Genomic DNA, 55,826 nt, shown 5'->3' with positions numbered 1-55,826 from the left:
TCGGTCGTCTTGAGCCCGAGTCCAGTCCGACCGAAGGCATAACCGACCGCGCTGTTGGCGAACACCACCGCGCCGATGCCGCCGGTGGGCTCGCGATACTGCTCCTCCCAAGTCGCCCCCCGTCTCGCGTCGCCCAAATCACCGACATGCGATCGTCGAAGCCATCGAGATCACTGTCGTTGCCGGCGGCCCAACCATGGAGCGGGTCGGCGAATGCCCCTGTGCGCTCTACAAACCGATGCCGTTTCACGATAACGATCATCATTGAAGGAAGCCACTCATGCACCGCAGCCTGGTTCTCGTCCTCCGCTGCTGTCTGAGCCTGCCCGGGCTCGGCTCGGCGGAGCCGCACCCGCGCATCGGGCTCGTGCTGAGCGGGGGCGGTGCGCGTGGGGCCGCCCATGTGGGTGTCCTCAAGGTCCTCGAGGAGTTGCGCGTGCCGATCAGCGCGGTGGCGGGCACCAGCATGGGTGCCCTGGTCGGCGGTGTCTATGCGAGCGGACTCGGCCCTGCCGAGATGGAGGCCCGCTTGGGCGCGCTGGACTGGGACGACCTGTTGCTCGACGAGCCGCCGCGCGAGGGCTGGCCGATCCGGCGCAAGGAGCGCGACCTGGAGACCCCGTTGAACATGAGCCTGGGTGTCGGCAAGGGCGGCCTGCATCTGCCGGGCGGGGCGCTGGCCGGGCAGAAGGTGGATGTATTCTTCACCGAGTTGGCGGGGAGTGCGGCGGATGTACCGCGTTTCGACGATCTGCCGATCCCGTTCCGTGCGGTGGCGACCAACCTGGAGAACGGCGCCATGCAGGTTCTCGACAGGGGTCCGCTGCCGCGGGCGATGCGCGCCAGCATGTCGGTGCCGGGGGTGTTCTCGCCGGTGGAGATCGACGGCAAGCTCCTCGTGGACGGTGGTCTGGTGCGCAACATGCCGGTGGACGTCGCTCGGCAGATGGGCGTGGACGTCGTCATCGCGGTCGACCTGGGGACCTCCTACCTGCCGCGGGAACGCCTCGAATCGGTGGTCGGGGTGATGGTGCAGATGCTGCAGATCTTTGTCGCCCAGAACCTGGATCACTCTCGGGATGAGCTGCGGCCGGGAACGGATGTCCTGATCAAGGTCGACTTGGGCGACGTCGGCTCACTTGACTTCAAGCGCTCCGCGGAGGCGATCCAGGCGGGCGAGCGTGCGGCCCGCGCGATGGCCGAACCCCTCGAGCGCCTGAGCCTGAGCCCGGCGGAGTATGCCGCCTGGCGGGCCTGGCTGCGCCGTCCGTCGGGCGAGGAGACGGCGATTGCGGGGGTCGAGGTGCGCGGTCTGCACTGGGTCGATCCGGCCCTGTTCGCTCCGCTCGCGTCCCGTCAGGAGGGCGGGCCGCTCGATCGCGAGCAGCTTCGCAAGGATCTGCAGACGGTCTATGCCCGCGGGGACTTCCTCAACATCGATTATCGACGGGAACCGCTCGACCACGGCAGCCTGTTGGTGATCGATGCGCGCGAGAAGCCCTGGGGTCCCGGATACCTCAACCTGGGTCTGGGCGTCGCGTCCGATTTCCGCGGCGACGTGCGCTTCGGGTTGCGCGCGGATTATCGGCGGACCTGGATGAACGCCTTGGGGGCCGAGTGGCTGACCAGCCTGCAGTTCGGCGACGCACTGGGTCTGGCCACCGAGCTCTATCAGCCCCTCGGTATCGACCGTCGGCTGTTCGTCGCCGCCGACATGGGTTTCGGTACCGACCCCTTCAGCGTGTTTCGTCAGGGCAGCCGAATCGCGCGCTACGAGACCCAGACCCTCACGGCCGGGGTGGACCTCGGGGCGACCCTGCTCGACGGCACCGCGGAGCTGCGCATCGGCGCCGCCTACGTCGACTCCAGCCTGGACCGCGACACCGGCGAGCCCGGAACCCTTCCGGAAGGGGGCGATATGCGCAGCGGTCCCCGCTTGCGGTTCGTCCTCGACACCCTCGACAGCGCCTGGCTGCCGCACCGCGGCCAGCGGTTGCTGGTCGACCTGCGCGCCACGACACCTTGGCCAGGTTTGTCGAGCTGATGGACAGCCATCTGCCGCAGTGGCGGCAGTCGCGGGACTCACTGAATCGTCTGCCATTGGGTCATGAAGAGTGGGGCTGCTGAGAGATCCCGACTCGGAAGCTGCTGCGACGGCAGTTGGCGATGCCGCAGGTCGACTATGCCGCGACGCTCCGCACGGTCGCAGCCTTGGTGAAAGATGCTGAACGGGCGTTGGGTACGCATGCCAGCGTGGGCGTCGGTGCTCCGGGCTCGGGGTCGCGCCTCATCGGTGTGCGTGGTGTGGTCCGGCTGCGGGGTGTAACCTGACGGCGGATCGACGGCGGCTTCACGAGGACAACCTAATGCACATTGCTCTTTTCGGCGCGACCGGGGGAACCGGGCGCCAGGTTCTGGATCAGGCCCTTGCGCAGGGATACGCCGTCTCGGCGTTGGTGCGCGATCCCTCGAAGCTCGTAGAGCGGACAGGATTGACCTTGGTCATCGGGGATGTCCAGGATCAGGCCGCGACAACCCGCTGCATCCAAGGTGCCGATGCCGTGATCTGCGTCCTGGGCTCGCACGGGAGCCGTGAGCCGATCGAGGCGCTCGGCACGCGGGTGATCTTGGAGGCGATGCACGAAACCGGCGTGCGTCGGCTCGTTGCCGTGACCTCGCTGGGGGTCGGAGACAGTCGCGAGCAGATCAGCTGGGCGTTCCGCGTCATCATGGACCTGACACTGAAACCCATCATGATGGCCAAAGAAGAGCAGGAACGGCTCATCAAGGCGAGCGGGATCGACTGGACCATCGTGCGTCCCGGCGGATTGACCGACGGCCCACGCACCGGCGCTTATCGCTTCGGGCGCGACCGCTCGATCAAAGGCGGTCGTATCAGCCGTGCCGATGTGGCGGATTTCGTGTTGCGGCAGTTGACCGACCCGACCTTCATTCACCAGACCCCGGCGGTGAGTTGATCAGCCGCGAGGTGACCGTCACCGAGGAACTATGAACATCGAATACAGCCCGATTGGCACCATCCACTCACCGTTCGCGGAGCCCACGGACATGCCGATTCAGCCGACCGGTGCGCTCGGCGTCTCGGGGACGATCGAGGTGCTCGATGCCTTCCGAGAGGGTCTGAAAGATCTCGACGGCTTCTCGCACCTGATCCTGCTCTACCACTTCCACCACAGCCGCGGATTCAATCTCCAACCGGTGCCATTTCTCGATCGAGAGCCGCGCGGGCTGTTCGCGACCCGCGCGCCGAAACGCCCAAACGCGATCGGATTGTCGGTCGTGCAACTGGACAAGATCGAGGGCGGCCTACTGTCCATCACGAACGTGGATATTCTCGACGGGACCCCGCTGCTGGACATCAAGCCCTATGTCCCGGCGTTCGACACGCCGAAAGACGTGCGCACCGGCTGGTTCGAGAAAGCCGCCTCGGCGGTCTCCAGCCATCGATCGGATGATCGGTTTCAGTAGGGTCAGAGGGCCTGGCTCCTCCTCCCGCACGCACTATACTCGGGGTGTCTACCGATGCGCGGGAGAACAGCCATGAGCACTCCGGGAGCGAACGACGGTCGGCTGGTCGGGAGGATCAGGTACTACTGGGACTCGCCGGCCGCTCACGCTCGCGGTGCTACTGTTGGCCTTGGTGTTCGGCATCTGGAACGACAACCACGCGGTGCGCGTCGGCGAGGGCCTGGACAGCACACCCCAGCGTCCCACGCCTGTCGAGCAGCTCGTCGCGGCCTGGCAACAGGAGCGAGCCGGGAGTGCCGTTGCGCCTGAATCGGTGGTTCTGGTCGCCACCTCGGGCGGCGGCACCAGCGCGGCCTATTGGACCGCGTCTACGCTGGCCTATCTCGAGCAGACATTCGCCGCGCCCTTCACGGAACGGCTCTTTGCGGTCAGCGGCGTCTCCGGCGGCAGCCTCGGTGCGGCGACCTATGTCGCTCTGAAGAGGGCGGGCTGCAAACGGGACGGGCCAATGCCCTGCTCGATCAGGTGCGCGAGACGGTCGGCCACGATTTTCTGTCGCCGGTCGTTGCCGGGATGCTCTTCCCGGACCTAGTGCAGCGTTTTCTCGAGCGCTCCTGGGAGACGGCCTTCGACGAAGAGGCGAGGGCGCTCTTCAAGGGTCCGTTCCAGGGCCTGTATGCCGGGTCCGAGGCGGCAGCTCTGCCGAGCCTGCTGCTGAATACGACCATCGTCGAGACCGGCCAACGCGGTGTCTTCTCGAACCTGCGCGTCGACGGACTTCCACAGGTGATCGATTTGCTGGAGCCTCGCTACGGTCTCGGCGAGATTCGCACCAGTGCCGCCGCGGGCGCCAGCGCCCGCTTTACCTACGTCAGCCCCGCCGGCACCGTCCGGATCGAGAACGGCGACAGGCTGCGGCTGGTCGACGGCGGCTACTTCGAGAGCTCGGGCGCCGCAACGATGGCCGATCTCATCACCCTGTTGGTGAACAACGGTGCCGCTCTGAAGCCGATTCTGATCATCATCGACAACGATACGACCGCACCGAATCTCTGCCGACGCCGCGACCATCGCGGCAGTGGCAAGCCGATACGTGGAGCGGCCCCTCGGCTGGTTGCTGTCGCAAGAGGTAAGAGAGGGCATGGACAACACCCTGCGCTGCCCATGAGGATGCACGTGTTTCGCCGTGCCTCAGAGGAGCTTCACCAGTGCGGCGATGGCGGCCACTTGGGCGAACATCAGCGGCACCAGCCATTTGAGCAGATCCAGCTTAACGTGTGCGATCTCTTTCTGCAGCCGCAGCTCGGTCGCATGCAGGTCGGCACGGATCTGCTCGATGTCGGCCTTAAGCTCGGCACGGAGATGCTCGATGTCGATCTTCAGCTCGGCACGGACCTGCTCGATCTCCCCCTGAAGGCGCAGCTCGGTCGCCCGCAGATCCGTGCGGACCTGCTCGATCTCCGCCTGCAGCCGAAGCTCGGTGGCGCGCAGCTCGGCTCTGACCTGCTCGATGTCTTTCTGCAGCCGCAGCTCCGACTCGCGAACATGACCTTGGGTGGCTAGATCAGGCAGGTGCGGGTAGCGTTCTTCCAGTCGCTCGAACGCCTCGGCGATAACGCGCGCACGGGTACGGTCGTCGGGTGCCGTAGTGAGGGCTTCGTAGAGTGCAACGCTTGAGCTCATGGCGCGACGATACAGCGATATGTGGACGGCTGCAAGATTCTGCTCGGGAAGGTCGTTTGGTCGGTCTCTCGCCTCGGATCAGCCTGCGCCTCCTGTCCTGAGGTGAACGCGAGTGGGGTCACTCCCGGCATCATGGACTGCTCGTGCCGCCGCCCCACCCCCCCACAAGCTACCAGGGTATCGGCTCTCCATGTCGGAAAAAGCCTCCGCTCGGCCCGTCATCCGGGAGCGTCGCCGCCCAGACGATGCCCTCCGCTCCTTCCTCCACCGACAATGGCGCCCTTTCACCGCCCAGATTCGTGCGGACCCAGCCCGGACAGACCGCGTTGACCTTGATTCCCGTTTCGCGCAACTCGTCGGCGAAGATCCGAGTGAGTGCATTGAGCGACACCTTGGAGAGCCGATAGCCCGGGCAGCAGCCGTTCATCTCGTCGAGCTGGCCCATGCCGGATGAGACATTGACCACGCGACCTCGACCATTCATCAAGGGGATCAACACCTGACAGAGTCGCAGCGGCGCGAGGGCGTTGGTCTCCATGCCGCGGCGCACCGTCTCCAGGTCCGCCCGAAAGACGCTGGCCTCCTCTGTTCCGGGCTTGGGGTCGGGGACGATTCCGGCGTTGTTGACCAGGGCGTCCAGCCGGCCGATCCCGCGAACGGTCTCGGCCAGGGCCTGAATCGACGCCTCGTCGGTCACGTCCAGAGGCTGGAAACGGACATCGTGACCGGCATCCGCCAGGGCCTGAGCGGCGGCTCGGCCTTCCGGCTCACGCCGGGCGGTCAGGATGACGGTGTAGCCCAAGGCCGCCAGTCGACGGCTGGTCTCCAGTCCCAGGCCGCGATTGGCGCCGGTCACAACAGCGACGGGTTGATCGGACATTGCGTGCTCCTCCGGAGACGGGCGAGACGCCGGTTGGCAGCCGAGATTGGCTGGGGTTGCTGCCGAGCTTCGACCCATCAGCGACCCGGTTTGTTCAGGTGCAAGACCCGCATGCCGTCGGTGCCGTCGCGATCATATCCGATCGTCGGCCCTCGCCGCGGCACCCAGGCGCCGAATCACCGAGCGCATGTTCGGCCGACCCCGGAGCTGCGAAGGCGCCGCATCCGACATGATCGGAGACGACATTCGCAGCGACATCGCGGGCGCGCAGACCGGCGGAACTAAGACCTTGTTGTTGCGCACCGGCAAGCTCCGGTCCGCGGATCTCGGAACGGACCGGCTCTCGGTCTCGTCGTACGCAGCCTGCGATAGGCCGTTGCCGAGGAGCGCCTCTATTGCCGGGCGCAGCCCTTTGCGTTAGCTTCGTACGCAGCACCTCCGTCATTGAGCCTGCTCAGATTTGCCCGCGCGTTTTCGACCGGCATCGCCGCCAGGACGAGAATGGAAGTCGTCGACAGCATTATTCGGGGATCGAAGATGATTGAACTGCCGCTTGAATCCCTGTCGCTGGAGGAAAAGCTCCACGCCATGGAATCCCTTTGGGACGACCTTTGCAGACACGCCGACGATGTTGAATCGCCATCCTGGCATCAGGAGATCCTGGCGCAGCGTGAATCCGCGGTTACGCAAGGAATCGACCAGTTCACAGACTGGGAGAGCGCCAAGCGCGCCATCCGGAAACAGGCCCCTTGAAGGTTCGGATTCTCTCTGCTGCAACCCGCGATCTCCTGCAAGGGCATGCCTTTTACGAGAAGCAGAGGGAGGGTTTGGGAAACTACTTTCTCGATTCCCTATTCTCGGACATCGATTCGCTCACCATCAGTGCGGGCATCCATGCGACCTATTTCGGCCGGTATCGGCGCCTACTGTCCAAGCGCTTTCCGTTCGCTGTCTACTACCGCGTGGAACAGGACAACGCCATGGTCTACGCCGTGCTGGATTGCCGCAGAAACCCAGCTTGGATTCGCAAGCGGCTGGGCTAATCGCCCGCATTTTCGATCCGTCCCACCTCGGCGCGCGGTTGCAGAAACTCTACCGCCTTTCCCGGTGCGATGAACGGTTAACTTCATGCGTATCCTTCTTCCCGAAACCCTAGTCCACATCGGAACGGCGGTGGCAGAAACCTCAGGTGTTGGGTTCGCCCTCGTCAACCGCGCGAAGCCTGACGTCGAGGTTGAGTGCTAGGCATCCTTCTGTTTCAGAAGTGCTTCTAGGTGTTCAACCTCGGCGAGGGCGGCTTTCTTCACCCGGGATTCGATCTCCTTGGCTTGGATTGCGGCTTCCTTCGTCTTTGCGTTCCGCTTCCTTAGCCTGTCGCTCCGCTTCCTCGGCAGCCGCGCCTCGTCGAGCTCGCGTTGGATCCCGCGCTGCTGACGCAGGAGCTCTTGACGCGCTTGATCCTGGATCCGGCAGTTGAACGCTTCGTGCCACGTGTAAGCGCTTGATCAGGAGTGACATTAAGGCTCCATTCGCCTTCACCCAGTCGGTGATCTGTCGGACGAGCGCGATCGTCAAGGCCGTCAAGACCTTGCATGAATCACGAAGCGATCAACTGCCGGATCTAGGTTTGCAGATCGGCCCAGCCGTCGAGAAAGCGCGAGGCGAGATCGGCGAAGACCAGCAACTAAATCTCGATCTGGAAGAGTCGCCGCGCCGCGTCGCGGGCCTTGACGTCGACAATGGTCAGCTTGTCGGAAAAGGTCTCGCGCTCGTTGTAGGGATTGATAATCTCGACCTCGGTGATCGGAGCGGGTAGATCGTCGACCAGCATGGCGTTGAGAAAGTGGATCAAGAGCGCGCGGTTGTCCTCCGAACCGAGCAGGGCCTTGAAGACGCAGTCGACTTTGGGATTGATCGGGTGGCGCATGGGGCGAGTGTACCGGGCCGAACCGACATTGATAGAACCTGTCCGCCGCGGGTCGCCGTCCAACCCCGGGATCGTCGACTTGCAGTCGACTCCCCGGCCGTCAGGCCGGCGCCCCCCGCCGCCGACCACGCGGCGAACGCGACCGGCCAAACGCACTGCGCATACCGCACCCCACGATCCAACCAGCCATTCCAGATCGCACCAATTCACTGCGTCGGCCGGCAAAGTTTGGCACAATGCCCAACGACCCAAACCGAGCAGGCGCCTGTTCAAGAGCGGATGGAGCTGCGATGGACCCAACAACGACACCCCTGCGGCCACCCGATCCCGGCCTGTCCCCGAATCGTGCGTCACACGACGGCAGCGAAGGCGCGGACGGCGGGTTCAGCGCGTCCTGCCGCATCGGCGCCCAGGTCATGATGGCTTTACCGGAATGCATCCCGGATTCACGGTGCCGGACCTAACGCACATCCCCCTCAAGCTCACCTACCGCACCGGTCGCGACGACCTGGTGCATGACTTTTTCGTACCCTGTCTCGAAACCGCTGTGCTGTACCGCCGTGCGGCGGGCTACTTCACCAGCGCCGGGCTCGCCTTCGCGGCCCGCGGAGTCGCGAGTCTGGCAGTTCGGCGCGGACGCATGCGCCTGGTCGTCTCCCCGCACCTGGAGCCCGACGACTGCGCTGCCCTGGAGCGCGCCCAAGAAAACCCAGCCGCCGTTCTGCGCTCCATAGCGGCCCGCAGCCTGGCGGAGATCGAAGACGCTCTGATCAAGGACCGGCTCAACGCTTTGGCCTGGCTCGCCGCCGCCGGATTGCTGGAGATCAAGCTTGCCATGCGGGTCAACCACCAAGGCGGTTATGCCCGAGGGCTCTTCCACGCCAAGACTGGCGTCTTCTCCGACGACAGCGGTAACCGCGAGCAATCCCCGCCAGACATCTTATCGGTAGACAGGGTTAGGCGCGCGCTGTCGTCGTTGCGGTTCCGTCCAGCCTCTTGGCGTGTCGTAACCCGACGGTCGGCGGCACATCCACGAAACTCTCCCGACATTGCAGACCACCGTGTTGTCATCGGAGATAATCGGCCCACCGTTGGTGCCCCAACGGTGATCCAACCATTGATTCCGCACTAGCATTCGTACCCGGACAAGGATTCACCAATGGCGAAGTTTCTCAACACCAGTGCGACGAACTACTTTCTGGAAGAGTTGATCAAGGCCGCCCGGGAGCGCCTGATCATCATTAGCCCGTTCCTCAAATTCAACGACCGTATCCGTGAGTTACTGGCCGATAAAGACCGCATGAAAATCGATGTGCGCATCGTCTATGGCAAGAGCGAGTTGGCGCCCCACGAGATCAATTGGCTCCGATCTTTGGCGTTCGTTCGCACAAGCTTCTGCCAGAATCTTCACGCCAAATGCTACCTGAACGAGCAGTCCGCCATCATCACGTCGATGAACCTCTACGATTTCAGTCAGGTTAACAACAATGAGATGGGCGTCTTCGTGGACCGCGACGAAGAGTCCGATCTCTACCGGGAAACCTACGAAGAGGCTCAGCGCCTGATCCGAGTCAGCGACGAGGTTCGACTCTCTGCCGAAAAAGTGGAACAGTCCAAAGACGAGATTCATGAGCCGGCAGCCGAGTCCGCGGATGACGGCACGTTTGAGAAATTGACCACCTCTCGGCTTGCCAAGGTACTTGGGCTTCGAACAGTAGAACTGAATGACAAACTGCTTACCGCGGGTCTACTGGAACGCGATGGAGACAATTTCAAGCTGACCGCGAAAGGTAAAGATGCGGGCGGAGAGTTTCGGTTTTCCAAGAAGTTCGGGCCGTATTTCTTATGGCCGACTGGCCTTCGCCTTGGGTAGTTTCTCCAAGGTTTTTCCTACTCTTGAAGATTCGCTGTCACGTCTTGTGACTTCAAAACGGCTCTTAGCCGAGCCAAGGTTCGCATGTTTTCATCGATGTCGTAATCAGGATAATCAGAGTTACTCGCCTTGAGGATGTAGCTGCCATCGGTTCGCTTCTGCACCACGCGGAGCAGGTACTGGTCGTCGCCGCCGACGTCTTGGCGCTCGATGACCACGATGCTTCCGGTTATCGCACCGGCCTTCGCTGGGGTGATCAACTCCAGCAGTAGATGGTCCCCGTCCTTTATCGGTTGCTTCCCGCCATCCATGGAGTTGCCAATCGCGCGGGCGACGAAGTGCCGCGCGGGATCCAGCCGTCCGTAGCCCGGCCGCACGACACAGGTTTCGTTCGCGTCCGTCCGGCCACTCCGAAAATGACCACAGGCGATACGCAGGTCAGGAAAGTAGGGAATCTCATCACCTTCGATGGTCTCCGCTGCGGGTTTGCGGAACGGGATGATCTCGGCGGACCGCACAATCGGCGTGTCCCGGGTCGGCTGCTCGGGCGTTGCGAGCCGCGGTTCATAGGCGGCCAAGCGATAGTCGACCAGTTCTTGGAGCATGTCCTGGAATGTAGCCTGCTCTTCGGCCGTCACATCGAAGGTTGCCTGAAACCGGCCGTCCTTGATTTCGAACCATCGCTTGGCGTCCGGGCTCCGGTTGCCGCCGGTTAAGGCGTTGATGGGGTTGCCTTTCCAATAGGTGAGCCATTTGCCTGGCGAGACTGCATCCAGGTCGCGCAAATCTTCTCGGATGTCGGCGATGAATCGGCGACGCCGCCTGAAGACGTCGAGTGCCTTATCCGCGAGGTTTTCAACACGGGGAGGCGTGCGAAAGCCGTCGATCTCCAGCATCGATTCCAACAAGACGGCTTTGAAGGATCGAACCATGGTTGTGGTCTCGATGGTCCCCAGAAATTCCCCGTGTCGCTTCAGACAGTCTGTCTCGCTTGGCGTCAGGTCTTCTTGGGCTTGCACGAGCGCCCACCACTGGCCATGGAGGCGACGCAGCGCCTGCATGCTTGATCCACTGCGATGAAATTCCGCCAGCGTTGGTCGACGGCCCAGCGATTCCTTGAGCGCCTGATAGTCGGTTTCCGGTCCCTTCCCCTGAAGCTCGATCAGGAAATTGATGATCGATAGGTCGTAGTTGGCATAGCACCCGGTCGGAAGTTTGAGTTGACCGTCACGAACTGCGCGTCCGAATGCGGCCAGATCACGATACCGGGAACCGACGTCGAAGAGGGCCTGCGGCTTATTGAGAAACCCTTGATGGTTGCCGATGAAGTCGAGCACAACGAGCCGTTCTTTTCGAGCGTGTAGGCGCAGACCGCGGCCGAGTTGTTGGAGGAAAAGCACCTTGGATTCGGTGGGCCGGAGCATCATGACGGTGTCGATGGCGGGCAGGTCCACGCCCTCGTTGAAAAGATCGACAGAGAAGATGACTTGCAGCTCCCCTCGCTCCAACTGCTCCAAGGCGGCGCTGCGGTCCAGCTTCGATCCCTGGTAGACGCCGGCCGCGCGAATGCCCTCGCGGGCGAAGCGATCGGCCATGAAGTCGGCATGGGCGATGGAGACGCAGAAGGCCAAGGTGCGCTGTTGCGCCTTGTCCCGCCAGTGTCGCAGGGCATGTCGGGCGCGGCCGAGGGTGGCGAGCTTGTTCGACAGGGAGGTCGGATCGAAGCGGCCGTTGCGCCAGGGGATCTCCCGGTAGTCCACCGTCTCGTCATAGATCCCGAAGTAGTGGAAGGGGCACAGCAAGCCCATCTCGACGCCGTCGAACAGGTGACGGCTGTAGACGAGGTTGTCGTCGCAAAGGCTGAGGATGTCGGACTGGTCGGTTCGCTCCGGCGTTGCGGTCAGGCCGAGCAGGAAACGGGGCCGGAAGTGCTGCAGCAATCGTCGATAGCTAGGCGCGGCAGCGTGGTGGAATTCGTCGACGACGACATAATCGAAATGCCCGGCGTCGAATAGACTCAGGTGCGACTGCTGCCCCAAGGTCTGGATCGAGGCGAATAGCAAATCGACGCCCTCGTCCTTACGTGTCCCGGTGTAGCGTCCGACACGGGCGCGGGGCCGGACGCGCTGAAAGCTCGACTCGGCTTGGAGCAGGATCTCTTCTCGGTGGGCGACGAAGAGGACTCTCTCGGCCTGCAACTGATCACTGTCGAAGGCGGCGAGAAACGTTTTCCCCAGTCCGGTGGCCATGACGACCAGTCCGCGACGGTAACCGGCTTCCCGTGTTGCCGCCAGGGCGGCCAGGGCCTCTTGTTGGACCTCGGTCGGCGAGGGCGCAGGGTCATCGGAATCCTCGCTGCCGGGTGCGATCGGCAACCGCTGGACCTTGCGGCGTTCCTCATAGGCTTCGATCCAGTCATGGTCGAGCTGACGGACAGCCGGGTGATCAAGCAGGATCCGATACTGTTCGCGGATCTCGCGGAAGCGGCTGCTCGCAGGATCGGCGGGATTGGTCGCGTGGTCGACCCGATAATTCCATTCAAGCCCGTCGGTGAGTGCGGTTCGGCTGATGTTGCTGGAGCCGACGAAGGCCGCCCCCCAAACCTCGCTGCCATCGGCGTCATGCACGCAGATGTAAGCCTTGAGATGAAAGCTCTGATCCGCTGCCTCGAAGATCCGCACGTCGGCGCCGCGCTCCACCAACAACATGAGCCGGCGCAAAGCTTGGGGGTCGGTGACATCCAGATAGTCGCTGGTCAGGATCCTCAGGCGCGCGCCCCGGATCTCGACCGCATCGGCCAGCGCATTGAACAGCAGGCCCAATCCGCTGGATTTGATGAAGGCGACCGCGAGGTCGATCTGATTTGCTCGCCGAATCGCGGCAAGCAGGTGCGGAAGAAACGGATCCTGCCAACCGCCCGTGGTTAGGTGGCGGATCACGCTGGCTCCCTGGTCTGCAACAGCGTATTGAGCCAGCGCTCCGACTCGCGTCCCGGCCTGACGTCACCGGTGACCCAAGTGTCGACTTCGATCAACTCCGGAGTCTGTTTCAAAAGGTCCACCAACCCCGTCTCGTCGAGATCGGTAAAGTGCCGTCCGTTGCGGATCTGCTCGCCCTCGCCGTACTTGAACGATGCGTAGAGAAAACCGCCCGGCTTCAAGGCGTGGGTCAGCCGTTGCATGACTGCCGGTAGTTCGGCGCCGGACACGTGAAGCAGACTAGCGCAGGCCCAGATGCCGTCGAAGTGGCGAGACCAATCGATCTCCTGGAAGCGCATCACGGCCACCGGCATCTCCAGGTACGCCTCGGCCAGCGCGGCAATCGCGGGGGAGGCATCGAAGGCCGTCACCGTGAACCCGCGCTCGAGGAAGGCCCGCGTATCTCGACCGGAGCCACATCCGGCATCGAGGATATGCGCGCCCGAACGCAGACGCGGCAGGAAACGTTCGTACAGTGTGCTCATGTCGACCAATTGCGTCTCGCGAACGAAGACCTCGGCCTGTTGGGTGTAATAAGCGGTGGTTTGGTCTTCCGTGCCGAATATCGAAGGATGCATGAACGAAGGGGCAAGCGGCATCAGGTGGGGTGGGTTGATGATAATCCACAAAACGGCGGGGTTCCTCGATTCCAGTGGCAGTCCGTTTGGGTTGTTCCTCTGATTGATGCGGCCTGACGATGCTTAATACCGGGATCCCACAAACACGCTCTTGCGATGCCAAGCCAACCTCTTGGGATCGGGCTGCAGACCTCGGGTGCCGGGAAGGTAGAGTCTTTCGCCGTGGTGCTCGACGAGATTTCGGCCGATTGGCGACGCTTCTTCGAAGTGACCATGCGCGACCCTCACCAAGTAATTGCCCGCGTGAAAATCGACCGTCCAAAGTCCGCGGTCAAACATCCAGTGTGCATCGGGCGTGAGCGCGAGACCGTTCCTCGGGTCGTCGTCTCCGCTTTCGGCGTGTTGGTGGATGTGTGCCGCCTCGACCAAGTATTCCTTCGTGGTATTGAGCCGGTAGCCGGTCAGCGCACAGGTGAACTGGTAACCCGTCAGAACCGAGATTCGGAACTTCGAGTCTCTGCCCTTGGCCAGGCTTTTCTTATATTCGGCGGCGTCTTGCTTGATGGCGGCGATTGCCTCAGTGGTCGGCTCCGGAATGCCGAGTTGCTGGCAGAGTGCGATCTGCTCGCCCGGCTCGAAGTAGGCGGCGACCAGTTGGGCACGGGCGGCCCGGCGGAAGGCTGGATCCTGAAGGGCTTCCCAAAAGGATTCATCCATATGGCAGAGGCGGGTTGTCTCCCTCGCTCTTGACGGCTGGCGCTCGTCGGTAAAACGCTCCCAAATCCGGTCCCGGTGTCCGCCGAGTGCGTGGAAGGGCAAACGCATGTCGGGTCGGTTGAGCTGGCGGTGGTAGACGACATCCCAGTAGCAACCGAAACGAAAAAACAGCTCGGGCGAGTATGGGATCCACCGGCTTGCGATGTTGCCGACTTCGATCATGTCCATGATCGTGAGGAGCAGCAAGGGTTTATGCGGAGCAACCCCGCGTCGCTCGGTCCGGGCGACGTTGAGGTTGGCGAGTCGGTTAAGCCAGGTTTTGCGGTTGTCCATAGTGCCCGTCTTCAAGTTGTTCGCTGCGCTCGCTCCCCGTCGTTAAGTCCATGAGTGACGAGGGTTTGTCGGTAGGGATCCTGCTTTGATTTCGGCGCGCCGTTCCTGGGGGCGGGTGTTGCACCCGTTTCCGATGAAACGCAGCCTGATCTTCTGGTGGATCGGTTTATCAGCCCTCAGCGGCAAGTCGGCATACCTTGAGCAAGTGCAGGTAGACCCCGTCCTCGATTTCGCTGCCTGTTCGGATCTTACCGTCGGCGACGAGGGTTCCTTGCCATGCCGGGCTGTCGCGTCGCCAATCGACGCCGGCGAGCCGGGCGATCAGCTTCGGTTGCTGTGCGGGCGGCTCGGCCAGGACTCGTGCGCCGAGGCGTCCCAGTGCGCGGAGCACGCCGGCGTTGGCCAGGACGGTCTTTTCTCGTACCTCGCCCCCGCCGATCCGGCGAGTCGTAAAACCTTGCCAATCCGGGAGCGTGTCCGCGAGCAATTGCCAATAGCCAGCCAGTTGCTCGGCGGTTATCGGGGCCGCGCTCTCTCTTCGCGCTTCTACGAACGGGCGGCAGGCTCGTGCATAGGTCTTGACCGTAAAGAGTCTTCGCGAGCGCGGGGCGATGGTCGTCTGTTTGAGGTCGACAGCCTTCGTGAGAAAGGGCGAGAGGGTAACGCTATCCCGGGCAATCTGCTCGCGATGCGCCTTGCGCTCCAGCCGGCGTGCCTTTCCGGTGTTTGCCGATCCCGCGCACTTGGTCAACGCGCGTCGGCGCTTCCCGACATCTTCAAGCTCCCGGATCGGGCTGATCAGGATTGCGGCGCTGAGATCGGCGAGCTGATCGTCCGATACGCCAGCCTGTGTGATGGCGGCGAGGCGGTGGAGCCCATCCAAGATCTCGATCCTGGCGGCCGGATCGAGCCGGAGCACTCCCATGTTCGGAGCCGATTCGGTTGGCAGAAACTCCAGTCTTCCGAGAACGCCGAGCAAGATGGGTTGGTTGAACAATCGCTCCGGCTCGGTTTCACAGCGCTCGGCGAGATCACCTACGAGGCGTGCGTCGATGGGCTCCGACGGACGTCGTGACATGCGTGAGAGTGATTCGGCGCTCAAACGGATCAGCATCCCGACCGGCCAGATCGCTGCGTATTGGGGCCGGCCGGCCTGCGTGCCCCGGATCGCCGAGAATTCGATAAATGTGGTGAGCTGCTCCGCCGATTGGGTCGGCGTTGATTGCCGAGACGTCGGTCGCTTACGGACCTTGGACACTGCAGCCGAGTCATTATCGATCCGGTTTCGCACGATTACAGCCCGTCCCTCTTCGGCGCGGTGGGCGTATCGGACGAGGCCGGATCCGGTGTCGCTGCGGCGGCTACCGACCTCCGCTGATCCGGACCCGATTCCGCTCGTTCTGCTGTCAGGCCCTTTCGCTTCGTACCAAGCCGCTGGACGCGATCTATCGCGTCGTCGGGGTCATCATAGAAGCTGCGCCGAATCAGCTGTTCGATGCGCTTGTTGAGACCGGCGCGCCGAGCACTGTTGCGCTGCTGACGTGTGAGACTCAAAAGGTCGCGCGTCATCTCGTAATGCAGGCGGTCGTCGCCGCACAGAGCGCGCAGGTCGTCCATCTCTTTTGCGCCGATCATGAGGTTATCGTCCAGGGGACGGCCCGGGTAGGGCTCGCCGGTGGCCTCGTGATAGAGCGAGGGCAGGGTGTCTTCGAGCTCATGCTTCTCGATGACCCAGATGCGGCGAATCTCTTGGAGATCCTCCAGGCCGATCAGCTCGATGTCGCGGACGGACCCCGGACCCCGCCGGCGAATATGGGTCTGAGCCGCGAGCAGCTTCTTCAGCCAGGCGCCGCGCGCCTCTTGGGTGTAAGGGCCGGGGATGATCCGGCCGTCTTTCATGAGTTGGACGGCGCCGCTCATGCGGCGGAAGTCGCGCAGGTGCCGGTCGGTTTGGCTTCGACCCTTCGCATCTTTCGGTCCATTGCGAAAATCGAGCGCATTGCGCAGGTCCAAGAGCGGCATCATCCAGTCTTTTTCGTCGTCGTTGCGGATCATCGCGGCCATGGATCTGTCTTGCTCGACCAGCGTGCAGACCCAACAGCCGAAGCGGGAATCCCCGCAGCTCGGGGTGGAATTGTCGACGACCAGCGGGCACTCGCCGTCGGCCGAGGCGCCAGCATACATGCCGAGCAGGTCTCGGTTGTCATGGCCCCACGGGTTCTGGGTCTGCATCAGGTAGAACCAGACGTCGTCGTTGCTCCAGTCCTCGATCGGCGAATAAATCAAAGACCCCGGAAGGGACGCATTGGGGCTGAGGCGGTCACGCTCGCGCCCCTTCTCGTGCTTGCGCATGGTGGCGGCGCGGCGGGCGCTTTCGGCCTTGCGGACGCCGAGCGCGATGATGGTCGAGCCGTTGGCCGAGACGACGCTCTGGATGAAGTCGTTCGATGGCGCGATCTTGAGCCGTTCTGTACACCAGCGGAATTTGTGCCGTGGTGCCGGATAGCCCCGGCCGATCAGGTTGACCCAGAAGCGATCCTGCAGCTTCGGCGTCAGCATGCGGGCTTGGAGCGGCATACCTTGGTCATCGGCGGCAGCGCGCATGCGGTTGACGGAGTTGCCGACCCAGGCCGAGACGATGGGGTTCTCGACCAACGTGTCGGTGGAGATGACATGGACGGTCTTATGGCGACGCTCGGCCGGTAGCTCGGCGATCGCGGTCCAGATGAGCTGAAGGGTCGCGGTCGAGTCCTTGCCGCCGGAATAGCCAACGATCCAAGGGATCTGGTCCGCGGTATAGAGGGCGCGAATTTCATCTTTGAGTTGAGTGATGGTCGCGCGGAACCCGAGGGCGTCGAAGGCCGAGCGTCTGGATTTGGCGCCCGCGGCGGGCTGGATCCGGTCCCCGGGGATGTCGGTCCGGGTCGGTTGTTCAGGCGCGCTCATGTCGTCTCGAAGCTCAGATTCGTCGACCTCACCTGTTGTCATTACGGCATACCGCCGACCGGCTCGCGAGCAGCCCGGTAAGTGTTCTCGACGTTCTGCTCCTCGGCGTCCAGCGGTAACCCCAAGACCTGCTTGATCACGTTCGTGGTCAATACAAGGTTGATAGTCCCCCTGACGACCTTGCCGCCGATGAGCGCACGCCCGTCCCAGAGCCGTGTGTTGCTGCGTGACCAATCGATCCGACTCAATGCGACGAGACGGTCTCGCCAGTCGTCGGGATGCCTTTGCAACAAGGCGTTACCGGCCCGTCCCAAGGCTTGCAGGGCGATCCCGTGGGCGTGGACGAAATCCTCTCGGACCTCGCCTGCGGCCAAGGTGTCTTCCTTCACCTGGATCCATGTCGGCATCTCCCGCGCGATTGCCTCCCAAAACTCGCGTGCCAAGGCGGCATCGTCCGCGAGGTTGCCTGTGGTGATGCCGTTCACCAAGTCCGCACAGGCGTTGTAGAAGGCGGATAGCGTGAAGAGCTTCCACGAGCGTTTGGAGAGCGAAGTCTTCTGCATGTCCACGAGATTCCGGAAGATCTCTGACTCCATCACGACCAGTTTGGCAAGGCGCGCCTTGTCGTCGCGATGCTCGTAAAGCAGATCCAATGAGCGGCTTGGGCGGATGGCGTGGCGGTTTAGATCGGAAAACACTTGCCGGCAGCGCTCTAGCCCAGTGTCTCGGAAGAACATCACGGCGATGGTTTCCTGAGCCAGCTCGGGCCGCTGTTTGAGCGCCTCGATGATGGCTGCGCGGCGGTGATGGCCGTCGTTCATCACGAAGCGTGCATCCATAGGGAGGCGGAGGACGCCGAGCCTGCTTTCACCGGGGAGAGGATCGAAGCTCAACTCGGAATCGATTGAGACCGTGATTGCCGAAAAGACGTAGTCGTCGGGGTTGTCGAGGATGTATTCCGAGATCTCCGGGATTCGCGCGGGATTCAGAGCACGTCGGGAACGCAGCTCGGGCGGCAGATCGTCTTCGTGAAAGACGGAGATACGGCGCAGCATGTGGAGCGTCCACATGGCGACGTAGTACTCGCGGCCCGCTTCGAGACCGCGAATCACCGGGAACGTGAGGGTGGGCGATGTATCCATGGTCGGCTCGACAGGTTGATGAGCGAGGTTAACCGCAAGGCCGCGGCTTGTGCGGCAGAGTATGTTTCTTGTGAAATGTTTGACAAACAAATAATCTCTAATCCTAAATGAGCTGTCAACAAATAGTTTCCGCCGGGAGCCGCCCATGCCCGTCTATCTGGACTGCAACGCCACGACTCCGCTTGCGCCCGAGGCCCGAGAAACTCTTCTCCTTTACTTGGACGACGACTTCGGCAACGAGGGCAGTCGGACCCATGAGCTCGGCGCGCGGGCCAAGCAGGCGGTGCAGCGCGCGCGTGACCAGGTCGCTGCGGCGGTCGGCGCGAAGCGCGACGAGGTCGTCTTCACCAGCGGGGCGACGGAGAGCAACAACCTCGCGATTCTCGGGTTGCGCGCGGAGGCGGATACTGGGCGGAGTCATGTCATCACGACCCGAATCGAGCACAAGGCGGTGCTGGAGCCCTGTGATCTGCTGGAGCGGTCCGGGTTCTCGGTCACGCGGGTTGCGGTCGATTCAAGCGGCGCGGTGGATCCGGAGGCGATCCGTGGGGCGCTGCGGGCGGATACGGTCCTGGTGTCGGTGATGCAGGCGAACAACGAGACCGGGGTCCGGCAGCCGTTGGAGGCGATTGCCGAGCGGCTCGCCGACCATCCGGCGTATTTCCACGTCGATGCTGCCCAGGGCTTCGGCAAGGATCCGGAACCGCTGCGCAATCCGCGGATCGACCTGGTCTCGATCAGCGGTCATAAGATCTTTGCGCCGAAAGGCATCGGCGCCTTGGTTGCCCGGCGCCGGGGTTACGAGCGGATACCGCTTCAGCCCCTGATGGTCGGGGGTGGTCAGGAGCGGGGATTACGACCGGGTACCTTGCCGGTTGCGATGATCGCGGCTTTGGGGACCGCAGCCGTGAGCGCGGTGCGGGATTGCGCTCGGCGCCAGGCGATCTGTCGGGAGATCCGCCGGCAGGCGTTGGATGCGCTGATGCCGCTCGGCCCGCGCCTGACGGGTGATCAGTCTCTGGTGATGGATCATGTGCTGAATCTGGCCTTCCCCGGGTTGGACTCCGAGGCGCTCATGGTGGCTCTGAAGGATCAGGTGGCGATCTCGAATGGATCGGCCTGTACGTCGAGCAGCTATTCGCCGAGCCATGTGCTGAAGGCGATGGGGATGAGCGACGACGAGGCGAACGGCTGTGTGCGTCTGAGTTGGTGCCACCTTACGCCGGCTGTTGATTGGGAGGCGGTGGCCGGGCGGATCAGTGGGTTGCTTTGAGCCGGGTTCGTAGCAATCGGCAGCGTTGGCGTGCGAACCTTGCGGTAACGGAACCAGGGGCCATAGGCGACAAGCGGCTTGAGGCGATTTCCGGGAAGACTTGGGGCGAACGGCTTCCCGGGCACTCTTCATAACGTCCGTTTATCGCTTTCCTTGTCAATCCCTTCAGAACAGAACATACAAGGGGCGACTGAAGTCGCCCCTACAGGGTGGTCGTTCCTTTGCCGGAGATTCCTACGCTCTCTGACTCGACCAGGACACCAGGCGGGTACTCGCCGCAATCCATGACCAAAACCGACTCGCCGCCTTTCATGATTACCCCGGGCATGCTCGCTGATGTCGCCGAGATCGCCGAGCGTTTGGGGCGCTCCGCCGTGGCGGCCGAGTCGGCCGGTGCGCTGCGTCTGCGGCGCGTCAACCGGATCCGGACCATTCATGGGTCATTGGCAATCGAGGGCAACACCCTGAGCGAGCAGCAGATCAGCGCGATCCTGGAAGGCAAGCCTGTGATTGCGCCGCCTCGCGAGATCCAAGATGTCAGGAATGCGCTCCTGGCCTACGAGCATTTTCAGTCGTGGAATCCGGACAGCGAGGAGGATCTGCTTGCGGCTCATGCCCTTCTGATGACGGGTTTGGTGGAGCGTCAGGGCGCGTATCGACATGGGGGCGTTGGCGTGATGTCGGGCGATCATGTCGTTCACATGGCGCCGCCGGCCGATCGCGTGGCGATCTTGATGGAGGACCTTCTGGCCTGGCTGAGCAGGGCAGAAGTGCATCCGCTCATCGCGAGTTGCGTCGTTCACTACGAGCTCGCGTTTATCCACCCGTTCGACGACGGTAACGGACGGATGGGCCGCTTGTGGCAGACCCTGATCTTGAGCCGGTGGAATCCGTTGCTCGCCGATTTGCCGGTGGAGAGCATCATTCATGCGCGTCAACAGGACTACTACAGAGCGCTGGCCGAGAGCAACGCCGAGGGTGCCTCGACCCTGTTCGTCGAATTTATGCTGGGGGTGATTCGGGAGGCATTGATGTCCGCCTCGACCGAACAAGCTGCCGAACAAGGCACCGAACAAGCTAGCGAACAAGCTCTGAATCTGTTGGCGCGGATGGGCGAGGGCGACTACTCGGCCAAGTCGCTGATGGCGCTCATGGCACTGTCGCATCGGCCGACGTTTCTCTACGACTATCTGCACCCTGTGCTTGCCGGTGGATGGATTGAGCTGACGCGTCCCGAGATACCGAAGAGCCCCAAGCAACGGTATCGGTTGACGCGGTCGGGACGGCAGCTCGTGTTGGCGCTCGGGGAGCGTGATGGGGGGCGAGCTTAAAGTCGGACGTCTGTTTGGATCGAAGGTATCGATCCTGCCGCCATGGGCACTTCGACGGTCGGCGCTCGGGGCGACTGACGGCCGCCTTGGAACCACGCGCGCGCCGAACCAGCCGAGATCTCGATCGGCTCCGGAATCTGGATCTCGGTCCCGACCCAACCCCCGGCGTCAGGCCCATGAGCGCAGCCTCCAATTACGGCCGCGATCAGGACGGTCAGAGCGCCCGGCAGGTGCTTCATGCCTCGGTCCTCCGACGAAAGTCAGGGTTCATTCAAAAGATAGACTCTCCCAACCGCGACAGGATGGATGTTCGCTGGTTCATCTGAGTCCGCTTTCGAGAAAACGACGCAGATCACGCTGGGCGCGGGTTACACCAGACTCCGGTACGCGGCTCGAGATCTATGGTCGCGACCTGTTTCTGAAAGCGTTCGATCGATGCCCCGCAGAATGACGTGCATGGGGAAGCCGGCGGCAACGATGCGGGCGTGTCGGGGCATACCGATCTGCTGTTATCCCGAAGGAAAAGATGGAGCGATGATGGCAGGAAACCGTCGTCTGTCCCCTGTTTTTCGGTCCCCGGTTTTTCGTTGCTTGTAACCCCGGCCATCGTGGCATGCGTGACACCGCAGAGCGGGTGTCACGAGCGACTGATGTTTTGGGTGGCCGGTCTTACGAGCGAGGCCATCTGGCGCTCAAGAATACGCGACTCGGAGCCGAGATGGCTGGCGGTCGGGTGCGCCCTCAGGCGCCGCGCCGGTTACGCATTCGGATTGGCCGTTCGGTCGGCCAGGCTGTTGAGGTAGCGGCGGGCGTCGGCGAGGACCTGCTTGTTTTTCAGGAGCAGTTGCCAGCGGGTGCCGCCCACCTGCCGCCACAGCATGGCGGATCGGATGCCGGCGAGCAGGAGTGCGCGCACCCGGTTCTGGTTGTCGGGATTCTGCAGATGCAGCGGGTCGCCGCGGACGATGATGCGAGGCTCCAGGGTGCTGATGGTGTCGGTGTAGATCGCCGCGAGATGGGCCAACATGTTCGGATGCAGGAGTGCAAAGTGCTCCTGCTTCGCCTTTGCCGCCTCAATGCCTTCGCCGATGCGCGCGAGGAAGTCGGGGCGCGCCGCGAGGGCCCGCTCCAATTTCATCAAGAGGACCACGTAGCGGGTCAACTCCAGGTTGCGCTCCGGTTTGCCGGTGAGCTGCGCAATGATCTGTCGCGCCCCGTTCGCGACCCGACCCGGCTCGCCGAAGACCGCACCCACGTCGTCGGCATTGACCTGCAGGAGGCTGTAGATACAGGGATCCATGGCGTCGGTGTCGGCCGAGCCGGAGCGGGCGACGCGCATGACACAGTTGACGGCCTGATAGATACCGGCGAGCGCGATAAGGCGGTCGAGATTGTCGTGGGGCATTCGGCTGGTGATCTCCTGAGGAACTTGACGGTCATTTGAACCCGAACCAGGCGGTTGCGCCAAGTGCCGGTTCCAAACCGCGTCCCCGCTAAGGGCCGAGGATGCACCAAACGTCGAACCCACGCGAAAGTTAGCATCTCGCTTTGGACGCGGTTTAAGGCGAATTCCGAAAACCTTCATGCCAAGGGCGTAGGTTGTGCCGAGCCGTGCGAGGCACAACCAACCGTCGGTGCAAGTTGTGCCTCCTATCGTCAGCACAACCTACGGGTATGGAAGTTTGCAGAAATCGCCTAAACGCGGCTCAGCGCCATCCCGCGTCGATGATCGCGCCGCCGAGACAGACGTCGTCGCGGTAGAGCACCACCGACTGACCCGGCGTGACGGCGCGCTGCGGTTGGTCAAACTGAATCCGGCAACTCGACTCGCCGGCCTCCACGACCTCGCAGTGCTGCAGGGGCTGGCGATGGCGTAGACGCGCCAGGCACCGAAACGGCGGTTCTTGCGGCGGTGCCCCGGCGATCCAATGCGGCGCGGCCGTATGCAACCCGGAAGACATAAGCAGCGGATGGTGCGTGTCTTGAACCAGCACCAGGGTGTTGCGCTCGGCGTCCTTCGAGGCGACGAACCAAGGCGCCTCGCGACCGCCGTGGATGCCGCCGATGCCGAGTCCCTGGCGCTGCCCGATGGTGTAATAGGCAAGCCCCCGATGCTCGCCGATCGCAACCCCTTCGGCGGTCTCGATGGGGCCTGGCTCGCGCGGGAGATAGCGGGCGAGGAAGTCCCGGAAGCGACGCTCGCCGATGAAACAGATCCCGGTGCTGTCCTTCTTTTCTGCATTGGCGAGTCCCAGACCCCTCGCGATCTCCCGAACCTCGCGCTTGGTCAGGTCATGCAGAGGGAAGAGCGCGCGCGCCAACTGAGATTGATCGAGCAGATGCAGGAAATAGGTCTGGTCCTTGTCGGGGTCGGCGCACAGACCTAAACGCGCGCCCTGCGCGTCGCGTGTGACCCGCGCGTAGTGGCCGGTGGCGATGAGGTCGGCACCCAGCCCCAAGGCGTGCTCGAGAAAGGCGGCGAACTTGATCTCCCGGTTGCACAGCACATCCGGGTTGGGGGTGCGCAAGGCCCGATATTCGCTCAGGAAGGACTCGAAGACGCGATCCCAGTATTCGGTGGCGAAGTTGACGGTATGCAGCCGGATCCCGAGTCGTTCGGCGACGGCGCGCGCGTCGGCCAGGTCCGCGGCGGCGGCGCAGTAGCCGGGATCGTCGTCCTCTTCCCAGTTCTTCATGAAGAGCGCCTCGACCGCGTAGCCCAGATCGAGCAGTCGATGGGCTGCGACGGCCGAATCGACACCGCCGGAGAGGCCGACGATCACGCGGGTGGTGCGAGGCTTGTGCAATACGGCGGTCATCGCACAATTGTACCGGCCGCGTCGATCCGCGTCGCGAGCGGCTGCGGTCGGTCCCGCATCGAAGGTCTGCGCAAGCCTCGAAGGCGGTGTTAGCATGACGGCTTTTGGGCGACGAGAGCACTCCACATGGCCAACGACAACATCAAGATCCCTTCGGGCGGCGAGAAGATTCAGGTCAACGAGGACCTCTCTCTGAAGGTGCCGAACAATCCCATCATCCCTTACATCGAGGGCGACGGCATCGGCATCGATATCACGCCGGTGATGTGTGCGGTGGTCGATGCAGCGGTGGCCAAGGCGTACAAGGGGTCGCGCAAGATCCACTGGATGGAGATCTACGCCGGCGAGAAGTCGACCCGGGCCTACGGCGAGGATGTTTGGCTGCCGGAGGATACGCTTGCTGCGGTGAAGGATTATGTGGTCTCCATCAAAGGCCCGCTGACGACGCCGGTCGGCGGCGGTATCCGTTCGCTGAACGTGACCCTGCGCCAGGAGCTCGATCTCTATGTCTGCCTGCGCCCGGTGCGTTATTTCACCGGTACGCCGAGCCCGCTCAAGGAGCCACAACATACCGATATGGTGATCTTTCGCGAGAACTCCGAAGACATCTATGCGGGCATCGAGTGGCAGGAAGGCACGCCCGCGGCCAAGAAGGTCATCGATTTTCTGCGCAACGAGATGGGCGTGACCAAGATCCGCTTCCCCGAGACCTCCGGGATCGGCGTCAAGCCGGTCTCGCGCGAGGGGACCGAGCGTCTGGTGCGCAAGGCGCTTCAGTACGTGATCGACAACGACCGCGACTCCCTGACCCTGGTGCACAAGGGCAACATCATGAAGTTCACCGAGGGTGCCTTCAAACAGTGGGGGTACGATCTGGCCAAGTCCGAGTTCGGTGCCGAGGAGATCGGCGGCGGACCCTGGTGCAGCTTCAAGAACCCGAAGACCGGTAAAGAGATCGTGGTGAAGGACGTGATCGCCGATGCCTTCCTGCAGCAGATCCTGCTGCGCCCGAAGGATTACGACGTGATCGCGACGCTCAACCTCAACGGCGATTACATCTCGGATGCCTTGGCCGCGCAGGTCGGCGGCATCGGGATGGCTCCGGGGGCGAATTTGTCCGACACCGTCGCCATGTTCGAGGCCACGCATGGGACCGCGCCCAAATATGCCGGCAAGGATCAGGTGAATCCAAGCTCATTGATCCTGTCCGCCGAGATGATGCTGCGGCACATGGGTTGGACGGAAGCCGCCGACCTCATCATCAAGGGTGTTGAGGGCGCGATTGCGGCCAAGACCGTGACCTACGATCTCGACAGACTGATGGACGGGGCGACGAAGCTGAGCTGCTCGGGCTTCGGCGATGCGGTGATCGCGCGGATGGATTGACGGGCGCGGGCTTACGATCTTCGAGGAAAACGGGGCGCGGAATGGAGATTCCGCCCCCGGCTGTCGTCGGATGTCAGTGCAAAGTCGCCTCCAGGGGCCGACAATCGCGAGCGCTCAGCCCACCGCGATCAACTGACGCGATGCACATTGGCCGCATGCAGGCCCTTCGGTCCCTGACTGATCTCGAACTGGACTTTTTGTCCCTCGCGCAAGGTCTTGTAGCCATCCATGTCGATGGCCGAGAAGTGGACGAAGACATCCTCGTCGCGGCCGTCGGGCTGCACGAACCCGTAGCCCTTGGCGTTATTGAACCACTTGACAACACCGGTAATCATTTCAGGGCTCCTCCAGGAGTTGCAGGTCTCGCATGGGTGGTCGTTGTTGTTGTTGTCGTTGCCTGACGGGTGCCTTGAAACCTCGGAACCGCGCCATAACTGCGTAGTATAGTAAGGTGATTTCGGGGGTCAATCCGACATCCGCCGAGGCGCTCCGAGTTGCTCCCCGTCGCGGGTCGGTCCGGTCGAAACCCGAACGCAGGTGTCACGACTCAACCCGGACTCGAAGCGATGCCAGACCGTGCGAGCGACATCGCAAGCCTCCTAAATTTTTCTAGAATCCCCAATCATGAGTGACGACCTTCCGAGCGAGGAACGCGAATCAGGGCTGACCGTACAGGAGGCGAGACCTAAGCTTCGTCGGCCGCCCCTTTTCAAGGTCCTGTTGCTGAACGATGATTACACCCCGATGGAGTTCGTGGTGCAGGTCCTGGAGACCTTTTTCGCAATGAATCGCGAAAAAGCCACCCAGATCATGCTGCATGTGCATACTCGAGGTCGAGGGGTGTGCGGCGTTTTCACCAAAGATATCGCCGAGACCAAGGTGTCGCAGGTCAATGACTTTGCACGCAGTCACCACCACCCCTTGCTCTGCACGATGGAAGAGGCTTAGAGCCCGACACACCTGTTCGCTGCAGCGGCTCACACCGTTTCGTCAACCCTGCTTGGATTAGGCCAATGCTGAGCAAAGAACTTGAATTTACGCTGAACCGGGCCTTCAAGGAGGCGCGCGTGAAGCATCACGAGTACATGACGGTCGAGCATATGCTGCTGTCGCTTCTGGATAATCCGACCGCCGCGAAAGTTCTCAAGGCGTGCGGGACGGACTCCGAGAAGCTGCGCCGCGAGATCACCGCCTTTATCGACGAGACGACCCCGCTGATCCCGGACAGCGAAGATCGGGACACGCAGCCGACGCTCGGTTTTCAGCGCGTCCTGCAGCGAGCGGTCTTCCATGTGCAGTCCGCCGGCAAGAAGGAGGTCACCGGGGCGAATGTCCTCGTGGCACTCTTCAGCGAGCAGGACTCGCAAGCCGTCTATCTGCTCAATCAGCAGGATGTGACACGGCTGGATGTCGTCAACTACATCTCGCACGGGATCTCCAAGGTGCCCGGCGAGAGTCAGGACGACGAGGCGCCCGGCGAGATCGACGAGCCGCGCGGAGAAGAAAAGGAGGGGAACAGTCCGCTCGAGAGCTTTGCGACCAACCTGAACGAGATGGCACGTCAAGGTCGGATCGACCCCTTGATCGGTCGTGCTGCCGAGGTGGAGCGCACCGTTCAGATCCTCTGTCGGCGGCGTAAGAATAATCCGCTGTTCGTCGGCGAGGCCGGCGTCGGCAAAACCGCGATTGCCGAAGGTCTGGCGAAGAAGATCGTCGACGGCGAGGTCCCGGAGGTTCTAAACGACGCGGTCATCTATTCATTGGATCTCGGCGGCCTGGTGGCCGGAACGAAATACCGGGGTGATTTCGAGAAGCGGCTCAAGGCGGTGCTCGCACAGCTCAAGCGTCAGCGTCACGCCATCCTCTTCATCGACGAGATCCACACCATCATCGGTGCCGGATCCGCCTCGGGCGGGGTCATGGATGCCTCGAATCTGATCAAGCCCGTGCTGGCGTCCGGCGATCTGCGGTGCATCGGCTCGACGACTTACCAGGAGTATCGCGGGATCTTCGAGAAGGATCGGGCCCTGGCGCGTCGCTTCCAGAAGATCGATGTCGAGGAGCCCTCGGTCGAGGAGACCTTCGAGATCCTCAAAGGTCTCAAGAGCCGCTTCGAAGAACACCATCAGGTGACCTATACCAACCCCGCATTGCGCGCGGCGGCGGAGCTGTCGAACCGTTACATCAACGATCGTCATCTCCCGGACAAGGCGATCGACGTCATCGACGAGGCCGGCGCGCACGTCCAGCTCAAGAGCCCGGCAAAGCGTAAGAAGCGCATCGATGTCGGCGACGTCGAGGCGATCGTCGCCAAGATGGCGCGCATCCCCTCGAAGAAGGTCTCGGCCTCGGACACCGAGTCACTCAAGAACCTCGATCGCGATCTCAAGATGGTCGTCTACGGTCAAGACGCGGCCATTGATGCCTTAACCTCTTCCATCCGCATGAACCGCTCGGGCTTGGGGACCGAGGAGAAGCCGATCGGCTCCTTCCTTTTCACCGGGCCGACCGGTGTGGGCAAGACGGAGGTGACCCGTCAGTTGGCGCGGATCCTGGGGATGGAGCTGCTGCGCTTCGACATGTCCGAATACATGGAGCGGCACACGGTCTCGCGTCTCATCGGCGCGCCCCCCGGATATGTCGGCTTCGACCAGGGCGGTCTGCTGACCGAAGAGGTCAACAAGCATCCGCATGCGGTCTTGCTGCTCGACGAGATCGAGAAGGCCCATCCCGATGTCTTCAACCTGCTCCTGCAGGTGATGGACCACGGGACCCTGACCGACAACAACGGTCGAAAGGCGGACTTCCGCAACGTGGTCCTCGTGATGACGACCAACGCGGGGGCGGAAGAAACCGCACGCCGCTCGATCGGCTTCACGGAGCAGGATCACTCGACCGACGGCATCGAGGCGCTCAAACGCTATTTCACGCCTGAGTTCCGCAATCGGCTCGACGCAGTGGTGCAGTTCGGCTCACTAAGCGAGCAGACGATTCGCAGCGTGGTGGATAAGTTCGTATTCGAGCTCGAGCAGCAGCTCGTCGAGAAGAAGGTGAGTCTCACGATCGACGTCGATGCGCGTGCCTGGTTGGCCGAGAAGGGCTACGACCCGAAGATGGGAGCGCGCCCGATGGCCCGGGTCATCCAAAACCATATCAAGAAGCCTTTAGCCAACGAGCTTCTCTTCGGAGATTTGGTCACCGGCGGCAGCGTGCGCATCCATGTGGAGGGGGAGGCGCTTGCGTTCGACATCAACGGCGAGCCTCGCACGCTATGAGCGACGGCCCGGAGACAGACGTCGCCCGGTGTTCCGACCCCTTATCGCGTCTCCGACGAAGGAATGCCGGTCGACGCGCAAGCCATTGAAACAGCGGCTCTCCCTGCGATGGCGGTCGAGCGACGACGCCGACATCGCTACTCGCGTCGCGTCTATCCGGGGAGGCGCTGCGCGGCGTTTCCGCGATATTTTCGTCTCGGCTTGATCTATCGCGCTCGATAGACGATCCGGCCTTTGGTGAGGTCGTAGGGGGTTAGCTCGACAGTGACCTTATCCCCCGTAAGGATACGGATGTAGTGCTTTCGCATCTTGCCGGAGATATGAGCCGTCACGGTGTGACCGTTCTCTAGCTCGACCCTGAATACAGTATTCGGCAGGGTCTCGGTCACCGTGCCTTCCATTTGGATAACGTCGTCTTTTGACATAGTTTTCGTGTGTTGTACTGCGTGATCGGATCCGGGCCATGAAGCGCCGGGAGTGTACCACAGGTTGAGTGTCCCGAAGGGGGCGGCAGGGATCGAATCGCGGGCCTCGCTCGTAAGACCGGCCACCCGAATCATCCGTAACTCGTGACACCCGCTCTGCGGTGTCACGCATGCCCCGTAGCGCTCTGCGCCACGTGACAGGATGGCCCGAGTTACGAGCAAGGCCGAATCGCGCCGAGCCGAGTGTCCGAAACATGTTAACCGAGGTCCAAGGGTCGAGTGCGCTCGAACCCGCACCAAGTGTGCCCGTCCCACGCCTCGATCGGGCGGAAACGCGCTTTATACCGCATCTTCGGTGAGTTCCGAAGCCAGTAGCCGAGATAGAGATAGGGTAGGTCGCTGCGCCGAGCCGCTTCGATCTGCACCAGAATGGCGAAGGTTCCCGGCGAGCGTTCCGAGAGCGTCGGGTCGAAGAAGGTATAGACGGCGGAGAGCCCCTGCTCCAGAACGTCCGTCACCGCCACGCCGACCAGCCGCTCCCCCAGCCTCATCTCGATGAAGCGGGTCGACCCGCCCCAGCGTTCAACCAGAAAGCGTCGGTAGCTCTCTTCGGAGGCATCGTCCGCCATGCTGCCTTCCGGGTGGCGTTCCCTCAGGTAACGCCTGTAGAGGTCGAAATGGCTCGACTTGAAGGCTGCCGGGGTGTCGAGGAGTGTCAGCTCGGCCGAATTACGGCGCCAGTTGCGACGTTGCGAGCGGTCCGGGACAAACTCCGCAACCGGCAAGCGCACCGGAACGCAAGCCGCGCAGCCGCGACAGGCCGGTCGGTAAACATGCGCGCCGCTGCGGCGGAAACCCTGATCGACCAGGGTCTGGTAGGTTGCGCCGTCGATGCGGGCCGTGGGGTCTACGAAGAGGGTCCGCGCCAGGCGCTTGGGCAGGTAGGAGCAGGCGTGCTCGCCGGTCAGATAGAGGGCGAGATGGCGTCCTGCAAGGTGACCGTCGGCGGCATTCATGGCGTCTCCGCCGTGCCGTCGAAGAGGGGTAGATGCTCGCGTCCGTCGTCCCAGTGTCGATCGAGCGTATCCGGAGCGGGCATCCGGCAGAGTCGATCCAATCGACGCACCAGCTCGTCGCGAGGGATCTCGACGGCGCCCAACCGGATCAGATGCTCGGTGCGCATCTGACAGTCGATCAGGCCGAATCCCCAGTGCATCAGGCGCTCGCACAGATGCGCGAGCGCGACCTTCGAGGCGTCGGTCGCCCGGCTGAACATGGACTCTCCGAAGAAGGCGGCGCCGACGGCGACCCCGTAAAGGCCGCCGACGAGCCCGCCGTCCTGCCAAACCTCGACCGAATGCGCGATCCCGCGTCGATGCAGCGTTTCGTACGCCATCACCATCTCCGGCAGGATCCAGGTACCGCCGTGTGTGTCTCGTGGTTCCGCGCAGCCGCGAATGACCCCGCCGAAATCGCGATCCATAGTGACCCTGAAGGTCTGTTTGCGCAGCCGTTTGCGCAGGCTGCGCGGTACCTTCAAAGACTGCGGAAAGAGCACGGTGCGCGGGTCCGGGGACCACCAGAGGATGGGGTCGCCCTCGCTGAACCAGGGAAAGATGCCGCGTCTGTAGGCGTTCTCCAGCCGCTCCGCGGACAGGTCGCCGCCGAACGCCAGTAGGCCGTTGGGCTCGCGCAGGGCGTGGCGAACATCCGGGAATGCGGATCTGTTGCGGGGATCAAGTCGCGGAATCATGTCGGATCGTGCTGGCCCGCAACGCAACGGCCGCAAGGTCGTCGTCGCGGCGGTAAGGACTGTGAGCCTGCATCTCGGCGATGTAGTCGTCCATGCCTTCGGCCTCGAGGGTCACGAAGCGCGCGATGGCGTCGCGGAAGGCGGGGTCGGCGATCCAATGGGCCGACCAGGTCGGGGTCGGCAGGAAGCCGCGGCTGACCTTGTGCTCGCCTTGCGCACCCGGCTCGAAGCGGGTCAGGCCCTTCTCGATGCAGAAGTCCAGGCCCTGATAGTAGCAGGCCTCGAAATGCAGGCTATGGAAATCCTGAAAGCACCCCCAATGGCGTCCGTAGAGCGAGCGTGCGCCGACCAGGTCGAAGGCGGCGGCGACGATGTCGTTGCCGAATTCGGCCAGCACCAGCAGGAGACTCTCGCCCATCGTCTGGCCGATGGCCTGGAAGAAGGGCAGGGAGAAGGTCGGGATCCCGCCGCGCTTGTCGAAGGTGTCGCAATAGAGCCGATGGAAGGTGGCCCATTCCGCCTCCGTCACCGCGTTGCCCGGGATGCGTCGAATCCGCACGCCGGACTCGACAACGCGTCGCCGCTCGCGCTTGACCTTCTTGCGCTTCTCGGCCGTGAAGGTCCCGAGATAATCCTCGAACGAGCCGTAACCCAGGTTGTGCCAGTGAAACTGGCAGCCGACGCGTCTGAGCAGGCCCTGATCCTCGAGCAACGCCTGCTCGTCATCCGCCGTGAAAAGCCAATGCATCGAGGAGACTCCCGCCTCTTCGGCCACCCGGATCGCGCCCTGAATGAGTGCGCGTGCGTACTCTCGGCGCGCGGGAGAATCCCCGGTTAGGAGCCGCGGACCCGTCGCGGGGGTGTAGGGCGAGGCCATGACCAGTTTCGGGTAGTAGTGCAACCCTCGGCGCCGGTAGGCGTCCGCCCAGCTCCAGTCGAAGACGAACTCGCCGTAGGAGTTGAACTTCAGATAACAGGGTGCGGCTGCGAGAAGACGTCCATCCGAATCATGCAGCGCGAGATGCCGTGGCAACCAACCGAGCGATTCGCCGACGCAGCCGTGACGCTCCATGGCATCGAGAAACTCGTGCCGCAGGAAGGGGCTGTCGTCCCCGGCGAGCCGGTTCCATTGGTTCGCGGGGATGTCTGCAATCGCCGAGTGGGTCGTCAGTCTGTACATGGGCATCGATCGAAAGGCCGGGCCGGTATCAGGCACATGAGGGCGCCCGATCGGTGCCCAAGGTATCGGGCGCTCCGATCCGCTACTGGCCCCCGGCCGCCAAGGCGTCCAGATATTTTTCGGCATCCAACGCGGCCATGCAGCCGGTGCCTGCCGAGGTGATCGCCTGACGATAGACGTGGTCCATCACATCACCCGCGGCAAAGACGCCCGGCACGGAGGTGGCCGTTGCATTGCCGTCGATGCCGCTGATGACCTTGATGTAGCCGCCGGCCATTTCGAGCTGCCCGTCGAAGATCTGCGTGTTGGGCTTGTGACCGATGGCGATGAAGACGCCTTGGAGATCGATGTCCCGGGTGGAGCCGTCCGAGGTGCTCTTGATGCGCATCCCGGTGACTCCGGTCGCGTCGCCGAGGATCTCGTCGAGCGTGTGGTTCCAGGCAATCTTGACGTTGCCGTGCTCGGCCTTCTCGAACAGATGCTTCTGCAGGATCTTCTCCGCGCGAAGGGCGTCGCGTCGATGCACCAGGGTGACCTCGGAGGCGATGTTCGACAGATAGAGGGCCTCTTCGACCGCGGTGTTGCCGCCGCCGATCACCGCGACTTTCTGATTGCGATAGAAAAAACCGTCGCAGGTGGCGCAGGCCGAGACCCCGCGGCCGCGGAAGGTCTCCTCCGACGGCAAGCCGAGATACATGGCGCTCGCGCCCGTGGCGATGATGAGTGCGTCGCAGCTGTAAACAGCCGAGTCGCCCGTCAGCTTGAAGGGGCGCGTCTTGAGATCGACCCTGTTGACGTGGTCGAAGATGATCTCGGTCTCGAAGCGCTCTGCGTGGCGACGCATCCGCTCCATCAGCTCGGGTCCCTGGACGCCGTCGGGGTCGCCTGCCCAGTTGTCCACGTCCGTCGTCGTCATCAACTGGCCGCCTTGTTCCAGACCCGTCACCAGGACCGGGCTCAGGTTGGCCCGAGCGGCGTAGACGGCCGCCGTGTAGCCGGCGGGACCGGATCCCAGGATCAAGAGCCGGCAGTGCTTGGTTTCGCTCATATCTCGATTCTCCAGTTAAACCGCGCCCGGTGCGTTATGCGTCATGTGTTGGAGTGGCTTGGCCGCGCCAGCTCCGACGACTGTCGGAGCTGGCGCGGTGTTCACGGGTTTTTTGTCTCCTCGTTACTCGCGGTCACGCGGCGGACCAAAGGCCCCAGTGTGAGGCCTTGCACCAGCACGGAGAAGACCACGATGATGTAGGTCACGCTCAGGATCAGATCGCGAGGCTCGCCCTCCGGCAACGACAGTGCCAAGGCAACCGAGATCCCGCCTCGCAGACCGCCCCAGGTCAGGATCGCGAGGAAGCCCGGCTCGAAGTGGCGCTTCCGGCGCAGCAGCTGAAAGGGCAGACCGACACTGGCCAGTCGCGCGAGCAGTACCAACGGGATCGCGAGGAGACCGGCCAGCATGAATTGCCCGGTGATGCTGATTGCCAAGACCTCCAGTCCGATGATCACGAACAAAACGGCGTTGAGGATCTCGTCGACCAGCTCCCAGAAGTCGTCCAATCGATAGCGAGTGGCCTCGGTCACGGCGATGGCGCGGCCCCGACTGCCGATGATGAGGCCGGCGACCACGATGGCGATCGGTGCCGAGACGTGGGCATGCTCGGCGATGGCATAGCCGCTCATGGCCAGGGCCAGGGTCACCATGATCTCGACCTGATAGTTGGCGGTCTTGCTGATCATATATAGCGCGATCCAGCCAATGGCAAAGCCGAACGCCAGCCCTCCGAGGATCTCGGTGGCGAAGATCATCAGCGTGTCGCCGAACCCCGGGGTCGTCTCGCCGGCAGCGAGACCTGCCAACAGCATAAAGACCACGACCGCAACGCCGTCGTTGAAGAGCGACTCCCCGGTGATCTTCATCTCCAGCGACTTCGGCGCCTTTGCGTTCTTCAGGATGCCGAGCACCGCGACCGGGTCGGTAGGCGAGATGAGCGCACCCAGGAGCATGCAGTAAATGAACGGGATCTCGATTCCGAGAGCGAAGAACAGGAGCCAGCTTCCGCAGCCGATCAGGACGGTCGCGCCGATGACGCTCGCCGAGGCGAGGATCGCAATCGCCCACTTGTGCCTGGCGAGCTCACGCAGATCGACGTGGAGAGCGCCCGCGAAAAGCAAGAAGCCCAACATCCCCTCCAGCAATGCCTCGCTGAAGTCGATGCTGGCCAGCATGCGCTGAACCTCATGCTCCAGCTCCCTGGCGAATGGAAAAGGCAGCAAGAGCGCGAGCGAAAACACCAGGGCGATCAGCATCAGGCCGATCACGTTCGGCAGCTTGAGATACCGATCGTTCAGCCAGCTGAAGAGCGCCGAGAATCCGATCAGGACGGCGAGAACGTCGAAGATTCGCATCGTTTGTCTCCTTGTTTCGCTGGGCCGAGTCGTCTGCGACTCCGCTCGAGCCTTCCGCGGTTCGCTGCCTCTACTCCGCGCGAGTCCCGGAGTGATTGCCGGTGCGCCGAGGCGCCGCGCTTGGGATCCGTTGCGGGGCGGCCGTAGGCGCGCACGGTGCGATTATGCCGCGTCTTCTTCGGTTCGCGCGCGATTACCCGCATCGGTAGCCGCCCCCGGATCGCGCAATGGCGCTTCATGCGGACGGGGCGGGCCTGCCGGGAAAGGCGGCGATGCTCACTTGACACCTTGCGGTTGGCAGTCTAAAAATCAGGATTACAGGCAATTGCAAAATATACCGAGCGTCGATTATGAGGCTTTGGCAAGACGGTTGCGTCCTTTGCATCCTCGTGGTGTCAGGGATCCTGTCGGGCTGCGCCACCCAGCGTGGCGACGGCCTTGAAGGCCCGCGGGCGGACGTGGTGTTGGCCGGGTTATCCCAAGTCGGAACGCCCTATGTCTATGGCGGGAGTAGCCCGGGCGAAGGGCTCGACTGCAGCGGGCTGACCTATTACGCGCATCATGTCGCCGGCGTGCGGATCCCGCGTGTCTCGACCGAGCAGCTGCGCACTGCCACACCGGTTCCCGGCCGCCAGCCTCGTCCCGGCGATATCCTCTTCTTTCGGATCGCGCCGGGAGAGCATCACGTCGGACTGATGGTGGACGAGGAACGCTTTGTCCACGCCTCGACATCGCGCCGAGAGGTCCGGCTCGATCGACTCGCGACCCCTTACTGGCAGACCCGATTTCTTGGGGCCGGGACGTATCTCGACTGATTCGCCCGGTCGAACGTGGCCTTCTGCTCGCGTTTTTCGGCCCAATGTTGCACAATGCGCGGCAGCTTCCGGTCGAGCCGGGGGTGTCGATGTCACCACAATGAATGATTCGAAGGAGTTGACAACCATGTCCGATAAGCCAATGAGCACGAGCCGTCGCGACGCTGTCAAGGTGATGCTGGGTACCGCTGCCGCGATCCCGGTCATCAATTTGGTCGGCTTCGGCACCGCGCGCGCCGAGGTGCCTGCAAACGCAGTCGCCGCGAACGACCCCACCGCGGTCGCGCTCAAGTACAGCGCCGATGCGACCAAGTCCGACCGTGCTGCCGCGGCTCGTCCCGGTCTGCCGCCCGATCAGCAGATCTGTTCGAATTGCCAGTTCCATCTCCCCGAGGTCCCGGGTGCGACCGCAGAGTGGCACGGCTGCAGCCTGTTCCCCGGCAAGTTGATCAACGTCAACGGCTGGTGCGCGTCCTGGACCCTGAAGGCCGGCTGATCCTGTCGATCACTAGCCTCGGATTGTCCGTAACGGGGCCGTTTGGCCCCGTTTTTCGTTGCATGGTCCATCTCGAGACGCCCGGCGCGCACGAGCTTATGGCACACCCGACGCCCCTGCCGTCCCTCGGCACCAATCAGTTTCCAAGGTCTCTTAAGGAGCCACGGAGCCAAGGAGACGCGGAGGGCAGGAAGGAAAAATCTCGAATTCTCCGTGCCCTCCGCGTCTCCGTTAGAGGTATCTTGAGCTGGAGCCAGGGTGCCGGCGTCAACTGATCGGTGGCAAGGTCCGATTGACCGACCTTCGGGTCCGAGTTATGCATTGATTTCGAGAACGCGATCCTTCCCTGTCGTTCTCCGGTGACCATCATGACCTTCTCGCAACACCCATCCTCTTCGAGCTCCGAGATTGCCGAAACCTTCGGAGGCTCCATCCGTTCCCGCGAAACCTTAGCCCCGCGCTGGCGTATGGCGCTGTTGCGCGGCATCGTCTGGGGCCTTATCGGGATGATCTATGCGCCCTTGTTTACGGGTCTTGCAGAGTTGTTCCATGGCCTCGGCTTTGGCCACGGGACTTACATCGCTGCCGCAGCCCTGGCGGGTGCGGTCGGGGCCGCGCTCTACGCAGCGCGTGAGGTGGCTCTGATCGCGACGGGCATCGGTGTTCTGGTCGGCGTCCTCGTCCTGACGCTCTTTGCCGAGCGAGTTGCGGTTTTCCATGTCGTTTTGGTGGCGGCCGCCGTTGCGGGTCTGGTCGGCCTGACCGTGAGCTTTCCGGCACGCTGCTCGAGACATGTCCCGGGGAAAACCATGGCGGGCCTGGCGACGGGTGCGATCGGCGGCGGTTTTGTGGCGCTGGTCGAGCCGTTCCACGCGAATCCCTTCTCCTCGTTCGCGGTCCTGGCCTTTCTCGTCAGCGTCAACGGCGTGCTTTATGTCGCGACCGTGCGCTGGTGGCTGTCGGTGTCGCATCGGATGCATTGCGAGTCGCGGCCCTGCTACATCATCGAGTCCTTGGTGATGGCGACGCTGGCCGGTGTGGCTGCCGGCAGCGTTTGGATGATGATCGGACCTCTTGTTGATTTCGAGAGCGGGTTGTGGCAATCCGCGAGCGCGGCCATGCATGATCGCATCCCGATGGCGATCCTCGGGGGCCTGTTCGGTGGCGCGATCGCAGGACTGCTGCTCGAATTCTTTCGGTTTTCCTGGGTGCACGACATCTAAAGACATGGCGAAAACAGCCTCGAGTCGGAAATGGCTGGATCGGCAGCACAGCGATCCCTACGTCAAGCGCGCGCAGCGCGAGGGCTATCGTTCGCGCGCAGCCTTCAAGCTGCTCGAGATCCAAGAGAAGGATCGGATCTTCCGTCCGGGGATGCGGGTGTTGGATCTGGGTGCCGCACCGGGCAGCTGGTCCCAGATCGCCGCGCGCCTTGTCGGCGTGCGCGGCAGCGTCGTTGCGCTCGATCTATTGCCGATGGATCCGCTGCCCGGCGTCGTCGTGATGCAGGGCGACTTTCGCGAGCCCGAGATCTTGGCTCGACTCTGTGCGACCTTGGGCGGCGAGACGCTCGATCTGGTGCTCTCGGATATGGCCCCCAACATAACAGGCATGACAGTCGTGGATCAGCCGCGCTCGATGCACCTTGTAGACTTGGCCTTGGATCTTTCGCGGTCGCGTCTGCAACCCGGCGGGTCTCTGGTCGTCAAAGTGTTCCAAGGAACGGGTTTCGACGACATCCTGATCGAGCTGCGACGGAGTTTCTCCAAAGTGGTCAGTCGTAAGCCCAAATCATCGCGATCCCAGAGTCGGGAGCTTTACCTGGTCGCCAAAGGCTTTCATCGTTGAGGCGTCGATGCTAATTTCAGCCGTTCGACCTCGACACCATCGCGTCGGTCCACCATCAGCAGGGGCAAGCAAGCCGTGAATGACATGGCGAAAAACATACTTCTTTGGGTGGTCATCGCCGTCGTGCTGATGTCCGTCTTCAACAATTTCACCACCGCGCCGACGACCCCGCGGACCCTGAGCTATTCCGATTTCATCGAGCAGGTCAGGCAGGGCGAGGTCAAGGAGGTGACCATCCAGGGTCGCACGATCGAGGGGATCAGCGGCTCCGGACAGCGGTTCACCACCTTTAGCCCGGGCGACGACGGCCTCGTGGGCGATCTCCTGAATCATGGTGTCGTGATCAAGGCCGCGCCACCGGAGAAACAATCGGTCCTGATGCAGGTCCTGATCAACTGGTTCCCGCTCCTGATCCTCATCGGCATCTGGATCTTCTTTATGCGGCAGATGCAGGGCGGTGCCGGCGGTCGCGGTGCTATGTCCTTCGGCAAGAGCCGCGCCCGGATGCTTTCGGAGGATCAGGTCAAGGTTACCTTCCAGGATGTCGCGGGTGCTGAAGAGGCCAAGGACGAGGTCTCGGAGATGGTTGATTTCCTGCGCGATCCCGGCAAATTCCAGAAGCTCGGGGGCAAGATCCCGAAAGGCGTACTGATGGTCGGCCCCCCGGGAACCGGCAAGACCCTGCTTGCCCGTGCGATCGCCGGTGAGGCGAAGGTGCCCTTCTTCACCATCTCGGGCTCGGACTTTGTGGAAATGTTCGTCGGTGTCGGCGCCTCGCGGGTGCGCGATATGTTCGAGCAGGCCAAGAAGCACGCGCCCTGCATCATCTTCATCGACGAGATCGACGCGGTCGGCCGGCATCGTGGTGCCGGTCTGGGCGGCGGTCACGACGAGCGCGAGCAGACCCTGAACCAGCTCCTGGTCGAGATGGACGGGTTCGAGGGCAACGAGGGCGTCATCGTGATCGCTGCGACCAACCGTCCGGACGTGCTCGATCCTGCGCTGCTGCGTCCGGGCCGGTTCGACCGTCAGGTCGTGGTCCCGCTTCCCGACGTGCGCGGTCGCGAGCAGATCCTTAAGGTACACATGCGCAAGATCCCGGCGGCCGAGGACGTGAAGGCGTCGGTCCTGGCGCGCGGCACGCCAGGGTTTTCGGGTGCGGATCTCGCCAACCTGGTCAACGAGGCGGCGCTCTTCGCCGCTCGGTCGAACAAGAAGATGGTCGACATGGACGACATGGAGAAGGCGAAGGACAAGATCATGATGGGCGCCGAACGCCGGTCCATGGTCATGTCCGACGACGAAAAGCGTCTGACCGCCTATCACGAGTCGGGGCATGCGATCGTCGGCCGACTGGTCCCCGACCATGATCCGGTGCATAAGGTCAGCATCATCCCGCGCGGTCGGGCGCTGGGCGTAACCCTCTTCCTACCGGAGGACGACCGTTTCAGCTACAGCAAGCAGCGCCTGGAGAGCAGCATCTCGAGCCTCTTCGGCGGACGTCTGGCCGAGGAGTTGATCTTCGGCCCCGAGAGTGTGACGACGGGCGCCCAGAACGATATCCATCGTGCGACCGAGATCGCGCGCAACATGGTCACCAAGTGGGGCCTGTCCGACAAGCTGGGTCCGCTGACCTACAGCGAGGAGGAGCAAGAGATCTTCCTCGGGCACTCGGTCACGCAGCACAAGAGCGTCTCGGACGAGACGACGCATCTGATCGACGAAGAGATCCGCAATGTCATCGAGCGCAACTACGAGCGTTCCCGCGGTCTCCTCCTTGCCAACATGGACAAGCTGCATGCCATGTCGGACGCGCTGATGAAGTACGAGACCATCGACGCCGTACAGATCGACGACATTATGTCCGGGCGACCGCCGCGTCCGCCGAGCGACTGGGAGGACGAGGAGGCCGGTGGCCGCCCGGCCGGTCGCCGCTCCGATCGCGCTCGACAGGCGGACCCCGAGCCAGGCGCCGACGACGGGACGCTTGGACGACCTGCCAGCGAACATTAGGCACGGAGGGCGGTATGTCGGGACGGCGTTATTTCGGGACGGACGGGATCCGAGGACGGGTCGGGGAAGGGATGATTACGCCTGACTTCGTCCTCAAGCTCGGCTGGGCGGCGGGACGGGTCTTCGGCCAGGGCAATGGCGGGAAGGTTCTGATCGGCAAGGACACGCGGATCTCGGGCTACATGTTCGAGTCGGCCTTGGAGGCGGGTCTTGTGGCGGCCGGCGTGAGCATCCGGCTGCTCGGGCCGATGACCACGCCGGGCGTCGCCTATCTGACCCGCACCTTTCGCGCGTCGGCGGGCATCGTCATCACCGCCTCGCACAATCCATATCAAGACAACGGCATCAAGTTCTTTTCGGCCGACGGCGATAAGCTCCCGGACGACGTCGAAGAAGCGATCGAGATGGAGCTTGAGCGGCCTCTGCGTACGGTCGACTCCGCAGCGCTCGGTAAGGTGAAGCGGATCGACGACGCCAACGGTCGCTATATCGAGTTCTGCAAGAGCACCGTTCCGACGAGTATGAATTTCCGTGGTCTGCGGGTCGTCGTCGACTGCGCCAATGGCGCGACCTACAACACCGCACCCTCTGTCTTCGAGGAGCTCGGCGCCGATGTTATCCGCCTCGGTACCGATCCGGACGGTTTCAACATCAACCGCGATGTCGGCTCTACCCATCCGGACGCCTTATGCCGAGCGGTCGTGCAGGAAGGCGCCGAGCTGGGTATCGCCTTCGACGGCGACGGCGACCGCGTGCTGATGGTCGACGGCAAGGGACAACTGATCGACGGCGATCGGCTGCTCTATGTCATCACCAAGGCCCGTCTTGCGGACGGGGCGATGCGCGGCGAGGTCGTCGGCACCCTGATGAGCAACCTGGGCTTCGAGCACGCGCTGCAGAGGATCGGCGTCGGATTCGTGCGGGCGAAGGTCGGCGACCGCTTCATCATGGAACATCTGAAGCGCTCGGACGGCATCCTCGGCGGCGAGCCTTCCGGGCATATCATCTGTCGCGATCGCACGAGCACGGGTGACGGGATCGTCGCGGCTCTGCAGGTCCTCGCCGGTTTGAAGCGACTCGACACGGGTTTGCATGAGATCTGTTCCGAGGTCGAGCCTTATCCTCAGATTCTGATCAACGTCCGGTTGAACGCCAAGCGCGATATGGTCGGGCTGCCCGCCGTGCAGGATGCGCTACAGACCGCGGAGCAGGCGCTCGCGGGCCGAGGGCGTGTTCTGCTGCGTCCCTCCGGTACCGAGCCGCTGATTCGCGTCATGGTCGAGGGCGTCGATGCGAGCGAGGTCCGACGGCTTGCCGAGTGGCTGGCCGATGTCGTGCGTGCGCAGATGGCTCCGTCCTCGGCCGAGTGCGCCTCTTGAAGAGCGTGACCGGCGTTCGGCCGTGCTCGTGACTCCTGCCATCGTGGCACATGGCGCAGAGCGCCACGGGGCATGCGTGACACCGCAGAGCGGTTGTCACGAGCGTCTGTAGGTTTGGGTGGCCGGTCTTACGAGCGAGGCCCGGCGTTCCGTTCGGGTGCCCGTGTCGATCTTGAGCGGGAGTCTCGAAAACCGGACTATCAGACCAGCCCGGGCGGCGGCCCGGGCTTTTTTGCGCTCCGCACCCGTCGGCCTTCTTACGCGGGGACGATCCGCATCCGTTGAAGACGACTGCATGGTTTTTGAAAGGAGTCCGTGATGACGGCGACCAACTCGATCCATGGCATGTGGTCGACCCGACTGGCCTTTATCCTGGCCGCCAGCGGTTCGGCCGTGGGTCTCGGAAATATCTGGCGTTTCCCCTACACCGCCGGTGAGTACGGGGGTGGGGCTTTCGTATTGGTGTATGTCCTCTGTGTCGCCCTGATCGGCGTTCCGATTATGATGGCCGAGATCATGCTCGGCCGCCGCGGCAGGCGCAGTCCCATCAACACGATGCGGGCGCTCGCGAAGGAAGAAGGCCGGGCGCCTGCTTGGCAACTCTTGGGTTGGATGGGGATCCTGGCGGGCTTCCTGATCCTCGCCTTCTACAGCGTGATCGCCGGTTGGACGATGGGCTATATGTTCCGGTCCGCAAGCGGTATGTTTACCGGAATCGATGCCGCGGGCTCGGGGGCGATGTTTGCCGGCTTGATCGGCGACGCCGAGCGTCTGCTCGCCTGGCATACCATCTTCATGGTGATGGTCGTGCTCGTGGTCGCTCGCGGTGTAGCCGGCGGGCTGGAGAAGGCCGTGCGCGTCCTCATGCCGGCGCTGTTCGTGCTCCTCGTGGTCATGGTTGGATACGGCGTGCAGGCCGGTGATTTCGACACGGCGGTCGCCTATCTCTTCGAGCCCGATTTTGCCGAGTTTCAGGGTAAGGCCGGCGAGGCGATCCTCAGCGCGATGGGGCAGGCGTTCTTCAGCCTGAGTCTCGGGATGGGTGCCATCATGATCTACGGGTCCTATCTAAAGCGGGACTCCTCGATCGCACAGAACACCATGATCATCGCCGGGCTGGATACCCTGGTGGCCCTGTTGGCCGGTCTTGCGATCTTCCCCATCGTGTTCGCCCACGGCCTAGCGCCCGACAGCGGGCCGGGGCTCATCTTCCAGACCTTGCCCATCGCCTTCGGAGACATGCCGGGCGGTGCCTTTTTTGGGACCCTGTTCTTCGTGCTCTTGCTGTTCGCGGCCTGGACCTCGGCCATCTCGCTGCTCGAGCCGCTGGTGGCCTGGCTGGTCGAGAATCTGAGCTTCAGCCGGGTGCGAGCATCCGTGCTGGGCGGGCTCTCCGTCTGGCTGTTGGGCATCGCCTGTCTGTTGTCGTTGAACGCCTGGTCCGAGATCACGATCTTCGGCAAAGGCTTCCTCGATCTCTTCGACTTCCTGACCGCGAATATCCTGTTGCCCTTAGGCGGCGTCCTGATCGCAATCTTCGCCGGTTGGATGCTGTCGCGTGCCTCTTCCGTCGATGAATTGGAGATGGGCGACGGCTGGTTCTACCGGATTTGGTGGTTGCTGATCCGTTACGTCGCCCCCATTGCCGTCGGGATCGTTCTGTTGAATGCCCTCGGAACGTTGAAGTGGATCGGGCTGGGGTGAAGCGGACGGGGATCACCGGCGCGAGAGCTCGGTCGGCTCGGTGCTGGATGGGTTGATGTGCGCGGATTAAGGTGATTTCCGCAAACTTCCATACCCGTAGGTTGTGCTGACGATAGGAAGCACAACTTGCGCCTACGGTTGGTTGTGCCTCGCACGGCTCGGCACAACCTACGCCCTTGGCATGAAGGTTTCCGGAATTCGCCTAATTTCTTGGATCGAGGGGCTTGGATCGAGGGGCTTGGATCGAGTGGAGAAGTGCAGAGATTCCGAGACCGTCCGAGATCATTTTCGTTGTCGTTGTTGTAGTCGTATCGATGGTCGATTACGACAACGACAACGACAATGAACGGTCTCGACACAACTGCCGTGCTGCACTAGTGGCCTGGGTCAATGCTCGTCGAGCGACGGAATCCAGATCTTTTCATTCTCTAAACCGCGTCAGACACACGGCTTCGGATGCCCTTGAGGGGCAGGCCCTGTTTAAACGTCGGTTTTTCACTCTAGACGCGGTTTCGCTGTGGCTATCGTCAGAAAAAGTGCTCTGGTGCCTTACTCGGCATCGCAGATGTTCGACCTCGTCTACGATGTCGGCTCCTACCCCAAGTTCCTGCCTTGGTGCGACAAGACACGTGTCATCTCGGAGACCGACGAGAAGATCTGTGGTCAGATCGAGGTCGCCCGCATGGGGATTCGGCAGACCTTCAGCACCTGCAACCGATTCGAGCGCGACCGGCGGATGGATATTGATCTGCTCGACGGACCGTTCCGAAAACTGGTCGGCGGATGGCGTTTCGTCCCCTTGCGCGAAGATGCTTCCAAGGTCGAGTTGGAGCTGGAATTCGAGTTCTCGGGTCATTTGATCGACAAGGCGTTCGGAGCCGTCTTTCACCAGATCGCAAACACGCTGGTGGATGCCTTTTGTCGGCGTGCCGAAGAGGTCTACGGTGACTGACTACCTCAAGGTGTCCGTGGCCTATGTCGGTGCCGACGACCAAATGCTCCGTCCGCTCGAAGTGCGCATCGGCACGACGGTGCGTCAGGCGATCGAGCAATCCGCGGTGCTCTCGCGGTGCCCCGAGATCGATCTGGCGGTCAACCAGGTCGGCATCTTCGGAAAAGCGGCCAAACTGGATCAGGTCTTGGATGACGGTGATCGTGTCGAGATCTATCGCCCCTTGATTGCCGATCCAAAGGAGGCGCGTAAACGACGCGCAGCCGAGGGGAAGGTCTTGCGCAAGGGTGGCGCAGATGCCGATCCGAACTCAGGGACCTGAGTCGACGCATGAGGGAACGCCAAGCATCCGCTGATGCATCGCGATCCCAGCGGCCTCTTCGACCGGGCGGGCTTTACTCCTTCGGCTCCAAGCCGATCGTTTCCAGGCCGCGTTTGATCAGACCTTTAGGTTTTTGATAGTCGGGAACGGACACGACCATTTCCTGCGGTTCTCTCGCTTCGGCGCGCGCCGGATTCGGGCGAATATCCCCCTCGATCCGCGCAAGGCTATCATCGTTCTGAAAATACAGGGTCAGGTAGCGGATCTCCATGGGGTTGTGCCCACGCTGGAGGGTATAGGTGTAGTCCCAGCGATCGGTCTGGAAGAAGTCCGTGAGTAAGGGCGTACCCAACAGAAACTGGACCTGGCGCTTGTTCATTCCGAGCTCCAGGCGATCGACCATCTCCTCGGTGATGATATTTCCCTGTTGCACCGTCATCTTGTAGACGAACGGGAGGTCCTCCAAGACAGAGCCCCGGTACTCCTCGGGTTTTTTGTCACGGGAGCAGCCGGCCGTTGCGAGCGCGACGAAGGCTCCGAGTATCGAGATATAAATCAACTTTCGCATGTCTTGAAAACAGCGCGTTTGCATTGAACCCAGGCATGATACAGCAGCGCCACGATCCGATCATCGGGGCGACGAATCAGAAGACAAATCGGGTAGACCCGCGCGCGCCGACGGATCTGCCCCAGACGGGGAGATGGGAATTGGAAATCGAGCAGATCAAACAGGCAGGTCTTAAGGTCACTGCGCCGCGGGTCGCGATCCTCGCCATTCTCGAGACCTGCGGCAAGCGACATCTGAGCGCCGAGGATGTCTACAAGGAGCTCCTCAACAACGGCGAGGAGATCGGGCTCGCGACCGTCTACCGCGTCCTGACCCAGTTCGAGGGGGCGGGGCTCGTGTGCCGGCGTCACTTCGAGACCGGGCAGTCGGTCTTCGAGCTCAACAGCGGCGACCACCACGACCATCTGGTCTGCATCAAGTGTGGCAAGGTCGTGGAGTTTTGCGACCCGATCATCGAGGAGCGCCAGTCCAAGATCGCCGCGGAGCGCAACTTCCGGATCGAGGATCACTCGCTCGTGCTCTACGGGATCTGCGAGGAGTGCGAGAAGACGAAGAAGCGCTGATCGCAGCGCTTGCGCAGCAAGGTAGGCGCCGGTCTAGATGGCGGGATCCCGCTCGCCACCGTAACTCTTGACGTGATCAAAGGTGCCGTCCGTGAACAGCCCGGACATAATCCCTCCGGCCGGCATCAGGTGCTCGCGCATCCAGCTGTCGTGATCGATGGCGCGCCGGTGCAGCTCTTCGGGATCTGCAACCGCAGTGAAAGCGCCGGGGAAGACGGCGGTGCCTTGATGCGCGGATTCGATCATACCGGTTTCTGTGTCCGGTTTCGTCGAATCGCAACAGGCAGGTGTAACCTGGGCTCTCCCCCTTGGCATCCATTGCGACTTGAGTGCCCCTTTTTATCCTGGGCCGACCAGCTGCGCGACCACCGCGTTGACCTGTTGCAGCCGCCGTTGCGGCTCGGCCATGTCCCGGTAGAACCGCAGCTTGTCCCCGCCGTCGAGCTTGAACTCCTTTGGCCTTTGCTGAATCAGGCGGATCAGGTTGTCGGGGTCGATGGTCGGGGATTCGTCGAAGAGGATCCGCCCGCTCGCCGGCCCGGCTTCGATCTTGCGGATCCCGTACGGTTGGACCTTCAGCTTCAGCTCGGTGATCTCGAGCAGGTTCTTGGCCGGCTCGGGCAGCAGTCCGAAGCGATCGATCATCTCCACCTGCAGCTCCCTGAGATCGCCGGCCGTGGCGGCGCTCGCAATCCGTTTGTACATGACGAGCCGCGCATGCACGTCGGGCAGATAGTCGCTCGGTAAGAGGGCGGGTAGGCCGAGGTCGATCTCGGCGCCGTGGCTGAGGGGCCTGTCCAGCTCGGGCGTGCGACCGGCCTTGAGCGCTTGCACGGCCCGCTCCAAGAGATCCATGTAGAGCGAGAATCCGACCTCGTGGATCTGACCGGATTGCTCGTCGCCGAGCAGCTCGCCCGCGCCGCGGATCTCGAGATCATGGGTCGCCAGCGTGAAGCCGGCACCCAGATCTTCCATCGACTCGATCGCCTCCAGTCGCTTTTTGGCATCCGCCGTCATCGCTGTGGTCGGCGGCGTGATCAGATAGGCATAGGCGCGATGGTGCGAGCGCCCGACGCGTCCGCGCAGCTGATGCAACTGCGCCAGGCCCAGCTTGTCCGCCCGGTTGATGACGATGGTGTTGGCGCTCGGCACGTCGATGCCGCTCTCGATGATGGTGGTGCAGACCAGCAGGTTGAAGCGTTGGTGATAGAAATCGCGCATCACCCGTTCGAGATCGCGCTCGCGCATCTGTCCGTGCGCGACCTGCACCCGCGCCTCCGGGATCAGGGCCTCGAGCTTCTGCGCCTGGTTCTCGATTGTTTCCACCTCGTTGTGCAGGAAATAGACCTGACCGCCGCGCTTGAGCTCGCGCAGCACGGCCTCCTGGATCAGGCCGTCGTTCCAGGGGCTGACGAAGGTCTTGATGGGGTGACGCTCGACCGGCGGGGTGGCGATGATGGACAGATCGCGCAGGCCGGACATGGCCATGTTGAGCGTGCGCGGGATCGGCGTGGCCGTGAGGGTCAGGATGTCCACCTCGCTGCGCAGATTCTTGAGCTGCTCCTTGTGGCGCACCCCGAAACGGTGCTCCTCGTCGATGATCGCCAGCCCCAGATTCTTGAATTTCAGGTTGGGCTGCAGCAGCTTGTGGGTCCCGACCAGGATGTCGACCGTGCCGTCGGCCAGACCTTCCAGCACCTTCTTCTGCTCCTTCGCCGTACGGAACCGCGACAGGCTCTCGATCTTGATCGGCCAGTCGGCGAAGCGGTCGGAGAAGTTCTCGAAATGCTGTTGGGCGAGCAGGGTGGTCGGCACCAGCACGGCGACCTGCCGTCCGCCCTGCACGGCCATGAAGGCCGCCCGCATGGCGACCTCGGTCTTGCCGAAGCCGACATCGCCGCAGACCACGCGATCCATCGGCTTGGCGTCTTCCATGTCGGCGATGACGCCCTCGATGGCGCGCAGCTGATCCGGCGTCTCCTCGAAGGGGAAGGCGGCGGCGAAGGCGGCATAGTCGTCGCCCGGCGCCGGGCAGGCCACGCCCTCGCGGGCGGCTCGCCGTGCGTAGATATCGAGCAGCTCGGCGGCGACATCGTGCGCCTTCTGCGCGGCCTTGCGCTTGATCCGATCCCACTGCTCGCCGCCGAGCCGGTGCAGGGGTGCGTTCTCGGGCGAGGCACCCGTGTAGCGCGAGATCAGATGCAGCGAGCTGACCGGGACATAGAGCTTGTCGCCGTTGGCATATTCGAGCGCGAGGAACTCGGTGGTCATGCCGCCGACCTGCAGGGTCTGCAGCCCCAGATAGCGCCCGACGCCGTGCTCCTCGTGTACGACCGGCGCGCCCTCGGTGAGCTCGGTGAGGTTGCGCACGATGGCGTCGCTGTCGCGCTCGCGCGCTCGGCGCCGCCGCTCTTGGCGCACCCGCTCGCCGTAGAGCTGGGTCTCGGTGACCAGGGCGATGCCGCGATCTTCCAGCAGCAGACCGCGCTCCAGCGGCGCGACGGTCAACGCCAGGTGAAGATCACCCTCGACGAAGGACTGCCAGCCATCGACCTGACGGGCGCGGATGTTGAATCCGGCTAGGTGCTCGGCGAGCACCTCGCGCCGCCCGGTACTCTCGGCAACGAACAGGACCCGGCGGTCCGGCGCGCTCAGGAAGTCCTGCAAGCCCTGCGCGGGTTGCGCCGCGCGCGCCTGGATGGCGAGCGGGGGCAGGGTGGTGGTCGCGAAGTTGTGGAAGGCCGCATAACCCTTGCGCCGATCCGGCACCTCGGGGGACTGATAGAGCACGCCCGACAGCCGGTTGAGCGCCCCGGCCATCTCGTCGGGCTGCAGATAGAGCTTGGCCGGCGGCAGGAGCGGGCGCTCGATATCGTGACGACGCTGCTCGTAGCGCTGAGCGACGCCGGCGATGAAGCTCGTCGCGGTCTCGCGGCAGGCGTCGGACTCCAGGGCCAGGACGCCCGCGGGCAGATAATCGAAGAGGGTCGCGGTGGTCTCGAAAAAGAGCGGCAGATAGTATTCCAGGCCGCCCGGCGTGCGCCCCTCCGACACCTCGCGATAGACCAGGCTGGCTTGCGGGTCGCCCTCGAAGCTCGCCCGATACCGCTGGCGAAAGCCGGAGATCGCCTCTTCGGTCAGCGGAAACTCGCGCGCCGGCAGCATCCGGACCCGTTCCAGCTTCTCCTGCGAGCGCTGGGTCTCCGGGTCGAAGGTCCGGATGGTCTCGACCTCTTGATCGAAGAGATCGATGCGCAGCGGGACCTCGCTGCCCATCGGGAAGACGTCGAGCAGCGACCCGCGCACCGCATACTCGCCGTGACCGATGACCTGGGAGACGCAGGAATAGCCGGCACGCTCCAAGCGGCGCCGGGTCGCATCCAGGTCCAGCCGATCCCCGACCGCAAGGACCAGTGACTGCCCGTCCACATACTCGCGCGGCGGCAAGCGCTGCATCAGGGTGGCGACCGGGACGACCAAGACGCCCTTCTCCAGCCCCGGCAAGCGGTGCAGCGTCAAGAGCCGTTCCGAGACCAGCTCAGGAAGCGGCGAGAAGACGTCGTAAGGCAGGGTCTCCCAGTCCGGAAAACCCAGCAGCGGGAGGCCGCTCCCGGCCAAAAAAAATCCGAGCTCGGCGCGCAGATGGGCGGCGGCTTGAACATCCGGGACGACCGCGAGGATCAGCCCCTCATGCGCGCGGGCGGCCTCGGCGATCGCGAGCGCGATGCTCGCGCCGTACAACCGCCCCCACAGCAGACGCTCGCCCGGTCGACCGGGCAGCGGCGGACCGAGCGGAGACGGCATCTTGTTCAGGGCCACCGGGTGCATGGACGGCATTACCTCGGGAGGACGACAGGGCGAGGATTCTCGCACAGCCTCGGCGCGGTTGCAGTGCACGCGGTCCCGCGGTCGCTACCATCGGGTGTGAAAGCATCCGGCTTGGCGCCCGTTGACGGTTCCGCGGTCGGTTCCGCGCCCGTATGGAGCGTCGCGCGCCGCCGACCCGGCGGGCAGCGCACGAACGGGGCAGTGGGTCCTGAGTGTGTCCGGTCGGACGGTTTGACGTTTCCGGATGCCGCGTCGGGAGGCTGTTGCAAATACGCGATCAGCGGCTTATTCAAGTGTAAATTCAACATGCGATCTGCAGCCGAAACACCATGGAGCTTGCTGCCAAACCCAACCCTGACCCGCGGGCCGTTCTCACAAAGGCACTGTTGAACGCCGGCCGCACGCTGGGGCTGTCGCAGGAGGCGCTCGGCGCCATCATCGGGCGCGACCGCAGCTCCATTGCCCGCGGTCTCGATCCCGACAGTAAGGCCGGCGAGCTGGCCTTGCTGTTGCTCCGTTGCTATCGCAGCCTTTACTCGTTGGTCGGCGGCCGGCAGCAGGACATGCGTCACTGGATGCATACCGCTAGTCGCGACATCGGCGGTATTCCGGCGGAACAGGTACACTCGGTCGCCGGCTTGGTGCGCGTCGTCGAGTATCTGGACGCTTCGGGACGCGCTTTGAGCCGAGTCTGCTCTACGGTTCGCGCGGGCTCCCGGCCCTCCTGGCCGAGGTCGCCTACTATCGCTTCCTGTTCTGGACCGGCATGGAGGTTCCCCCGCCGTCGGGCCGGCTGCTGACCCAACACACCCAGTTCCGTGTCCGTCGGCGAAGCGAGCGCGGTGTCCGCCTGCAGGCGCCGCCCTGCGCTGCCTACGAGGCACAGCTCCGTCACCCAAGCGACTACCGCGACTGTCAACGTCTGGGGAGCGCACTACGCGAGAGCGGTGTTGGTGCCTTCGAGCTCGTCTCCGCCCGCGATCCGGAGCGCGGCATCAATGTCGCGCTGCTCGGGCCGGAGGCATTGACCAGCCGCGCCCCGCTCGGCGTTCGTGCCTGGTTGTGCGAGACCCGTGCCGATCGCATCCTCTTCGTGTCCGAGGATGAGCCCGAGCTGCATGTCCTTGCATTCGATCTCTTCACGATCGACGGGGGCTCCCGGCGGGTTGAGGACTGTGCGGTCGCATGCCACCGCGAAACTGCCCGGCAATCGGATGTGCAGTCGCGGGCTCATGTCGGTCTCCGCATCTCAGATCCTTTGGGCGACCATCAAGGCCAGGTCGCCCAAACCGCTTTCGGGTGCGGCGAGTCGGCCTTCGGCTCGGTAGGCGCGTTTGGCGAGGTTGGATGGGGCATGGATTGAAGGGGATCCGACAGGGCCACCTGTTTGCTCATCGGTTTGAGTCTATGAGCTTAACAGGTTTTTCCGGGAGCCCATCCCGTCGAAGGAGTGGTCGGAGGAGGGGTTGGCGGCGGTCGAGACGCGCCGCCGATAGCGATCAACGCCGGGGCGCGCTATTCCCCCGGCGTCTTGAGCGGAAACGCCTTCGCATAGCCTGCGCCGAGTCGAGGATCGTCACGCTCCGCAATCACGGCGCCCAGGCGCTCCCGCAGCCGAGCGTTGTTGCGATAGGTGCCCAGCTCGGTGATCGCGACCTCGGCGCTCGCGCGATCCGCATCCGCCACGACGGAGACCAGCCAGTCGAGCGCCGCCTCGCTGCGGTGCAGCGCCGCCGCCCGCAGCAGAAGGTGCTCCGCGCTGCGCTTGAAGGGCTCGGCGTCCCAGCGGGCGCGCAGCAGATCCAAGGCGCCGTCGAGCCGCGACTCCCCGAGCGCGAGTGCGGCGAGACCGTTGATCTCCAGACTCGGCGTGACGAGAAATCCGCCCACAAATTCAAGCGCATCCTCCCCGGCCACCTGCAGGAGTGCGGCAAGACAGTCGCCCGTCACCTCCGGCTCCGGATCGCCGCCGAACGCCTTGGAGCGCAGCACCGCCTCGGCCGCCAAGGGTTGCGTGCAGGCGATCGCACGCGCCGCGCCGCTGCGGGCATGCGGCTCCGGGTCGTGGAGCAGGTGGACCAGGTGGATCAGGGCACGCGGATCGCTCGTGGCCGCGAGCCCGATGGCGCAGCTCACGCGTAGATCCACGGCCGTATCGACGCTGCCTCCCCACACCGGCTCGGGTTGGCGATAGCGGATGCCGGCGATGTAGAAACCCACGTCCTGACTGTCCAGTGCGACCAGTGCGCGCGCGATCGCACCCTTGGCCGTGCAGCCCGGATCGCGCTTTGCGGGATCCTCCAGGAAACGGCAATAGGCCGCGATCAGGTCCGGCTCGAGCGCATAGATCAGCCGATCACCGGCCAGCTCCGCGGCCTTGGCGACCATCAGGCGATGCCGATCGGCCAATGCCTCCCGTGCCGCGGCCAGCACGCGTTCCGGGGTTTCCCGATCACAGAGAGATCGGAAGGCATCGATCTGTTCGCGGATGTCGCGGCGTGAGGCCATTTACGGACCCTATCGAAGCGGTGCCATGAGCACGGGCGTAGCGGGCTTGTTCGCGCTCATTGGCTCTCCGCATGCTGATGATACGGCGCGCTTCGCCGCGGGGCGACCAGACGATGACGACGATGCGGGCATCGAGCTTGCGGACTGTGATGTATCGACACTCATCGTAATTCCGCCGCAGGTCTTTTGGTGCGAAGTGTCGATCCGCGAATACCTCGGCGGCGCGGGCGCAATCGAGGCGGCGCTCCAAAAGCGCTCCAAAAGGGTTCTGCGTAGCTTACCCAGGTCGAAATCGATCCGCACCGGATGTATCGTAGCGACAACAAAGGGTGTGTCAGGCTGCTCACCTGCCAAGGCCCCGTGCAGGCGCGTGCACCCCAGTATCAGCAGATGCTGATTGCGCTGGTGATCGATCTGGGCATGTTGGGCCCGAGCGCGCGGGTGAGTGTGGATGACCTCTACTCCGGGGCGGTGCATCGCAGCGTGCGCTCCGGCGAGCAGGCCATGCAGCAGGCCAGCTCCCGCTTTTCGTCCGGCTTGGGTGCGGCCGCGAGCGCGACTGCCTCCCGGTCGGGCGAGAGCTTCGATGCTCGCTTGCAGCGGCGCCTCCCCCGGCGGTGGGTTGATCTCCTCGGCGAGCAGTGCGGTGACGCTCACCTCGGGTAAGGTCCGGTCGGGGCGCGCCGGGGCCTTGAGCGTCACCCGCACGGCCTCGAGCTGCTGGGTCACCGGGCGCGCCGGGCGGCCGCTCGCCGCCGGACGCTCGAAGGTGATCTCGGTCAGGACGGGGGCGGTGTCAACCGCCCGGCCCCGGTCTGCTTCACCGCCATGGCGAGCGCCTTGGGCTGGGCGATCAGCACCACCAGTCGCTTGCCGCGGGTCACCGCGGTGTAGAGCAGGTTGCGCTGCAGCAAGGTGTAATGCTGGATCGCCAGCGGGATGACCACCGCCGGGTACTCCGATCCCTGGGCCTTGTGGGCGCTGGTGGCGTAGGCGAATGCGAGGGCGTCGAGATCGCCGGTCTCGTAGGCGACGGGGCGCCCCTCGAAGTCGATGGTCAGGATTCCTTCTTCCAGATCGATCGTGCGGATCCGTCCGATGTCGCCGTTGAAGACCTCCTTGTCGTAGTCGTTCACCAGCTGGATAACCTTGTCGCCCCGGGCGTAGGTCCAGCCGAAGCGCTCGATGCGCGCGGGGGGGGGCGGATCCTGCGCGAGCCGGCGCAGATGGCCGGCCACTCCGCGCTCGGCGCGCTGCAGGGGCGCGAGGAAGAGGGCAGGGCGCTAGGCGATCGCATCCGCGGTCCTGAAGCCGATGCCCCAAATATCGAGCGCCAGCCGGTAAGGATTCTCGCGGACCTTCTCGACCGCGGCGTCCCCGTAGGTCTTGTAGATGCGCACCGCGCGCGCCGTGCCGACCCGGTGGGACTGCAGAAACACCATGACGGCACCGCTGAGCGGCTCGGTTGGGGCGGGGGTCGAAGAATGGGCGGTCAGGTGTCCCGACTGCGACGAGAAAAACTCAGGTGAGCCCGGAATACATCCGTGCCATCCTTTTGGCGCGCGTCATTCCGACATAGACCAGCTTTCGCAGGTTTTCGTCCAGCTCGCGATTGACCACGATCGCCACGGCATCGAACTCCAGGCCCTTGGCCCGGTGCAGGGTCATCGCGAAGATCCGGGCATCCTTGCGGCTCAAACGCTCGCGGTGATTGACCGTCGCCACCTTCAATCCGGACTCGCGAATCTGCTTGGCCAACTGATCACGCAGCTTGATGGTCGGGGCCATGACGCCGATGGTGTTGTCGGCGTTCTCCTGCAGGCACTGCTGGATGAACTCCAGCACGCCGTCTCGGATGGCTTCCATGGACGCACCCTGGATCCGTTCCGGCGCCGGGCCGTGCATCAGCGACTTGTAGCGCGTGATCTCGTCGCTGCCGCCATCCAGGTCATCGATCTCGATGCCCTCCAACAGCGATACCGCCTCGCGACGGATCTCCTCGGTCGTGCGGTAGTTCAGGTAGAGTTTCCGTGCGCGGCCGCGGATATCGATGCCGCAACTGCTCATGCTGGCCTTGTTCTTGGCGTAGATCCGCTGGTGCCCGTCGCCGACGAACATCAGATCGTTCGGGCCAGGGGCGACCAGGGCGCGGATCAGCCGCAGCGCCTGCGGACCGAAGTCCTGGGTTTCGTCGACGACCGCATGCGCATAGCGGGGCTCGGCTTCCTTGGCCAGGATCGCGCAGGCGTCGCGATAGGCATCGTCCGGCTCCTTCAGACCCTTGGCGCTCAACTGGAGGCGATAGTTCTCGAACAGCTCCCAGAGTGCATCGCGCTTCTTGCGCGACAGGATGACGCCTCTGCCGCGTCTTGGCGCCTCGCGGTAGGCGTCGCGCGTCTCCAGCCCCTGGGCGAGCACCACCTGCTCGAACTCCTCCCTGACGAGCTCGCGCGACACGCCCAGCGCGCTGTCGAAATCCACCATCACCGCATCCCAGATCGGCGCGCATTTGGCCTCGTAGTCGAAGGCGATCTCATGCTCGTAGCGCTGGGCCTTGAGCAACCGAAAGACCAGTGCATCGAGGTTGATCACCTCGATCCGTTTCAATTGCTCCGGGCTGCAGATCGACCTGAGTCCGTCCTCGATGTCGAGCGCCAGGTTGGTCGTGAAGGTGGTGAAGAGCAGCTTGCGTTCGGTCAGAACCATGCCGGAGGCGAGATGTTTGGCCCGATGCATCGCCAGGACCGTCTTACCCGTCCCCGCGCCGCCGAGGATGCGGCTCGGTCCGTTCAGGCTGCGGCTCGCCAGCCGGCGCTGGGTCGGGTGCAGGAAGACGCGCCATTGTTCCAGGGGAGCGGAGAGGATCTCCTGGAGATCGTTCTCCCCCTCGACGACATAGAACCGGGAGCGGCTCTCGTCGCGCTCCGCCGCCGTGGCGAAATCCTCGGTATCGATCTGTCGATCGACGCGCGTCTCCCGCGACGCCAGGATGCCGGACAGCGCATCACCGGCCAGCAACAGAAACAGCCCTTCGTAAGCCTCGACGGGCAATTCATCCTGCATCGCATCCAGATCTCCCTCGGAGCGGATCGTCCGCACCGCCGGGAGCATCGCCTCGGGCACGCCCAAGGCCATCAGATCGCGGTCGGAACAGGCCCCATAGCAGGGCTCCGGCTGGGATGCTTGAGGCGCCACCGAGCGTTGCAGGGTGCTCTCGACGAAACCGACATTGGTCAGTGTCAGCGCACCATTGACCGGGTTCACGCTCATGGTTCTGCGGGTCGCCCAGGCGTAGGCGTCATCGTGTTGATCGATGTGCAACCAGATGAAGACGTTGTCCTTGGGTGCCCGAAAGATGATGCCGCGATAGTTCTGATCGACCCGAACCGAGCGGAAGTTCTTGTCCTTGGCCCCCTGGATGGTCTCGTAGTGGATGCCGGGGCTGCGCGGATCGGTCTGAAACTTGAGCATGAACTCCAGCGCCTTGGTCTGCACCGCGGCCGGCAGCGCGGTCATGCGCTTGATCACATCATTGCTGACGATGATTTTGACGTCTTCGATCATGATCCTTGTCCTGTCAGCGCCGCTTCGACGGCAAGCCACCAGTCATCGCCTTCTTCGATCACCCGAAAACCGGCGGCCTGCCACGCCGGGCTGAAATCCGTCTGCCCGGCACTCAGAAAGACGACCCGCGCCTGCTCCCACAGCGCTTCGGCCATGCGATAGCCGCCATCATCCTCGATCTCCGCGCCGATCTGCTCGGGCGCCGGTCGGCCGCTGTTGGCCAGAGACAGAAAGCCTGTCCTCAAGCGGTCCAGGAATTCGTTCTCATCGAGAATCCGGTTCCAGTCCGCGCCGACCCTTGCCGGGCGAACGGCCGACGGCGCCAACACCGACAGCGTCGCCCCGGCGTCGAGCAGGCTTTGCGTCAGCAGTGCCACGCCGGGAACGGCCTGCAGGAGATTGGCGAGGCGCAGCCACTGCCGCCAATGCCGGCGTCCGAATTTGAAGTCTGCGCTCCCCGCCGCATCGTCCAGCACCAGAGCGCCGGCCTGCGGGTAGGCCGAATCATCCTTGCCGGTCATGAATTTGGGTTCCGCGCTCCCCACCCACTGCAGGGGCATCTTACCCGGGCTGTGCAGATGCACGGCGCGCGCCTCCGTTCCGAGCCAGTCCGGCAACGCGCGGAGCACCGCGTCGTGGCGAGCCTTGACCAAGGCGTCGATCTCATGCGGCCGTCTTGTCGATTTGATCAGCAGGTATCGACCCGTCTCCCGCAACTGATCCAGCGGATCCCGCTCTGTCGAATCCGCCTGTCCCAGCAACCGCAACAGGAGTGCAATGGCATTGGACGCCAGTTCCTTCGGCGAAAACGGCGGCAGCCGATCCAGCGGGATGGCGCGCCCCGTGTCGGTCTCCAGCACATCCAGCGGGCC

Annotated in this window: 54 protein-coding genes and 2 pseudogenes (1 of these 56 only partly in view); 27 read left to right on the top strand and 29 right to left on the bottom strand. The window is 63.4% G+C overall.

Going from position 1 to position 55,826, the window contains the following annotated elements; genetic code table 11:
* Positions 1–280 precede the first annotated feature (280 nt).
* The gene (locus tag AADX97_RS09935; protein ID WP_374232491.1) at positions 281–2,044 is read left to right on the top strand and encodes a patatin-like phospholipase family protein; all 1,764 of its coding nucleotides are present in this window, start codon (positions 281–283) and stop codon (positions 2,042–2,044) included.
* A gap of 38 nt (positions 2,045–2,082) precedes the next feature.
* Here AADX97_RS09935 and AADX97_RS09930 read toward each other — a convergent pair whose 3' ends face one another.
* Positions 2,083–2,247 carry a hypothetical protein gene (locus AADX97_RS09930; RefSeq protein WP_374232493.1) on the bottom strand — a complete coding sequence of 55 codons (165 nt, stop codon included), beginning with the start codon at positions 2,245–2,247 and terminating at the stop codon, positions 2,083–2,085.
* Positions 2,248–2,366: 119 nt separating this feature from the next.
* Here AADX97_RS09930 and AADX97_RS09925 point away from each other — a divergent pair, with 119 nt between their 5' ends.
* From AADX97_RS09925 to AADX97_RS09915, 3 genes are all read left to right on the top strand, one after another.
* Positions 2,367–2,978 carry an NAD(P)-dependent oxidoreductase gene (locus AADX97_RS09925; protein ID WP_374232494.1) on the top strand — a complete coding sequence of 204 codons (612 nt, stop codon included), beginning with the start codon at positions 2,367–2,369 and terminating at the stop codon, positions 2,976–2,978.
* A 31-nt stretch (positions 2,979–3,009) separates the two neighbouring features.
* Entirely contained in the window at positions 3,010–3,489 is a 480-nt protein-coding gene (gene tsaA / locus AADX97_RS09920) for a tRNA (N6-threonylcarbamoyladenosine(37)-N6)-methyltransferase TrmO (protein ID WP_374232495.1), read from the top strand.
* A gap of 163 nt (positions 3,490–3,652) precedes the next feature.
* Entirely contained in the window at positions 3,653–4,081 is a 429-nt protein-coding gene (locus AADX97_RS09915) for a hypothetical protein (RefSeq protein ID WP_374232496.1), read from the top strand.
* On the opposite strand, the gene AADX97_RS09910 is transcribed toward AADX97_RS09915, so the two are convergent.
* From AADX97_RS09910 to AADX97_RS09900, 3 genes are all read right to left on the bottom strand, one after another.
* The gene (locus AADX97_RS09910) at positions 4,078–4,560 is read right to left on the bottom strand and encodes a hypothetical protein (RefSeq protein ID WP_374232498.1); all 483 of its coding nucleotides are present in this window, start codon (positions 4,558–4,560) and stop codon (positions 4,078–4,080) included. The two genes, AADX97_RS09915 and AADX97_RS09910, sit on opposite strands and share 4 nt — an antisense overlap.
* A gap of 120 nt (positions 4,561–4,680) precedes the next feature.
* Positions 4,681–5,172: a DUF1640 domain-containing protein gene (locus AADX97_RS09905; RefSeq protein WP_374232499.1), complete on the bottom strand. Its 492-nt coding sequence runs from the start codon at positions 5,170–5,172 to the stop codon at positions 4,681–4,683.
* Positions 5,173–5,341: 169 nt separating this feature from the next.
* Positions 5,342–6,052, bottom strand: coding sequence for an SDR family oxidoreductase (locus AADX97_RS09900; RefSeq protein WP_374232501.1), 711 nt, complete (start codon positions 6,050–6,052; stop codon positions 5,342–5,344).
* A gap of 187 nt (positions 6,053–6,239) precedes the next feature.
* Between AADX97_RS09900 and AADX97_RS09895 the strand changes: the two genes are divergently transcribed.
* Genes AADX97_RS09895 through AADX97_RS09885 form a run of 3 tightly spaced genes read left to right on the top strand, consistent with a single transcriptional unit; the run spans position 6,240 to position 7,095 of the window.
* Entirely contained in the window at positions 6,240–6,473 is a 234-nt protein-coding gene (locus tag AADX97_RS09895) for an HAD hydrolase-like protein (RefSeq protein WP_374232503.1), read from the top strand.
* A 23-nt stretch (positions 6,474–6,496) separates the two neighbouring features.
* Entirely contained in the window at positions 6,497–6,805 is a 309-nt protein-coding gene (locus AADX97_RS09890) for an addiction module protein (protein WP_374232504.1), read from the top strand.
* Entirely contained in the window at positions 6,802–7,095 is a 294-nt protein-coding gene (locus tag AADX97_RS09885; protein ID WP_374232506.1) for a type II toxin-antitoxin system RelE/ParE family toxin, read from the top strand. Before AADX97_RS09890 ends, AADX97_RS09885 begins: the two co-directional genes overlap by 4 nt.
* A 641-nt stretch (positions 7,096–7,736) precedes the next feature.
* Here the strand turns inward: AADX97_RS09885 and AADX97_RS09880 are convergent.
* Positions 7,737–7,979, bottom strand: a complete 243-nt coding sequence (locus AADX97_RS09880; protein WP_374232508.1) for a PD-(D/E)XK nuclease family transposase — start codon at positions 7,977–7,979, stop codon at positions 7,737–7,739.
* Between the two features lie 451 nt (positions 7,980–8,430).
* On the opposite strand from AADX97_RS09880, the gene AADX97_RS09875 reads away from it, so the two are divergent.
* Both AADX97_RS09875 and AADX97_RS09870 read left to right on the top strand, forming a co-directional pair.
* Complete coding sequence (locus AADX97_RS09875) at positions 8,431–9,111, top strand: hypothetical protein (protein WP_374232510.1); 681 nt, start codon at positions 8,431–8,433, stop codon at positions 9,109–9,111.
* Between the two features lie 27 nt (positions 9,112–9,138).
* On the top strand, positions 9,139–9,852 hold the full coding sequence (locus AADX97_RS09870) for a phospholipase D-like domain-containing protein (RefSeq protein WP_374232511.1): 714 nt from the start codon (positions 9,139–9,141) through the stop codon (positions 9,850–9,852).
* 17 nt (positions 9,853–9,869) lie between these two features.
* Here the strand turns inward: AADX97_RS09870 and AADX97_RS09865 are convergent, their stop codons facing one another.
* The 6 genes from AADX97_RS09865 to dndB form a co-directional block, all read right to left on the bottom strand.
* Positions 9,870–12,791, bottom strand: coding sequence for a DEAD/DEAH box helicase family protein (locus AADX97_RS09865; protein WP_374232512.1), 2,922 nt, complete (start codon positions 12,789–12,791; stop codon positions 9,870–9,872).
* Positions 12,788–13,408, bottom strand: coding sequence for a class I SAM-dependent methyltransferase (locus AADX97_RS09860; protein ID WP_374232514.1), 621 nt, complete (start codon positions 13,406–13,408; stop codon positions 12,788–12,790). The genes AADX97_RS09865 and AADX97_RS09860 overlap by 4 nt, the downstream gene beginning before the upstream one ends.
* Before the next feature lie 123 nt (positions 13,409–13,531).
* Positions 13,532–14,458, bottom strand: coding sequence for an HNH endonuclease (locus AADX97_RS09855; protein ID WP_374232515.1), 927 nt, complete (start codon positions 14,456–14,458; stop codon positions 13,532–13,534).
* 169 nt (positions 14,459–14,627) lie between these two features.
* On the bottom strand, positions 14,628–15,716 hold the full coding sequence (locus tag AADX97_RS09850) for a DNA sulfur modification protein DndB (protein ID WP_374238582.1): 1,089 nt from the start codon (positions 15,714–15,716) through the stop codon (positions 14,628–14,630).
* Positions 15,717–15,751: 35 nt separating this feature from the next.
* A complete protein-coding gene (gene dndC, locus AADX97_RS09845; RefSeq protein WP_374232518.1) occupies positions 15,752–17,404 on the bottom strand; it encodes a DNA phosphorothioation system sulfurtransferase DndC in 1,653 nt (550 codons plus the stop codon).
* 41 nt (positions 17,405–17,445) lie between these two features.
* The gene (gene dndB, locus AADX97_RS09840; protein ID WP_374232519.1) at positions 17,446–18,546 is read right to left on the bottom strand and encodes a DNA sulfur modification protein DndB; all 1,101 of its coding nucleotides are present in this window, start codon (positions 18,544–18,546) and stop codon (positions 17,446–17,448) included.
* Positions 18,547–18,691: 145 nt separating this feature from the next.
* Between dndB and dndA the strand changes: the two genes are divergently transcribed.
* Positions 18,692–19,819 carry a cysteine desulfurase DndA gene (dndA, locus tag AADX97_RS09835; protein WP_374232520.1) on the top strand — a complete coding sequence of 376 codons (1,128 nt, stop codon included), beginning with the start codon at positions 18,692–18,694 and terminating at the stop codon, positions 19,817–19,819.
* A 284-nt stretch (positions 19,820–20,103) separates the two neighbouring features.
* Positions 20,104–21,150, top strand: coding sequence for a Fic family protein (locus AADX97_RS09830; protein ID WP_374232521.1), 1,047 nt, complete (start codon positions 20,104–20,106; stop codon positions 21,148–21,150).
* A gap of 757 nt (positions 21,151–21,907) precedes the next feature.
* Here AADX97_RS09830 and hflD read toward each other — a convergent pair.
* Both hflD and mnmA read right to left on the bottom strand, forming a co-directional pair.
* Positions 21,908–22,555: a high frequency lysogenization protein HflD gene (gene hflD / locus AADX97_RS09825; RefSeq protein WP_374232523.1), complete on the bottom strand. Its 648-nt coding sequence runs from the start codon at positions 22,553–22,555 to the stop codon at positions 21,908–21,910.
* A gap of 301 nt (positions 22,556–22,856) precedes the next feature.
* Positions 22,857–23,969, bottom strand: coding sequence for a tRNA 2-thiouridine(34) synthase MnmA (mnmA, locus tag AADX97_RS09820; protein WP_374232524.1), 1,113 nt, complete (start codon positions 23,967–23,969; stop codon positions 22,857–22,859).
* A gap of 126 nt (positions 23,970–24,095) precedes the next feature.
* Between mnmA and icd the strand changes: the two genes are divergently transcribed.
* Positions 24,096–25,355, top strand: a complete 1,260-nt coding sequence (gene icd / locus AADX97_RS09815; RefSeq protein WP_374232525.1) for an NADP-dependent isocitrate dehydrogenase — start codon at positions 24,096–24,098, stop codon at positions 25,353–25,355.
* Positions 25,356–25,483: 128 nt separating this feature from the next.
* On the opposite strand, the gene cspD is transcribed toward icd, so the two are convergent.
* Positions 25,484–25,690: a cold shock domain-containing protein CspD gene (gene cspD, locus AADX97_RS09810; protein WP_007193300.1), complete on the bottom strand. Its 207-nt coding sequence runs from the start codon at positions 25,688–25,690 to the stop codon at positions 25,484–25,486.
* Positions 25,691–25,979: 289 nt separating this feature from the next.
* Here cspD and clpS point away from each other — a divergent pair, with 289 nt between their 5' ends.
* Positions 25,980–26,303, top strand: coding sequence for an ATP-dependent Clp protease adapter ClpS (clpS, locus tag AADX97_RS09805; RefSeq protein WP_374232527.1), 324 nt, complete (start codon positions 25,980–25,982; stop codon positions 26,301–26,303).
* A 65-nt stretch (positions 26,304–26,368) separates the two neighbouring features.
* Entirely contained in the window at positions 26,369–28,630 is a 2,262-nt protein-coding gene (gene clpA / locus AADX97_RS09800) for an ATP-dependent Clp protease ATP-binding subunit ClpA (protein WP_374232528.1), read from the top strand.
* A gap of 206 nt (positions 28,631–28,836) precedes the next feature.
* On the opposite strand, the gene infA is transcribed toward clpA, so the two are convergent.
* From infA to AADX97_RS09770, 6 genes are all read right to left on the bottom strand, one after another.
* Positions 28,837–29,055, bottom strand: a complete 219-nt coding sequence (infA, locus tag AADX97_RS09795) for a translation initiation factor IF-1 (RefSeq protein WP_007193303.1) — start codon at positions 29,053–29,055, stop codon at positions 28,837–28,839.
* Positions 29,056–29,312: 257 nt separating this feature from the next.
* Entirely contained in the window at positions 29,313–30,071 is a 759-nt protein-coding gene (locus AADX97_RS09790) for an arginyltransferase (protein ID WP_374232529.1), read from the bottom strand.
* Complete coding sequence (aat, locus tag AADX97_RS09785) at positions 30,068–30,808, bottom strand: leucyl/phenylalanyl-tRNA--protein transferase (RefSeq protein ID WP_374232531.1); 741 nt, start codon at positions 30,806–30,808, stop codon at positions 30,068–30,070. The genes AADX97_RS09790 and aat overlap by 4 nt, the downstream gene beginning before the upstream one ends.
* Positions 30,792–31,988, bottom strand: coding sequence for a GNAT family N-acetyltransferase (locus tag AADX97_RS09780; RefSeq protein ID WP_374232532.1), 1,197 nt, complete (start codon positions 31,986–31,988; stop codon positions 30,792–30,794). Before AADX97_RS09780 ends, aat begins: the two co-directional genes overlap by 17 nt.
* An 82-nt stretch (positions 31,989–32,070) precedes the next feature.
* A complete protein-coding gene (trxB, locus tag AADX97_RS09775) occupies positions 32,071–33,036 on the bottom strand; it encodes a thioredoxin-disulfide reductase (protein WP_374232534.1) in 966 nt (321 codons plus the stop codon).
* A 101-nt stretch (positions 33,037–33,137) separates the two neighbouring features.
* Complete coding sequence (locus tag AADX97_RS09770) at positions 33,138–34,394, bottom strand: cation:proton antiporter (protein WP_374232536.1); 1,257 nt, start codon at positions 34,392–34,394, stop codon at positions 33,138–33,140.
* A gap of 350 nt (positions 34,395–34,744) precedes the next feature.
* Between AADX97_RS09770 and AADX97_RS09765 the strand changes: the two genes are divergently transcribed.
* The 9 genes from AADX97_RS09765 to AADX97_RS09725 all read left to right on the top strand — a co-directional run bounded on the left by AADX97_RS09765 (position 34,745) and on the right by AADX97_RS09725 (position 43,923).
* Positions 34,745–35,209 (top strand): C40 family peptidase, encoded by a 465-nt coding sequence (locus AADX97_RS09765; RefSeq protein ID WP_374232538.1) that lies wholly within the window; start codon positions 34,745–34,747, stop codon positions 35,207–35,209.
* 127 nt (positions 35,210–35,336) lie between these two features.
* Positions 35,337–35,705 (top strand): high-potential iron-sulfur protein, encoded by a 369-nt coding sequence (locus tag AADX97_RS09760; RefSeq protein WP_374232539.1) that lies wholly within the window; start codon positions 35,337–35,339, stop codon positions 35,703–35,705.
* A 368-nt stretch (positions 35,706–36,073) separates the two neighbouring features.
* Positions 36,074–36,928 (top strand): hypothetical protein, encoded by an 855-nt coding sequence (locus AADX97_RS09755; protein ID WP_374232541.1) that lies wholly within the window; start codon positions 36,074–36,076, stop codon positions 36,926–36,928.
* A 4-nt stretch (positions 36,929–36,932) separates the two neighbouring features.
* Positions 36,933–37,553, top strand: coding sequence for a 23S rRNA (uridine(2552)-2'-O)-methyltransferase RlmE (gene rlmE / locus AADX97_RS09750; RefSeq protein ID WP_374232543.1), 621 nt, complete (start codon positions 36,933–36,935; stop codon positions 37,551–37,553).
* 84 nt (positions 37,554–37,637) lie between these two features.
* Positions 37,638–39,566, top strand: a complete 1,929-nt coding sequence (ftsH, locus tag AADX97_RS09745) for an ATP-dependent zinc metalloprotease FtsH (RefSeq protein ID WP_374232545.1) — start codon at positions 37,638–37,640, stop codon at positions 39,564–39,566.
* A 14-nt stretch (positions 39,567–39,580) separates the two neighbouring features.
* Positions 39,581–40,945, top strand: a complete 1,365-nt coding sequence (glmM, locus tag AADX97_RS09740) for a phosphoglucosamine mutase (RefSeq protein WP_374232547.1) — start codon at positions 39,581–39,583, stop codon at positions 40,943–40,945.
* A gap of 318 nt (positions 40,946–41,263) precedes the next feature.
* Entirely contained in the window at positions 41,264–42,649 is a 1,386-nt protein-coding gene (locus tag AADX97_RS09735) for a sodium-dependent transporter (RefSeq protein WP_374232548.1), read from the top strand.
* Positions 42,650–43,166: 517 nt separating this feature from the next.
* Entirely contained in the window at positions 43,167–43,601 is a 435-nt protein-coding gene (locus AADX97_RS09730; protein ID WP_007193316.1) for a type II toxin-antitoxin system RatA family toxin, read from the top strand.
* Positions 43,594–43,923 (top strand): RnfH family protein, encoded by a 330-nt coding sequence (locus AADX97_RS09725; RefSeq protein ID WP_374232549.1) that lies wholly within the window; start codon positions 43,594–43,596, stop codon positions 43,921–43,923. Before AADX97_RS09730 ends, AADX97_RS09725 begins: the two co-directional genes overlap by 8 nt.
* Positions 43,924–43,996: 73 nt before the next feature.
* On the opposite strand, the gene AADX97_RS09720 is transcribed toward AADX97_RS09725, so the two are convergent.
* Entirely contained in the window at positions 43,997–44,491 is a 495-nt protein-coding gene (locus AADX97_RS09720; protein ID WP_374232551.1) for an outer membrane protein assembly factor BamE, read from the bottom strand.
* A gap of 140 nt (positions 44,492–44,631) precedes the next feature.
* On the opposite strand from AADX97_RS09720, the gene fur reads away from it, so the two are divergent.
* Positions 44,632–45,054 (top strand): ferric iron uptake transcriptional regulator, encoded by a 423-nt coding sequence (gene fur, locus AADX97_RS09715; RefSeq protein ID WP_374232552.1) that lies wholly within the window; start codon positions 44,632–44,634, stop codon positions 45,052–45,054.
* A 33-nt stretch (positions 45,055–45,087) separates the two neighbouring features.
* On the opposite strand, the gene AADX97_RS09710 is transcribed toward fur, so the two are convergent.
* Entirely contained in the window at positions 45,088–45,300 is a 213-nt protein-coding gene (locus AADX97_RS09710; RefSeq protein WP_374232555.1) for a hypothetical protein, read from the bottom strand.
* Positions 45,301–45,393: 93 nt separating this feature from the next.
* Positions 45,394–48,882 (bottom strand): transcription-repair coupling factor, encoded by a 3,489-nt coding sequence (mfd, locus tag AADX97_RS09705; protein WP_374232556.1) that lies wholly within the window; start codon positions 48,880–48,882, stop codon positions 45,394–45,396.
* A gap of 329 nt (positions 48,883–49,211) precedes the next feature.
* Here mfd and AADX97_RS09700 point away from each other — a divergent pair.
* Positions 49,212–49,550: pseudogene (locus AADX97_RS09700) on the top strand (antitoxin Xre/MbcA/ParS toxin-binding domain-containing protein); the annotation flags it as partial.
* Between the two features lie 23 nt (positions 49,551–49,573).
* On the top strand, positions 49,574–50,245 hold the full coding sequence (locus AADX97_RS09695) for an RES family NAD+ phosphorylase (RefSeq protein WP_374232684.1): 672 nt from the start codon (positions 49,574–49,576) through the stop codon (positions 50,243–50,245).
* 152 nt (positions 50,246–50,397) lie between these two features.
* Here AADX97_RS09695 and AADX97_RS09690 read toward each other — a convergent pair whose 3' ends face one another.
* Both AADX97_RS09690 and AADX97_RS09685 read right to left on the bottom strand, forming a co-directional pair.
* Positions 50,398–51,390: a HEAT repeat domain-containing protein gene (locus AADX97_RS09690; RefSeq protein ID WP_374232557.1), complete on the bottom strand. Its 993-nt coding sequence runs from the start codon at positions 51,388–51,390 to the stop codon at positions 50,398–50,400.
* The gene (locus tag AADX97_RS09685) at positions 51,335–51,640 is read right to left on the bottom strand and encodes a BrnT family toxin (protein WP_374232559.1); all 306 of its coding nucleotides are present in this window, start codon (positions 51,638–51,640) and stop codon (positions 51,335–51,337) included. Before AADX97_RS09685 ends, AADX97_RS09690 begins: the two co-directional genes overlap by 56 nt.
* Before the next feature lie 56 nt (positions 51,641–51,696).
* Between AADX97_RS09685 and AADX97_RS09680 the strand changes: the two genes are divergently transcribed.
* Positions 51,697–52,056, top strand: coding sequence for a hypothetical protein (locus tag AADX97_RS09680; protein WP_374232561.1), 360 nt, complete (start codon positions 51,697–51,699; stop codon positions 52,054–52,056).
* Positions 52,057–52,169: 113 nt separating this feature from the next.
* On the opposite strand, the pseudogene AADX97_RS09675 reads toward AADX97_RS09680, so the two are convergent.
* The 4 genes and pseudogenes from AADX97_RS09675 to AADX97_RS09660 all read right to left on the bottom strand — a co-directional run.
* Positions 52,170–52,586: pseudogene (locus AADX97_RS09675) on the bottom strand (ATP-dependent RecD-like DNA helicase); the annotation flags it as partial.
* 87 nt (positions 52,587–52,673) lie between these two features.
* Entirely contained in the window at positions 52,674–52,832 is a 159-nt protein-coding gene (locus AADX97_RS09670) for a helix-hairpin-helix domain-containing protein (RefSeq protein ID WP_374232562.1), read from the bottom strand.
* Positions 52,833–52,911: 79 nt separating this feature from the next.
* A complete protein-coding gene (locus AADX97_RS09665; RefSeq protein ID WP_374232563.1) occupies positions 52,912–54,954 on the bottom strand; it encodes a UvrD-helicase domain-containing protein in 2,043 nt (680 codons plus the stop codon).
* A protein-coding gene (locus tag AADX97_RS09660; protein ID WP_374232565.1) for a DEAD/DEAH box helicase crosses the window boundary here: on the bottom strand, positions 54,951–55,826 show its 3' end. The gene runs 5,670 nt beyond the window's last position; the window shows 876 of its 6,546 coding nt (coding positions 5,671–6,546); its start codon lies beyond the right edge, outside the window — the gene reads right to left on this strand; the stop codon is at positions 54,951–54,953. Before AADX97_RS09660 ends, AADX97_RS09665 begins: the two co-directional genes overlap by 4 nt.

This window comes from Thiocapsa sp. C2-2m, from assembly GCF_041903745.1.
Lineage (GTDB): Bacteria > Pseudomonadota > Gammaproteobacteria > Chromatiales > Chromatiaceae > Thiocapsa > Thiocapsa roseilacustris.
Note: the sequence above shows the minus strand (reverse complement) of the source record. Positions and strands in the feature narration are given on the sequence as shown.

What these genes read in the sequence shown, in the direction of transcription:
- AADX97_RS09935 (WP_374232491.1), top strand. Translation starts at nt 281, where the DNA reads ATGCACCGCAGCCTGGTTCTCGTCCTCCGCTGCTGTCTGAGCCTGCCC.
- AADX97_RS09930 (WP_374232493.1), bottom strand. Translation starts at nt 2,247, where the DNA reads ATGCGTACCCAACGCCCGTTCAGCATCTTTCACCAAGGCTGCGACCGT.
- AADX97_RS09925 (WP_374232494.1), top strand. Translation starts at nt 2,367, where the DNA reads ATGCACATTGCTCTTTTCGGCGCGACCGGGGGAACCGGGCGCCAGGTT.
- tsaA (WP_374232495.1), top strand. Translation starts at nt 3,010, where the DNA reads ATGAACATCGAATACAGCCCGATTGGCACCATCCACTCACCGTTCGCG.
- AADX97_RS09910 (WP_374232498.1), bottom strand. Translation starts at nt 4,560, where the DNA reads ATGGTCGCGGCGTCGGCAGAGATTCGGTGCGGTCGTATCGTTGTCGAT.
- AADX97_RS09905 (WP_374232499.1), bottom strand. Translation starts at nt 5,172, where the DNA reads ATGAGCTCAAGCGTTGCACTCTACGAAGCCCTCACTACGGCACCCGAC.
- AADX97_RS09900 (WP_374232501.1), bottom strand. Translation starts at nt 6,052, where the DNA reads ATGTCCGATCAACCCGTCGCTGTTGTGACCGGCGCCAATCGCGGCCTG.
- AADX97_RS09895 (WP_374232503.1), top strand. Translation starts at nt 6,240, where the DNA reads ATGTTCGGCCGACCCCGGAGCTGCGAAGGCGCCGCATCCGACATGATC.
- AADX97_RS09880 (WP_374232508.1), bottom strand. Translation starts at nt 7,979, where the DNA reads ATGCGCCACCCGATCAATCCCAAAGTCGACTGCGTCTTCAAGGCCCTG.
- AADX97_RS09870 (WP_374232511.1), top strand. Translation starts at nt 9,139, where the DNA reads ATGGCGAAGTTTCTCAACACCAGTGCGACGAACTACTTTCTGGAAGAG.
- AADX97_RS09860 (WP_374232514.1), bottom strand. Translation starts at nt 13,408, where the DNA reads ATGCATCCTTCGATATTCGGCACGGAAGACCAAACCACCGCTTATTAC.
- AADX97_RS09855 (WP_374232515.1), bottom strand. Translation starts at nt 14,458, where the DNA reads ATGGACAACCGCAAAACCTGGCTTAACCGACTCGCCAACCTCAACGTC.
- dndC (WP_374232518.1), bottom strand. Translation starts at nt 17,404, where the DNA reads ATGAGCGCGCCTGAACAACCGACCCGGACCGACATCCCCGGGGACCGG.
- dndB (WP_374232519.1), bottom strand. Translation starts at nt 18,546, where the DNA reads ATGGATACATCGCCCACCCTCACGTTCCCGGTGATTCGCGGTCTCGAA.
- dndA (WP_374232520.1), top strand. Translation starts at nt 18,692, where the DNA reads ATGCCCGTCTATCTGGACTGCAACGCCACGACTCCGCTTGCGCCCGAG.
- AADX97_RS09830 (WP_374232521.1), top strand. Translation starts at nt 20,104, where the DNA reads ATGACCAAAACCGACTCGCCGCCTTTCATGATTACCCCGGGCATGCTC.
- hflD (WP_374232523.1), bottom strand. Translation starts at nt 22,555, where the DNA reads ATGCCCCACGACAATCTCGACCGCCTTATCGCGCTCGCCGGTATCTAT.
- mnmA (WP_374232524.1), bottom strand. Translation starts at nt 23,969, where the DNA reads ATGACCGCCGTATTGCACAAGCCTCGCACCACCCGCGTGATCGTCGGC.
- icd (WP_374232525.1), top strand. Translation starts at nt 24,096, where the DNA reads ATGGCCAACGACAACATCAAGATCCCTTCGGGCGGCGAGAAGATTCAG.
- cspD (WP_007193300.1), bottom strand. Translation starts at nt 25,690, where the DNA reads ATGATTACCGGTGTTGTCAAGTGGTTCAATAACGCCAAGGGCTACGGG.
- clpS (WP_374232527.1), top strand. Translation starts at nt 25,980, where the DNA reads ATGAGTGACGACCTTCCGAGCGAGGAACGCGAATCAGGGCTGACCGTA.
- clpA (WP_374232528.1), top strand. Translation starts at nt 26,369, where the DNA reads ATGCTGAGCAAAGAACTTGAATTTACGCTGAACCGGGCCTTCAAGGAG.
- infA (WP_007193303.1), bottom strand. Translation starts at nt 29,055, where the DNA reads ATGTCAAAAGACGACGTTATCCAAATGGAAGGCACGGTGACCGAGACC.
- AADX97_RS09790 (WP_374232529.1), bottom strand. Translation starts at nt 30,071, where the DNA reads ATGAATGCCGCCGACGGTCACCTTGCAGGACGCCATCTCGCCCTCTAT.
- aat (WP_374232531.1), bottom strand. Translation starts at nt 30,808, where the DNA reads ATGATTCCGCGACTTGATCCCCGCAACAGATCCGCATTCCCGGATGTT.
- AADX97_RS09780 (WP_374232532.1), bottom strand. Translation starts at nt 31,988, where the DNA reads ATGTACAGACTGACGACCCACTCGGCGATTGCAGACATCCCCGCGAAC.
- trxB (WP_374232534.1), bottom strand. Translation starts at nt 33,036, where the DNA reads ATGAGCGAAACCAAGCACTGCCGGCTCTTGATCCTGGGATCCGGTCCC.
- AADX97_RS09770 (WP_374232536.1), bottom strand. Translation starts at nt 34,394, where the DNA reads ATGCGAATCTTCGACGTTCTCGCCGTCCTGATCGGATTCTCGGCGCTC.
- AADX97_RS09765 (WP_374232538.1), top strand. Translation starts at nt 34,745, where the DNA reads ATGAGGCTTTGGCAAGACGGTTGCGTCCTTTGCATCCTCGTGGTGTCA.
- AADX97_RS09760 (WP_374232539.1), top strand. Translation starts at nt 35,337, where the DNA reads ATGTCCGATAAGCCAATGAGCACGAGCCGTCGCGACGCTGTCAAGGTG.
- AADX97_RS09755 (WP_374232541.1), top strand. Translation starts at nt 36,074, where the DNA reads ATGACCTTCTCGCAACACCCATCCTCTTCGAGCTCCGAGATTGCCGAA.
- rlmE (WP_374232543.1), top strand. Translation starts at nt 36,933, where the DNA reads ATGGCGAAAACAGCCTCGAGTCGGAAATGGCTGGATCGGCAGCACAGC.
- ftsH (WP_374232545.1), top strand. Translation starts at nt 37,638, where the DNA reads ATGGCGAAAAACATACTTCTTTGGGTGGTCATCGCCGTCGTGCTGATG.
- glmM (WP_374232547.1), top strand. Translation starts at nt 39,581, where the DNA reads ATGTCGGGACGGCGTTATTTCGGGACGGACGGGATCCGAGGACGGGTC.
- AADX97_RS09735 (WP_374232548.1), top strand. Translation starts at nt 41,264, where the DNA reads ATGACGGCGACCAACTCGATCCATGGCATGTGGTCGACCCGACTGGCC.
- AADX97_RS09720 (WP_374232551.1), bottom strand. Translation starts at nt 44,491, where the DNA reads ATGCGAAAGTTGATTTATATCTCGATACTCGGAGCCTTCGTCGCGCTC.
- AADX97_RS09710 (WP_374232555.1), bottom strand. Translation starts at nt 45,300, where the DNA reads ATGATCGAATCCGCGCATCAAGGCACCGCCGTCTTCCCCGGCGCTTTC.
- mfd (WP_374232556.1), bottom strand. Translation starts at nt 48,882, where the DNA reads ATGCACCCGGTGGCCCTGAACAAGATGCCGTCTCCGCTCGGTCCGCCG.
- AADX97_RS09690 (WP_374232557.1), bottom strand. Translation starts at nt 51,390, where the DNA reads ATGGCCTCACGCCGCGACATCCGCGAACAGATCGATGCCTTCCGATCT.
- AADX97_RS09680 (WP_374232561.1), top strand. Translation starts at nt 51,697, where the DNA reads ATGTATCGTAGCGACAACAAAGGGTGTGTCAGGCTGCTCACCTGCCAA.
- AADX97_RS09670 (WP_374232562.1), bottom strand. Translation starts at nt 52,832, where the DNA reads ATGGTGTTTCTGCAGTCCCACCGGGTCGGCACGGCGCGCGCGGTGCGC.
- AADX97_RS09665 (WP_374232563.1), bottom strand. Translation starts at nt 54,954, where the DNA reads ATGATCGAAGACGTCAAAATCATCGTCAGCAATGATGTGATCAAGCGC.